At 70.3% G+C, this 55,790-nt stretch carries 56 protein-coding genes (1 of these 56 running past the window's edge); 24 read left to right on the top strand and 32 right to left on the bottom strand.

What is annotated here, in order from left to right:
- The 5 genes from J7E96_RS02395 to afsQ1 form a co-directional block, all read right to left on the bottom strand.
- Positions 1-141: the 5' portion of a PspC domain-containing protein gene (locus J7E96_RS02395; protein ID WP_215126926.1), read on the bottom strand. The gene continues 60 nt to the left of window position 1, outside the view; the window shows 141 of its 201 coding nt (coding positions 1-141); it begins with the start codon at positions 139-141; the stop codon falls past the left edge of the window.
- A 92-nt stretch (positions 142-233) separates the two neighbouring features.
- Positions 234-782: a VanZ family protein gene (locus tag J7E96_RS02390; RefSeq protein WP_308295809.1), complete on the bottom strand. Its 549-nt coding sequence runs from the start codon at positions 780-782 to the stop codon at positions 234-236.
- A gap of 115 nt (positions 783-897) precedes the next feature.
- The gene (locus J7E96_RS02385) at positions 898-1,515 is read right to left on the bottom strand and encodes a hypothetical protein (protein ID WP_215126922.1); all 618 of its coding nucleotides are present in this window, start codon (positions 1,513-1,515) and stop codon (positions 898-900) included.
- Positions 1,500-3,044 (bottom strand): cell wall metabolism sensor histidine kinase WalK, encoded by a 1,545-nt coding sequence (locus tag J7E96_RS02380; RefSeq protein ID WP_215126920.1) that lies wholly within the window; start codon positions 3,042-3,044, stop codon positions 1,500-1,502. The genes J7E96_RS02385 and J7E96_RS02380 overlap by 16 nt, the downstream gene beginning before the upstream one ends.
- Positions 3,041-3,718, bottom strand: coding sequence for a two-component system response regulator AfsQ1 (afsQ1, locus tag J7E96_RS02375; RefSeq protein WP_215126918.1), 678 nt, complete (start codon positions 3,716-3,718; stop codon positions 3,041-3,043). The genes J7E96_RS02380 and afsQ1 overlap by 4 nt, the downstream gene beginning before the upstream one ends.
- Before the next feature lie 179 nt (positions 3,719-3,897).
- On the opposite strand from afsQ1, the gene J7E96_RS02370 reads away from it, so the two are divergent.
- Entirely contained in the window at positions 3,898-4,659 is a 762-nt protein-coding gene (locus tag J7E96_RS02370) for a SigE family RNA polymerase sigma factor (protein ID WP_215126916.1), read from the top strand.
- A 152-nt stretch (positions 4,660-4,811) separates the two neighbouring features.
- Here J7E96_RS02370 and J7E96_RS02365 read toward each other — a convergent pair whose 3' ends face one another.
- The 3 genes from J7E96_RS02365 to J7E96_RS02355 form a co-directional block, all read right to left on the bottom strand.
- The gene (locus J7E96_RS02365) at positions 4,812-5,981 is read right to left on the bottom strand and encodes a methyltransferase domain-containing protein (protein WP_215126914.1); all 1,170 of its coding nucleotides are present in this window, start codon (positions 5,979-5,981) and stop codon (positions 4,812-4,814) included.
- A gap of 7 nt (positions 5,982-5,988) precedes the next feature.
- Entirely contained in the window at positions 5,989-6,135 is a 147-nt protein-coding gene (locus J7E96_RS02360; RefSeq protein ID WP_215126912.1) for a hypothetical protein, read from the bottom strand.
- Between the two features lie 197 nt (positions 6,136-6,332).
- The gene (locus J7E96_RS02355; protein ID WP_215127088.1) at positions 6,333-6,482 is read right to left on the bottom strand and encodes a hypothetical protein; all 150 of its coding nucleotides are present in this window, start codon (positions 6,480-6,482) and stop codon (positions 6,333-6,335) included.
- Between the two features lie 330 nt (positions 6,483-6,812).
- Between J7E96_RS02355 and J7E96_RS02350 the strand changes: the two genes are divergently transcribed.
- From J7E96_RS02350 to J7E96_RS37000, 3 genes are all read left to right on the top strand, one after another.
- Entirely contained in the window at positions 6,813-8,156 is a 1,344-nt protein-coding gene (locus J7E96_RS02350; RefSeq protein WP_215126910.1) for a tetratricopeptide repeat protein, read from the top strand.
- Positions 8,157-8,233: 77 nt separating this feature from the next.
- Entirely contained in the window at positions 8,234-8,632 is a 399-nt protein-coding gene (locus J7E96_RS37005; protein WP_251069282.1) for a hypothetical protein, read from the top strand.
- The gene (locus J7E96_RS37000) at positions 8,610-8,786 is read left to right on the top strand and encodes a hypothetical protein (protein WP_251069281.1); all 177 of its coding nucleotides are present in this window, start codon (positions 8,610-8,612) and stop codon (positions 8,784-8,786) included. Before J7E96_RS37005 ends, J7E96_RS37000 begins: the two co-directional genes overlap by 23 nt.
- Positions 8,787-8,867: 81 nt before the next feature.
- On the opposite strand, the gene J7E96_RS02340 is transcribed toward J7E96_RS37000, so the two are convergent.
- Together J7E96_RS02340 and J7E96_RS02335 are read right to left on the bottom strand one after the other, a co-directional pair.
- On the bottom strand, positions 8,868-9,521 hold the full coding sequence (locus tag J7E96_RS02340) for a DUF4328 domain-containing protein (RefSeq protein WP_215126908.1): 654 nt from the start codon (positions 9,519-9,521) through the stop codon (positions 8,868-8,870).
- A 286-nt stretch (positions 9,522-9,807) separates the two neighbouring features.
- Positions 9,808-10,443, bottom strand: a complete 636-nt coding sequence (locus J7E96_RS02335) for an ATP-binding protein (protein ID WP_251069302.1) — start codon at positions 10,441-10,443, stop codon at positions 9,808-9,810.
- A 114-nt stretch (positions 10,444-10,557) separates the two neighbouring features.
- On the opposite strand from J7E96_RS02335, the gene J7E96_RS02330 reads away from it, so the two are divergent.
- Complete coding sequence (locus tag J7E96_RS02330) at positions 10,558-10,965, top strand: hypothetical protein (protein WP_215126905.1); 408 nt, start codon at positions 10,558-10,560, stop codon at positions 10,963-10,965.
- Between the two features lie 97 nt (positions 10,966-11,062).
- Here J7E96_RS02330 and J7E96_RS02325 read toward each other — a convergent pair whose 3' ends face one another.
- From J7E96_RS02325 to deoC, 3 genes are read right to left on the bottom strand one after another with little or no spacing between them, the layout of a single operon-like run.
- The gene (locus J7E96_RS02325) at positions 11,063-11,953 is read right to left on the bottom strand and encodes an aldehyde dehydrogenase (RefSeq protein ID WP_215126903.1); all 891 of its coding nucleotides are present in this window, start codon (positions 11,951-11,953) and stop codon (positions 11,063-11,065) included.
- Entirely contained in the window at positions 11,946-13,382 is a 1,437-nt protein-coding gene (locus tag J7E96_RS02320) for an aldehyde dehydrogenase family protein (protein WP_215126901.1), read from the bottom strand. Before J7E96_RS02320 ends, J7E96_RS02325 begins: the two co-directional genes overlap by 8 nt.
- 6 nt (positions 13,383-13,388) lie before the next feature.
- On the bottom strand, positions 13,389-14,345 hold the full coding sequence (gene deoC / locus J7E96_RS02315) for a deoxyribose-phosphate aldolase (protein ID WP_215126899.1): 957 nt from the start codon (positions 14,343-14,345) through the stop codon (positions 13,389-13,391).
- A 213-nt stretch (positions 14,346-14,558) separates the two neighbouring features.
- Here deoC and J7E96_RS02310 point away from each other — a divergent pair, with 213 nt between their 5' ends.
- Positions 14,559-15,134 carry a hypothetical protein gene (locus J7E96_RS02310; protein ID WP_215126897.1) on the top strand — a complete coding sequence of 192 codons (576 nt, stop codon included), beginning with the start codon at positions 14,559-14,561 and terminating at the stop codon, positions 15,132-15,134.
- An 83-nt stretch (positions 15,135-15,217) separates the two neighbouring features.
- Entirely contained in the window at positions 15,218-15,853 is a 636-nt protein-coding gene (locus J7E96_RS02305; RefSeq protein WP_215126895.1) for a PH domain-containing protein, read from the top strand.
- Positions 15,854-16,210: 357 nt separating this feature from the next.
- Here J7E96_RS02305 and J7E96_RS02300 read toward each other — a convergent pair whose 3' ends face one another.
- The 4 genes from J7E96_RS02300 to J7E96_RS02285 form a co-directional block, all read right to left on the bottom strand.
- Positions 16,211-17,428 carry a glycosyltransferase family 39 protein gene (locus tag J7E96_RS02300; protein WP_215126893.1) on the bottom strand — a complete coding sequence of 406 codons (1,218 nt, stop codon included), beginning with the start codon at positions 17,426-17,428 and terminating at the stop codon, positions 16,211-16,213.
- Positions 17,429-17,582: 154 nt separating this feature from the next.
- Positions 17,583-19,244, bottom strand: a complete 1,662-nt coding sequence (locus tag J7E96_RS02295; protein ID WP_308295815.1) for a phospho-sugar mutase — start codon at positions 19,242-19,244, stop codon at positions 17,583-17,585.
- Between the two features lie 141 nt (positions 19,245-19,385).
- Complete coding sequence (locus tag J7E96_RS02290; protein ID WP_215126889.1) at positions 19,386-20,216, bottom strand: purine-nucleoside phosphorylase; 831 nt, start codon at positions 20,214-20,216, stop codon at positions 19,386-19,388.
- A 102-nt stretch (positions 20,217-20,318) separates the two neighbouring features.
- On the bottom strand, positions 20,319-20,756 hold the full coding sequence (locus tag J7E96_RS02285) for a gamma-glutamylcyclotransferase (protein ID WP_215126888.1): 438 nt from the start codon (positions 20,754-20,756) through the stop codon (positions 20,319-20,321).
- A gap of 192 nt (positions 20,757-20,948) precedes the next feature.
- Here J7E96_RS02285 and J7E96_RS02280 point away from each other — a divergent pair, with 192 nt between their 5' ends.
- The gene (locus J7E96_RS02280; protein ID WP_215126887.1) at positions 20,949-22,388 is read left to right on the top strand and encodes an NAD(P)H-quinone dehydrogenase; all 1,440 of its coding nucleotides are present in this window, start codon (positions 20,949-20,951) and stop codon (positions 22,386-22,388) included.
- A gap of 56 nt (positions 22,389-22,444) precedes the next feature.
- Here the strand turns inward: J7E96_RS02280 and J7E96_RS02275 are convergent, their stop codons facing one another.
- Positions 22,445-24,346, bottom strand: coding sequence for a hypothetical protein (locus tag J7E96_RS02275; RefSeq protein WP_215126886.1), 1,902 nt, complete (start codon positions 24,344-24,346; stop codon positions 22,445-22,447).
- A 165-nt stretch (positions 24,347-24,511) separates the two neighbouring features.
- On the bottom strand, positions 24,512-25,162 hold the full coding sequence (locus J7E96_RS02270) for a hypothetical protein (protein WP_215126885.1): 651 nt from the start codon (positions 25,160-25,162) through the stop codon (positions 24,512-24,514).
- A 386-nt stretch (positions 25,163-25,548) separates the two neighbouring features.
- Between J7E96_RS02270 and J7E96_RS02265 the strand changes: the two genes are divergently transcribed.
- Positions 25,549-26,523, top strand: a complete 975-nt coding sequence (locus J7E96_RS02265; RefSeq protein WP_215126884.1) for a DeoR/GlpR family DNA-binding transcription regulator — start codon at positions 25,549-25,551, stop codon at positions 26,521-26,523.
- Between the two features lie 18 nt (positions 26,524-26,541).
- Here J7E96_RS02265 and J7E96_RS02260 read toward each other — a convergent pair whose 3' ends face one another.
- Both J7E96_RS02260 and J7E96_RS02255 read right to left on the bottom strand, forming a co-directional pair.
- Entirely contained in the window at positions 26,542-27,105 is a 564-nt protein-coding gene (locus tag J7E96_RS02260; RefSeq protein ID WP_215127065.1) for a TetR/AcrR family transcriptional regulator, read from the bottom strand.
- A gap of 246 nt (positions 27,106-27,351) precedes the next feature.
- Positions 27,352-29,106, bottom strand: a complete 1,755-nt coding sequence (locus J7E96_RS02255) for a biotin carboxylase N-terminal domain-containing protein (RefSeq protein WP_215126883.1) — start codon at positions 29,104-29,106, stop codon at positions 27,352-27,354.
- A 354-nt stretch (positions 29,107-29,460) separates the two neighbouring features.
- Between J7E96_RS02255 and J7E96_RS02250 the strand changes: the two genes are divergently transcribed.
- Positions 29,461-29,946 carry a hypothetical protein gene (locus J7E96_RS02250; protein WP_215126882.1) on the top strand — a complete coding sequence of 162 codons (486 nt, stop codon included), beginning with the start codon at positions 29,461-29,463 and terminating at the stop codon, positions 29,944-29,946.
- A gap of 238 nt (positions 29,947-30,184) precedes the next feature.
- Here J7E96_RS02250 and J7E96_RS02245 read toward each other — a convergent pair whose 3' ends face one another.
- Positions 30,185-30,790 carry a LysE family translocator gene (locus tag J7E96_RS02245; protein ID WP_215126880.1) on the bottom strand — a complete coding sequence of 202 codons (606 nt, stop codon included), beginning with the start codon at positions 30,788-30,790 and terminating at the stop codon, positions 30,185-30,187.
- A 28-nt stretch (positions 30,791-30,818) separates the two neighbouring features.
- Between J7E96_RS02245 and J7E96_RS02240 the strand changes: the two genes are divergently transcribed.
- Positions 30,819-32,330, top strand: coding sequence for a PLP-dependent aminotransferase family protein (locus J7E96_RS02240; RefSeq protein ID WP_215126877.1), 1,512 nt, complete (start codon positions 30,819-30,821; stop codon positions 32,328-32,330).
- On the opposite strand, the gene J7E96_RS02235 is transcribed toward J7E96_RS02240, so the two are convergent.
- The 3 genes from J7E96_RS02235 to J7E96_RS02230 form a co-directional block, all read right to left on the bottom strand.
- On the bottom strand, positions 32,311-32,916 hold the full coding sequence (locus tag J7E96_RS02235; RefSeq protein ID WP_215126876.1) for a nucleoside triphosphate pyrophosphatase: 606 nt from the start codon (positions 32,914-32,916) through the stop codon (positions 32,311-32,313). The genes J7E96_RS02240 and J7E96_RS02235 overlap by 20 nt on opposite strands.
- Positions 32,917-33,339: 423 nt before the next feature.
- Positions 33,340-33,468, bottom strand: a complete 129-nt coding sequence (mmpB, locus tag J7E96_RS38065) for a morphogenic membrane protein MmpB (RefSeq protein ID WP_256096930.1) — start codon at positions 33,466-33,468, stop codon at positions 33,340-33,342.
- Positions 33,469-33,539: 71 nt separating this feature from the next.
- The gene (locus tag J7E96_RS02230) at positions 33,540-34,172 is read right to left on the bottom strand and encodes a TetR/AcrR family transcriptional regulator (RefSeq protein WP_215126875.1); all 633 of its coding nucleotides are present in this window, start codon (positions 34,170-34,172) and stop codon (positions 33,540-33,542) included.
- A gap of 70 nt (positions 34,173-34,242) precedes the next feature.
- On the opposite strand from J7E96_RS02230, the gene J7E96_RS02225 reads away from it, so the two are divergent.
- On the top strand, positions 34,243-35,526 hold the full coding sequence (locus tag J7E96_RS02225) for an SGNH/GDSL hydrolase family protein (RefSeq protein WP_215126874.1): 1,284 nt from the start codon (positions 34,243-34,245) through the stop codon (positions 35,524-35,526).
- 57 nt (positions 35,527-35,583) lie between these two features.
- On the opposite strand, the gene J7E96_RS02220 is transcribed toward J7E96_RS02225, so the two are convergent.
- Positions 35,584-35,790, bottom strand: a complete 207-nt coding sequence (locus J7E96_RS02220; protein WP_215126873.1) for an acyl-CoA carboxylase epsilon subunit — start codon at positions 35,788-35,790, stop codon at positions 35,584-35,586.
- Between the two features lie 15 nt (positions 35,791-35,805).
- Positions 35,806-37,410 carry an acyl-CoA carboxylase subunit beta gene (locus J7E96_RS02215; RefSeq protein WP_215126871.1) on the bottom strand — a complete coding sequence of 535 codons (1,605 nt, stop codon included), beginning with the start codon at positions 37,408-37,410 and terminating at the stop codon, positions 35,806-35,808.
- A 105-nt stretch (positions 37,411-37,515) separates the two neighbouring features.
- On the opposite strand from J7E96_RS02215, the gene J7E96_RS02210 reads away from it, so the two are divergent.
- From J7E96_RS02210 to hutH, 5 genes are all read left to right on the top strand, one after another.
- The gene (locus J7E96_RS02210; protein WP_215126869.1) at positions 37,516-38,397 is read left to right on the top strand and encodes a biotin--[acetyl-CoA-carboxylase] ligase; all 882 of its coding nucleotides are present in this window, start codon (positions 37,516-37,518) and stop codon (positions 38,395-38,397) included.
- 490 nt (positions 38,398-38,887) lie between these two features.
- Positions 38,888-40,006 (top strand): adenylate/guanylate cyclase domain-containing protein, encoded by a 1,119-nt coding sequence (locus J7E96_RS02205; RefSeq protein ID WP_215126867.1) that lies wholly within the window; start codon positions 38,888-38,890, stop codon positions 40,004-40,006.
- A 48-nt stretch (positions 40,007-40,054) separates the two neighbouring features.
- Positions 40,055-40,855: an enoyl-CoA hydratase/isomerase family protein gene (locus J7E96_RS02200; RefSeq protein WP_215126866.1), complete on the top strand. Its 801-nt coding sequence runs from the start codon at positions 40,055-40,057 to the stop codon at positions 40,853-40,855.
- A 91-nt stretch (positions 40,856-40,946) separates the two neighbouring features.
- Positions 40,947-42,134 (top strand): diguanylate cyclase domain-containing protein, encoded by a 1,188-nt coding sequence (locus J7E96_RS02195; RefSeq protein ID WP_215126864.1) that lies wholly within the window; start codon positions 40,947-40,949, stop codon positions 42,132-42,134.
- A 300-nt stretch (positions 42,135-42,434) separates the two neighbouring features.
- Positions 42,435-43,979, top strand: coding sequence for a histidine ammonia-lyase (hutH, locus tag J7E96_RS02190; RefSeq protein ID WP_215126862.1), 1,545 nt, complete (start codon positions 42,435-42,437; stop codon positions 43,977-43,979).
- A gap of 22 nt (positions 43,980-44,001) precedes the next feature.
- Here the strand turns inward: hutH and J7E96_RS02185 are convergent, their stop codons facing one another.
- The gene (locus tag J7E96_RS02185; RefSeq protein ID WP_215126860.1) at positions 44,002-44,310 is read right to left on the bottom strand and encodes a hypothetical protein; all 309 of its coding nucleotides are present in this window, start codon (positions 44,308-44,310) and stop codon (positions 44,002-44,004) included.
- A 116-nt stretch (positions 44,311-44,426) separates the two neighbouring features.
- Between J7E96_RS02185 and J7E96_RS02180 the strand changes: the two genes are divergently transcribed.
- The 4 genes from J7E96_RS02180 to J7E96_RS02165 all read left to right on the top strand — a co-directional run bounded on the left by J7E96_RS02180 (position 44,427) and on the right by J7E96_RS02165 (position 48,649).
- Entirely contained in the window at positions 44,427-44,753 is a 327-nt protein-coding gene (locus J7E96_RS02180) for a hypothetical protein (protein WP_215126857.1), read from the top strand.
- Between the two features lie 213 nt (positions 44,754-44,966).
- On the top strand, positions 44,967-46,244 hold the full coding sequence (locus tag J7E96_RS02175; RefSeq protein ID WP_215126855.1) for an Ig-like domain-containing protein: 1,278 nt from the start codon (positions 44,967-44,969) through the stop codon (positions 46,242-46,244).
- A 164-nt stretch (positions 46,245-46,408) separates the two neighbouring features.
- Positions 46,409-47,869, top strand: coding sequence for an ABC transporter permease (locus J7E96_RS02170; protein ID WP_215126853.1), 1,461 nt, complete (start codon positions 46,409-46,411; stop codon positions 47,867-47,869).
- 90 nt (positions 47,870-47,959) lie between these two features.
- Complete coding sequence (locus tag J7E96_RS02165; protein ID WP_215127063.1) at positions 47,960-48,649, top strand: ABC transporter ATP-binding protein; 690 nt, start codon at positions 47,960-47,962, stop codon at positions 48,647-48,649.
- 99 nt (positions 48,650-48,748) lie between these two features.
- Here the strand turns inward: J7E96_RS02165 and J7E96_RS02160 are convergent, their stop codons facing one another.
- A complete protein-coding gene (locus J7E96_RS02160; protein ID WP_215126851.1) occupies positions 48,749-49,606 on the bottom strand; it encodes a helix-turn-helix domain-containing protein in 858 nt (285 codons plus the stop codon).
- 118 nt (positions 49,607-49,724) lie between these two features.
- Between J7E96_RS02160 and J7E96_RS02155 the strand changes: the two genes are divergently transcribed.
- Together J7E96_RS02155 and J7E96_RS02150 are read left to right on the top strand one after the other, a co-directional pair.
- The gene (locus tag J7E96_RS02155; RefSeq protein ID WP_215126849.1) at positions 49,725-50,810 is read left to right on the top strand and encodes an NAD(P)-dependent alcohol dehydrogenase; all 1,086 of its coding nucleotides are present in this window, start codon (positions 49,725-49,727) and stop codon (positions 50,808-50,810) included.
- Between the two features lie 86 nt (positions 50,811-50,896).
- Positions 50,897-51,172, top strand: coding sequence for a DUF1330 domain-containing protein (locus J7E96_RS02150; RefSeq protein ID WP_215127061.1), 276 nt, complete (start codon positions 50,897-50,899; stop codon positions 51,170-51,172).
- 14 nt (positions 51,173-51,186) lie between these two features.
- Here the strand turns inward: J7E96_RS02150 and J7E96_RS02145 are convergent, their stop codons facing one another.
- From J7E96_RS02145 to J7E96_RS02135, 3 genes are all read right to left on the bottom strand, one after another.
- Positions 51,187-52,269, bottom strand: a complete 1,083-nt coding sequence (locus J7E96_RS02145; RefSeq protein WP_215126847.1) for a hypothetical protein — start codon at positions 52,267-52,269, stop codon at positions 51,187-51,189.
- Positions 52,270-52,320: 51 nt separating this feature from the next.
- Positions 52,321-52,965 (bottom strand): GNAT family N-acetyltransferase, encoded by a 645-nt coding sequence (locus J7E96_RS02140; protein WP_215126845.1) that lies wholly within the window; start codon positions 52,963-52,965, stop codon positions 52,321-52,323.
- 72 nt (positions 52,966-53,037) lie between these two features.
- A complete protein-coding gene (locus J7E96_RS02135; protein ID WP_215126843.1) occupies positions 53,038-53,523 on the bottom strand; it encodes a hypothetical protein in 486 nt (161 codons plus the stop codon).
- 733 nt (positions 53,524-54,256) lie between these two features.
- Between J7E96_RS02135 and J7E96_RS02130 the strand changes: the two genes are divergently transcribed.
- On the top strand, positions 54,257-54,394 hold the full coding sequence (locus J7E96_RS02130) for a hypothetical protein (RefSeq protein WP_215126841.1): 138 nt from the start codon (positions 54,257-54,259) through the stop codon (positions 54,392-54,394).
- Positions 54,395-55,790: the final 1,396 nt, after the last annotated feature.

The following is a 55,790-nucleotide window of genomic DNA, read 5'->3' as shown; positions in this document are numbered from 1 at the left end:
CAGGAACTGCGGCCCCGGCAGCAGACACGAGGCCACGAAGATCACTCGCATCGTGGTCGCCGAGGTACCGAAGCGCCGCGCCAGCGCAGCGCACACTCCGCCGATCACACGGCCGTTACGGGGGCGGACAAGGGCGGTCATGGCGGGCTCCTCGTGAGCTGGGCGGGGGGTCACTTCCGGTGTGCCTCCCGATATCTCCATACTGCTCGCCGAGACCCGCCCAAAGCGTCGCTCTACGGGGCGATCCCGACCCTGGGAATCGTCGGGGTACCCCCCTGAGACACCTCGTCCCGGCGCAGGGCACGGCCAGGTACCCGCCGCTGCATGCGGCGCAGCCGAGCCCGCCCCATCGGTACGACCGCGAGATGCGCCAGCGCCACCCCGGCCGTGTTCAGCAGCAGCGAGTCCACATCGACGACCCGGCCCGGCACCCCGGTCTGGAGCAGCTCGATCCCCAGCGAGAACAGCGCCCCGGCCAGGACCGTACGGGCCAGTGAGGCCACCGGCGACACCCGGAGCCGGCCCCCCGCCATCGGCAGCAGTACGCCCAGCGGCGCCAGCAGCAGAAGCCCCTCGCAGATGCGCCGCGCCGCCCGGGCGGGACCGAGTGCCAGATCCGCCTCGATGCCGGCCAGCGGCTGGAAGTTCGGTGCGGTCACCCACGGGACGTCCAGGGGGCGCAGCGTCAGCAACGCGACGAGCAGCAGATGCGCGGCGAGGAGTAAACCTCCCGCCGCGCGGAAGCGGAGGATGACGGCGCTGCCGTCCGAGCCATGACGCACGCCCCCCAAGACGCGGGTACCGGCAGGATCGGTTCCGCCTGGAGCGACAGTGTCTGGAGCGACCGTGTGACGAGCGACAGTGTGACGAGCCGGGCGGACACGCCGGCCGGTCCGGTCAGCGCGAAGGACGGATCTCACCCAGCGTAGGCAGTACCGATTCGGGACGGGCCTTGAGCGCGGCCGTGCACTGGTAGCCGCGTACGGCGTCGTCGGAAGGCCCGCCGAGCAGCACGGACCGGTCGGGCCCGGCCGCAGCACTGTCCGCGTACGTACAGACGATCTGCGCCAGCGCGTGCGTCGGCAGGTCCTCCGGCTGGCTGCTCAGCCGCAGCGTGCCCCGGGGATCGCCCTTGTGCGCCCCGGAAACGGTCAGTGCCTCCCGTACATCCGTGGAGAAACCTGCCTGCTTCTCCTCGTCCGACGGCTCCTTCTTCAGCTCGTCGAGGAGCGTCCGCGCGACCCGCACCCGGTCGGACAGCTCCTCCTCGGGGATCCGCACCGCCCGGTCCACCGAGACCAGCTGCGCGCCGCAGACCAGGTACACCTGGAGCGGTACGCCGGTCGCCGCCTCACCGGCGGAGTCCTGCGGCGGCAGCTCGCACGGCACGCGGGACGGCGCGGCGCCCGCGTCGACCGGCACCGAAGTGGTCCTGATCCCGCACCCGGCGAGCGCGACGCAGAGCGCGGCGAGGGCCGCGCAACGGGTCAGCCTGCGCCTCACTGGTCCTCGCACTCCTCGCCCTCCCTCAAACCGTCGCCCTCTTGCCCTTCGCCGTCCGCCGGCCGTGACACGTCCAGCGGCAGCCGCAGCACGAAGACCGCACCGCCCTCCGGCGAGTTGGCCGCGGTGATGTCCCCGCCGTGAATGTGCGCGTTCTCCATGGCGATGGACAGGCCGAGCCCGCTGCCCTCGGAGCGCGGCCGCGACGCGCTGGCCTTGTAGAAGCGGTCGAAGACATGCGGCAGTACGTCCTCCGGGATGCCGGGGCCGTGGTCCCGTACCTCGATGAGCAGTTCATGGTCGACGGGCCGCACCGACACCCGCACCGGGGAACCGCCGTGCTTGAGCGCGTTCCCGATGAGGTTCGCCAGGATGACGTCGAGGCGGCGCGGGTCCAGGCGCGCCATGATGCCGCGCTCGGCGTCGAGATCCACCGCGTCCAGCCACGCGCGGGCGTCGATGCAGGCGGTCACCTGGTCGGCCACGTCGACGTCGTCGAGGACGAGACGGGCCGTACCCGCGTCGAAGCGGGTCACCTCCATCAGGTTCTCGACGAGGTCGTTGAGCCGGCGCGTCTCGCTCACCACCAGGTGCACGGCGGGCGCGATCATCGGGTCGAGGTTGTCGGCCTCGTCCTCCAGGACCTCCGCCACGGCCGTGATCGCGGTCAGCGGGGTCCGCAGCTCGTGCGACATGTCCGCGACGAAGCGGCGGCTCGACTCCTCCCGCGCGCTCATGTCCGCGACCTTCTTCTCCAGCGACTCGGCGGTCTTGTTGAAGGTCCGTGACAGCTCGGCCAGTTCGTCCGTCCCCGACACCCGCAGCCGGGTGTCGAGCTGACCCTCGCCGAGACGCCGCGCGGCGTCCCCGAGCCGCTGCACGGGCTTGAGTACGGTCGTCGCCGCCGCCTGCGCGAGCAGCGCCGAGCCCAGCAGGGCGAGCGCGGTGGCGATGGCGAGGGACCAGGCCAGCGAGTTCAGGTCGTCGCGCTCCTGCTCCAGGGAGGTCAGCATGTAACCGGTGGGCCCGCCGCCGATCACCTTCGTGCCCGCGACCAGGGACGGCGGCTTGCCCTTCGGGCTGATGCGCACCCAGTACAGGTGGTACGGAAACTCGTTTGCGTCCGTGACCTTCTGCCGCCGGTTCACCGCGTCCTGAAGCTCCCGCGGTACGTCGTCGAGCGTCAGCGCGTCGATGTCCGAAGTGCCCGCGATCGGCTTGCCCGGCTCACGCTTGTCGACGAGCAGGACGCTGTAGCCGGGGCTGCCGCCGGCCGCCATCTGCGTCGCCGCGGCCTGGAGTTCCGGCTGCGTCGGCCGCAGCGGAAGGGTGGCCGCGCGGTTCTGCATCTCCTGCCGGAAGTTGTTCAGCGCGGCGTCCTGGGTACGGGTCAGCACCGCCTCGCGGTTGAGCCAGTACGCGATGCCCGACGCGGCGACGGCGGCCGTCAGCGCCACCAGGGCGAAGACGACGACGAGCCGCAGGCGCAGACTGGTCCAGCGCGGCCCCGTCTGCGGGGACTTCTCCTCGGCAGCGGTCACGAAGGCGAGTCCAGGCGGTAGCCGACGCCACGGACCGTACGGATGAGAGTCGGCGACGACGGTACGTCCTCGACCTTGGCCCGCAGCCGCTGCACGCACGCGTCCACCAGCCGGGAGTCACCGAGGTAGTCGTGCTCCCACACCAGCCGCAGCAACTGCTGCCGCGACAGCGCCTGACCGGGCCGGCGGCTCAGCTCCAGGAGCAGCCGCAGCTCGGTCGGCGTGAGCTGCAAGTCCTCGCCGTTCTTGGTGACCGTCATGGCGGACCGGTCGATGGTCACATTGCCGAACACGGCGGCGTCGTTGGCCTCCCGCTCGCCCCGCCGCAGCACCGCGCGGATACGGGCGTCCAGGACCCGCCCCTGCACCGGCTTGACGACGTAATCGTCGGCGCCCGACTCCAGGCCGACCACCACATCGATGTCGTCGCTGCGCGCCGTCAGCAAAATGATGGGCAGCTGGTCGGTGCGCCTGATGCGCCGGCACACCTCGAATCCGTCGATGCCGGGCAGCATCACGTCCAGCACGATCAGATCCGGCCGCTGCTCGCGCAGCAGTTTCAGGCCGTCCTCTCCCGTCGCCGCGGTGGCCACTTTGTGGCCCTGGCGTGACAGCGAGAGTTCGAGGGCCGTGCGGATGGCGTCGTCGTCCTCGATCAGCAACAGGAAAGGCACAGGGGCCATTCTGGCCCATGGGGGAGGAGTAGTTCGACAGTTGGAGCGCCCCCGTCCCTGTGACACGGCTGTGACAGTCGGCGGACACCCCGATGAAACAGCCAGGGCAAGCTCAATGGCACACGGACAGCAACGCACCGCAACGCACAGCACCGGACTCCACCGACGGGGGGCGCGAGATGAACGCACTGCACAGCACCACCTCCAGCGCAGTTGTCACGCGGCTCCACGACGTCACACGGAGCACCGAGTCCGGCGCGGGTGGGCGGGGGTGCGCCGTTCGCGGCATCGGGCGTCAGCGCACGCAGAGCACCATGCACGTGGCTGCCGTGCTCGACGCCTCTGTGGCGGGCAACGGGGGCAGCGGGGGATACGGGGGAGCGGCGTACCGGGAGGCCACGGGGGACGGGGCTTCGGCGTCGGAGGCGGAATTCACCGCCTACGTCCAGGAGCGCCGCGCCTCCCTGTACGCGACCGCCTACCACCTGACCGGCGACCGGTACGAGGCCGAGGACCTGCTGCAGAGCGCCCTCTTCTCGACGTACCGCGCCTGGGACCGCATCAGCGACAAGGCGGCGGTCGGCGGCTACCTGCGCCGCACCATGACGAACCTGCACATCAGCGCGTGGCGCAGGCGCAAGCTCAACGAATACCCGACCGAGGAACTGCCGGAGACGGCGAACGACACGGACGCGATGCGCGGCACCGAACTGCGCGCCGTGCTCTGGCAGGCGCTCGCCCGGCTGCCCGAACTCCAGCGGACGATGCTGGTCCTGCGGTACTACGAGGGCCGCACCGACCCGGAGATCTCGGACATCCTCGACATCAGTGTCGGCACGGTCAAGAGCAGCATCTGGCGGTCACTGCGCCGGCTGCGCGAGGACGAGGTCCTCAGCTTCGGCCGTGACGAGGAAGAGTCCTTCGGCGAGCTGGTGGCCTGAGGCGTACGGGGGGTACGGGGGCCGCTGTTTCGGGGGAGACGGCGGAACGTACGGGGGAAAGTGCGGCGGGGTCGTACAGGCGGGGGAGCCTGTACGACCCCGCCGCACTGTGCCCCGCCTCCTGTCGCTGGGGGTGGGGCACGGGCGTGCGGTCAGACGGGCCAGAAGTTGTCCGGGTCGTCAAACCATGCGTGCTGGCGGCCGTTGGAGCTGATGGCGAGGCCGAAACGCTCGAACCCGGGCCGCCCCTGTCTGTCCCACCAGCGGTACGCGGCCTCGACCTCGTCCCACAGGTTGCGCGGACCGGACTGGTAGACCTCGAACTCCTCGGCTTCCAGGACGTAGTCGGCCGACGCCCACGACTCGGTGTCGCTGCTGTAGAGCCAGAACGTGTACGCGCCGCCCTCGTACCTCTCAGCGCGCCAGAACACCCCCCGCACCCGCAGGCCGATGACGAACTGGATCAACCAGCTACCGGTGTCGGCCGGGGAGAGCGCGGTGGTGCTCTTGGTCGCGTCGGCGGGCCACGGCTGCCCCTTCAGGTACGCGTCGAAAGGGGGCCGGTCGGTGCGCTGCTGACGCAGTCGCATGAACGCGGAGGAGCGGGTGAAGCGTCCGGTGGCGGTGCCGTCTGCGGCGACGACCAAGCGCACGATGTGCTCTCCGCCGTACTCGGTGCCCCAGGGGGCGACGATCACCCCGCCGGGCTTCGTCTGCGAAATCCACGGGTAGGGGATGTTCCTCACCGAGCACGTCGCGATGACCCGGTCGTACGGTGCGCTGCCACTATGTCCGAGGCGGCCGTCCCCCGCGATGACCAGCGGGCGGAGTCCGGCGCGGCGCAGATTCTCACCCGCGACCCGTGATACGACCTCGTCATATTCGATGCTCACCACGTTCTCGTCACCGAGGCGGTGGGCGAGCAGGCCAGCGTTCCAGCCGGTGCCGGTGCCGATCTCCAGCACCGTGTTCCCGGCATGGACGTCGAGGTCGGCGAGCATGGAGAACACCATGCGCGGCATGGAGTTGGAGCTCGTGGGCGTGGTGCCCAGCCCGTCGCCCTGGTGCTTGCCGTCGTCCCACTGGGTCGTCAGGGGGATGTCGGAGTACACGGCGGATCGCCACGCCTGTGAATCGTCGGTGCGGGAGATGAGAGCTTCCTGGCGAGTGCCGTCGGCGATGCCGGGCCAGATCCGGTCGGGGACGAACAGCTCTCGGGGGACTGCCTCGAAGGCGGGCAGCCAATCGGTTGTCAATGCGCCCGTTTCTACGAGCGCGGAGGCGAGCCCCGGGGGACCCGCCTCCTCTGTGCGCGTCGTCATCGTGTGCCTACTTGCCGGTCGCGGGGCCCTGGCCGTCAGAGGTGTTCCCGCCCTCGTCGGAGCCGCCCCCGCCGTGTCCGGCGCCGCTGTTGGAGTCGTCCTGCTGGCTGCCGCCCTGGCCGTCGCCCTGGCCTCCGCCGTGTCCACCGCTCATGGCTTTCTCCTTCGTGTCGTGTTTTTGATGGTGCCGGATATCCCCGCCCTGTTGCCTGCGAGACCAATGAGGCGGGAAGTTTGGGATCTACTGCCGGACCGGATCGCTGACGATGGCCAGAGACCACCAGGGCAGAGACGAGAACGAGGTACACCAGGTACGCGAGCTGCTGCCCTCCAGCCCACGGGCGGCACCGTCTAAATGCACCGAGGACACCGGCAAGCCGGGTACTGGTTGCTGATCTCGGGCACGGCGTTCTTCGCCTTCGGGACGATGACCTTGGCGCGCTGCTCGACGGCCTTGCCGTCGCGGTTGACGGTGCGGATCCGCATCCACATTCCGCTCACCGCTCGTCCTTCTCGTCCTGGTCGATGTGGCAGCGGCGCAGGAACTTCTCCAGGCCCTGCTCCGACCGGGCCACAAGGCCGGGACTCGGCGTGCCGAGCGGAACCCAGTCGGAGGACGTGTAAGCGATGTTGTTACGCCGGGGCGCTTTCGCTCGGCACTCTGCGAGGGAGGGGTGCGGGCATGTGAGTTACTCCTGTCTGTCGGGAGGCAGCCGGGGGGTCCATCAGCACCCCTAGCGGCTGACATCAAGTCAACTCGCATGAACGCAAAGTGAGTACGGTAGGGAATACGTGGCACCTTGAAAGCCTTGAAAGTTCGGGGGACACACCGTGACAGCACGCACCCGCACACCGAATACGGCTCTCGCCGGACTCTTCGCCGAGACAGGGTGGACCAACGGCCAGTTCGTCCGCGCCATCCACCGCGCAGGCATCGAGGTTGGTGTGGCAGCGGACTATGACGAGTCCGCGGTGCCGCACTGGATGACGGGCACCATGCCCCGGAAGGCGGCTCGCCCCCTCATCCTTGAAGCCCTGTCGCGCAGGCTGGCAAGGCCGGTCACTGCGTTCGAGGCAGGATTCTCCAGATCACCTGATCTCTCGTCGGAACCTGCGGATACCGTGGCGGGACTGATTGACTTGGGGAGCGCGGACATGGACCCATCGCGGAGGGCGGTACTCGGCGTAGGGCTTTTCTCGGCGGCCCTGGCCATCCCCGGTTGGCCAGACGTCCTCGACCGTTTCGAGCGGCTGCGCAGTGACCCGCATACTCGCATCGGCATGGCCGAGGTCAACGCGGTGATCTCCATGACGGAGCACATAAGCGACCTCGATGACCAGTTCGGCGGCCGGATGGCCAGACCGCTGGCGGCGGCCTTCCTGGTCAACACCATCGCGCCTTACGTGAAGGCCGATGCCCCGGACGACGTGCGTAAAGCGATGCTGTCCGCCGCGTCTGATCACCTGTATCTCACCGGCTACATGGCGATGGATGAGCGCGCGGACGGCCTCGCGCAGCGCTACTACACGAAGGCCCTGGAGCTGGCTGGCGCTGCGGGCGACCATCTGACCTACTGCACCACCCTGCGCGGGATGAGTGTCCAGGCCGTTGACCTCGGCCACGGTCAGGTGTCCGTCCGGCTCGCCGACGCCGCGTCGGCCGCCTCCCCGCAGGCCGGCCCGCGCATGGTCGCGTTTCTGACCGGGCAGCAGGCCCATGCCGCCGCTCAGACCGGGCACCGCTCCGGCGCGCTGCTGAAGATGAAGGAAGCCGAGACTGCGATGGAGAAAGCCGAGTCCCGCGCGAAGGCGTTCGGCTCCTACGACCCGTCATCGCTGAACTACCACATCGGCCAAGTCCGGTACGAGCTTGGTGATGTGAAGGGTTCCATTGAGTCCCTGGAGCTGGCGGACCGCCTTCGTGAGCCGGTCTACCGGCGCACCCGGGTCCGGTACAACGCGATCCTTGCCGAGCGGAAATTGCAGGTCGGCCGCCTCGAAGAGGCGTGCGTCGGCTGGCACCGTGTCCTGGACGATTACCCGCACGTGCAGTCCGGCCGCTGTGACGACCGGGTCCGGGCGATGCTCTCCGCCATCCGCCCGCACCAGAAGAACGCTCATGCCCGTGAGCTGTACGAACGGGCACGTCCCATGATCAAGGTGCCAGCTACGTAGCGGCAGGTACCTGGCCGCCGCAGGCGCCCAGCGCAGCGGCTGCGTGCCGCAGCAGGCAACGTTCGCCCTGTTGTGGGATGACGCGCCGCCCGGGTCCTGGCCCTGGGCGGCCCACGGCCGTCAGCCTGCACCGGCGGCTGGTCCGCGACCACGAGCACCACCCGCCGGCTGACCGGCACCTCCACCGCGCCCTGACGGGGCGCATGAGCCGGGACGATCTGACTCTCGGGGCCGGGCCGGCGCAACTCCAAGTCCGCGAGGAGCAGATTGTCGCGCAGGCCGAGGCAGCCCGCGACGAGATCGCGGAGCTGACCGCACGGCTGGGCGAACTCGACCAGGCCACCGACCACATGAGGATCACCCGCAAGACACTCCTGGACCTTCCCGACCAGGGCGCTGGCGCCCGCCCCGTCAGGTCCGGTACTGCCGGACCACCCGGCCTACAAGCCGATCATGGCCGTGTTCGCCGAAACTGACGGGCCGCTGCGACCCCGTCAGCTGGGCCAGGCGCTGGACATGCCGATCCTGCCTAAGCACACCGAGGGCATCCGCGCCAAGCTCAAGCGTCTGGTCGATCGCAGCATCCTGGCCGAAGCCGAACCGGGACTGTTCACGCAGCTGCGGCCGTAGCCTGCTGACGGTTCCGCGACCGGCTCGCCTATCCCAACCGCAGCACCGAATCGGACATAAAGTCACGTACCGCCCTCTCGGTCACCCCTGGCTGTGCGGCTCTGCGTCCTGGCCGGTCGGTCCGTTCAGCGCCTTGACGTGTTGCATGTGCGTCAGGGTGCGGACCAGCCGGACTGCGAGAACGGCACAGACGATGTCGAGGAGGTCGCTGAGCATGAGAAGGCCGAGACCCACGTTCGTCTGGCCGATTGATTCGGCCGTGTCGTAGACCGCGCCGCCGGCCAGGGCGACGAAGCCCTCGGCGAGCCAGAAGCCCCACCAGAGGTTGATCAGGCCATGCCCCGGCCGGTTGGGCGCGTACGGTCCCACGGGACGGCTCGCGTCCCAGATGTCGAGGGTGATCCGCCGCGGGAACCACAAGTTGGCGACCGGGATGAGCCAACTCCAGCCGGTCCAGCTGCGGCCCCGTCGGTGAGTGCCCGGTGCGAAGATTTCGGCGTTGTCGCGCAGGCGGTAGAGCCAGCACACGTAGACGATTCCGGTGGAAAGGTAGAGCAGGCTCTGTAGCAGGCCGGAGAGGTCGTAGTAGAACTGCCTGTTCTCGACGCCGGGGACCGTCCCCAGGGCTGCCGCGGAGCGCGGCATGCCGCGCAGCAGGTCGTACAGATAGCCGCCCGAGGCGATAGACAGTATGTCTGTGACGATCACGGTGAAGAGCAGAAGGGAAGTGGCCACCCCCAGACCGACTGGTGAGCGCAGCACCGCGAGGTAGGGGGGCGAAGCGGGCGCGTGCGCTGAGTTCGAGTTCACAGTCCGACCAGCGCCTCCACCGTCTCAGACGTCACATCCCGCTCGCCTGGGCAACGAGCCCCACAGGGGGTGCGCTGGGCCCATTAAGGGACTGGGCCAGCGTCTGTGTGGTCCTGTATACCGACAGCCGACCTACCCATGTCGGGCCAAGGACTCCGGACGGCGCGTCACATCACGACAGGGCAAACGTTGCCTGCTACGCACAAAGCTACTAGCTTGCTGCCGGGGTGCGGTGGCGGCCTGCTGCTGCGGCTGCGAGGCGGCCCAGGGCCTCGTCCTTCGCGCAGGGGTGCGCACCGAGAGCCGTCTGGCGGCCTACGATCGCCCGCTCGGCCCGCATCAGCCGCCAGCCCCTGCGCAGCAGGAACGGGACTGATTTGCGGCCCTCCCGAAGATCCCGGAGCAGGCGTCGGCGGAACGTCGTGGACGGACGCCCGCGCAGGCAGAGCGCGTCGGCCAGTACGCCCAGCTCCTCGCAGCGCGCCACGATGTCCGCCGCGAAGATCCCCTCCGCCACGAACAACGGCGTGCGCTCGATGTCCAGCGCTTCCTTGTCCACGATGGAACTGCTGGCGATGGAGTACACCGGGACCGTCGTGCGCCCCGTACCGCACAGCTCCTCGATCGCCGCGACGGCGGCGTCCGCGTCCCAGGACAGCGGCGAGTCCCAGTCGATGTCCGTACTCCCCGCGACCCGCGGAAGCGTGGGGTCGTCGCCCTCTTTGTAGAAGTCGTCGAGCCGCAGCACGGGCAGACCCGTACGGGCGGCCAGCGACGACTTTCCGGAACCGGAAGGGCCGGTCAGCAGGACGACGCGCGTGGGAAGAGGGGATGAACTCACGGGCAACCATTCTGCGGCATTGAGCCGGTCGGGGGACCCCACCGGGGAGTGGTTGGTATCGAGCGTCACACCTCAACTACGCTGCGTGCGCTCATGATTACTCACTCAGGCGGGAATCCCATGGCACGTGAAGCAGGTCCCAAGTACCAGCGGAGCGCGCTGCTGCGCGCAGGTCTGGCCGTCGCCGCGGCCGGTGCGGCCCTTGCCGCCGGCGGTGGTGCGGCGCACGCGGGCCCGCCGCCGGCCCCGCAGGAGGCCGCGATCGACGTACCGCTGGAGAACCTCGATCCGGCGGCCATGCCCGGTGCGCTCGGAGCCGCGAGCGCCGGTGTGCTGGCCCCGGTCAAGGACTTCCGTCTCAACCCGCTGGCGGGGACGGGTGTGGACCCGCTGGACAACGGACTGGGCACGCAGGTCGCCGACTTCCAGCCGCTCAGCACGAAGCCGCTCACCGCCCCGCTCACGCAGGGCAACGCGCTGCGGGAGCTGCCGCTGGTGGGTCAGGCGGCGGGGCTGCTGCCGGGCTGAACCAGGTGGGAGTGCGGTGCGTGCGGGGGATGTGGGTCTGCGGGCATGCGGATGGGCCCGTACCGCCGAAAGCGGTACGGGCCCATCCGCAGGGGGATCAGTAGGCGGAGCCGGACGCGCCCAAGGAGCCCGTCGGGTGCCAGACCGTCTTCATTTCGAGGAAGGCCGTCAGGCGGTGCGTGCCCTGGTCGGCCGACCAGTCGCCGTCCACAGCCTGTGGACGCAGAACCCGCTTGAGGTTGTCCGCGGCGGCGATCTCCAGTTCGCGCGCCAGGTCGGCGTCCGCGCCCGAGAGGTCGATGGCGTTGACGTCCTGGTGCGCGGCGAGCGGCGCCGCGATCTCGCGCGTACGCCCGGTGAGGATGTTGACCACACCGCCCGGCAGGTCGGACGTGGCCAGGACCTCGCCGAGGGAGAGCGCGGGCAGCGGGGACTTCTCCGAGGCGATGACGACGGCCGTGTTGCCCGTCGCGATCACCGGGGCGATCACCGAGACCAGGCCCAGGAAAGACGACTCCTGGGGGGCGACGACGGTGACGACACCCGTGGGCTCGGGGGTGGAGAGGTTGAAGAACGGGCCCGCGACCGGGTTCGCGCCGCCGACGATCTGGGCGATCTTGTCGGTCCAGCCCGCGTACCAGACCCAGCGGTCGATCGCCGCGTCGACGACGACGGTGGCCTTCGACTTGGACAGGCCCTCCGCGTCCGCCACCTCGCGTACGAACTGGTCCTTGCGGCCCTCCAGCATCTCGGCGACGCGGTAGAGGACCTGGCCCCGGTTGTACGCCGTCGCGCCCGACCAGCCCCCGAACGCCTTGCGCGCGGCGACGACCGCGTCACGGGCGTCCTTGCGGGACGAGAGGGGGGCGTTGGCCAGCCACTTGTCCTTCGAGTCCGTCACTTCGTACACCCGGCCGCTCTCGGAGCGGGGGAACTTGCCCCCGACGTACAGCTTGTAGGTCTTGAGGACAGTCAAGCGGTCAGACATCGAGGTACGCCTCCAGGCCGTGACGGCCGCCTTCACGGCCGAAGCCCGACTCCTTGTAGCCGCCGAAGGGCGAGGTCGGGTCGAACTTGTTGAACGTGTTGGCCCAGACCACACCCGCGCGGAGCTTGTTCGCGACCGCGAGGATCCGCGAGCCCTTCTCCGTCCAGATGCCTGCCGACAGGCCGTACTGGCTGTTGTTGGCCTTGGCGACGGCCTCGTCGGGCGTACGGAACGACAGCACCGACAGCACCGGGCCGAAGATCTCGTCGCGCGCGACGGTGTGCGCCTGCGTGACGCCCGTGAAGAGCGTCGGCGCGAACCAGAAGCCGGAGGAGGGGAGATCGCACGGCGCGGACCAGCGCTCGGCGCCCTCCGCCTCGCCGGTCTCGGTGATCTTGGTGATACGGGCGAGCTGTTCGGCGGAGTTGATGGCGCCGATGTCGGTGTTCTTGTCCAGCGGGTCGCCCAGGCGGAGAGTCGAGAGCCTGCGCTTGAGGGACTCGAGGAGTTCGTCCTGGATCGACTCCTGGACCAGGAGGCGCGAGCCCGCGCAGCAGACCTGGCCCTGGTTGAAGAAGATGCCGGTGACGATGCCCTCGACGGCCTGGTCGATGGGGGCGTCGTCGAAGACGATGTTCGCGCCCTTGCCGCCCAGCTCCAGGGTGACCTTCTTCGACGTACCCGCGACCTGGCGGGCGATCGCCTTGCCTACGGCCGTGGAGCCCGTGAAGGCGACCTTGTTGACGTCCGGGTGCTCGACGAGCGCGGCGCCCGCCTCCCCGTAACCGGGAAGGATGTTGACGACGCCCTTGGGGAGGCCCGCCTGGCGGCAGATGTCCGCGAAGAAGAGCGCGGAGAGCGGGGTCGTCTCGGCCGGCTTCAGGACGACCGTGTTGCCCGTCGCGAGTGCCGGGGCGATCTTCCACGCCAGCATGAGGAGGGGGAAGTTCCAGGGGATGACCTGGCCCGCCACGCCCAGGGGGCGCGGGTTGGCGCCGTACCCCGCGTGGTCGAGCTTGTCGGCCCAGCCCGCGTAGTAGAAGAAGTGCGCGGCGACCAGGGGGAGGTCCGCGTCGCGGGTCTCCTTGATCGGCTTGCCGTTGTCGAGGGTCTCCAGGACGGCCAGCTCGCGTGAGCGCTCCTGGATGATCCGCGCGATGCGGAAGAGGTACTTCGCGCGCTCGGAGCCCGGCAGCGCGGACCACTTGTCGAACGCCTTGCGTGCGGCCTTCACGGCGCGGTCGACGTCCTCGGTGCCCGCTCGCGCCACCTCGGAGAGGACTTCCTCGGTGGACGGCGAGATCGTCTTGAAGACCTTGCCGTCGGCCGCGTCGGTGAACTCGCCGTCGATGAAGAGTCCGTAGGAGGGGGCGATGTCGACTACCGCGCGGGACTCGGGAGCCGGTGCGTACTCGAATACAGATGCCATGGTGTATCAGTCCACCGTCACGTAGTCGGGACCGGAGTAACGGCCGGTGCTCAGCTTCTGCCGCTGCATCAGCAGGTCGTTCAGCAGCGAGGACGCGCCGAAGCGGAACCATTCGTTGCTGAGCCAGTCCTCGCCGACCGTCTCGTTGACCAGCACCAGGAACTTGACCGCGTCCTTGGTGGTGCGGATGCCGCCGGCCGGCTTCACGCCGATCTGGATTCCAGTCTGCGCCTTGAAGTCGCGTACGGCCTCAAGCATCAGCAGGGTGTTCGGCGGGGTGGCGTTCACGCCGACCTTGCCGGTGGACGTCTTGATGAAGTCCGCGCCCGCCAGCATGCCGATCCACGACGCGCGGCGGATGTTGTCGTACGTCGAGAGCTCGCCGGTCTCGAAGATGACCTTCAGGCGGGCCTTGTCGCCGCACTCGGCCTTCACGGCCACGATCTCTTCGTAGACCTTCAGGTAGTGACCGGAGAGGAAGGCTCCCCGGTCGATCACCATGTCGATCTCGTCGGCCCCGGCGGCCACGGCGTCGCGTACGTCGGCGAGCTTCACCGGGAGCGCGGCGCGGCCGGCTGGGAAGGCGGTGGCTACGGAGGCGACCTTGATGTCGGTACCGGCCAGGGCCTCCTTGGCGGTGGCCGCCATGTCCGGGTAGACGCAGATCGCGGCGACGCGCGGCGTGGTGCGGTCGGTCGGGTCGGGATTGGCGCCCTTGGCGCAGAGCGCCCGGACCTTGCCCGGGGTGTCCGCGCCTTCGAGCGTGGTCAGGTCGATCATGGAGATGGCCAGGTCAATGGCGTACGCCTTGGACGTGGTCTTGATCGAACGGGTACCGAGGGACGCGGCGCGCGCTTCGAGGCCGACGGTGTCTACGCCGGGGAGCCCGTGCAGGAAGCGGCGCAGCGCTGCGTCGGACGCGGTCACGTCGGCGAACGCGGATGCGGGTGCAGTGGTGGGCATGGTCACCACTGCAGCATATCTACGCGCGTAGCGACCTGTACAGCCCCTGGGGCGGATGACTGGGAGGAAGGGGAGGAAGGGGAGAAGTGATCTCTGTTGCCCGCCGGTGACATGGAAGGGACGACTCCACCGCACACCCTCCCTAGATTCATCCATGCAGCCCGCCGCCCGGCATTCCGCCGGTCCGCAACTCTCTCTGACCAGGAGACCCGCATGTCGAGCCTGAACTCCCGCCGTCGTACCACCCTCCGAGCCCTGACCACCGTGGCGCTCGCCGCCGCCCTCCTGACCCCGGCCGCCACAGCCATCGCCAGCGGCCCGGCTTCGCCCGCCGCGTCGGCCGTGTCCGCCGTGTCCGCCGCGAAGTCCGCCGCCCCGATACGGAGCCAGAAGCTGGTCGACGGCAGCACCGCCAGGATCTACAAGCTGGGCGCCCACCACTACCGCATGGACAACATCTCCCGCGACGGCCACCTCCTCGGCACCCTGGAGGCCAAGAACGCCGACGCGGGTGGGCAGCACAACGGAATGTTCGTCGTTCTGACCCGCGACGGTGAGGTCGTCTCCTGGACCGGCCGTGCGCGCTACGGCGCTGGTACGTTCCCGCTGCCCGACGGCAGCACCGCCAAGGTCGCCAAGGTGGCGGCGGGCCACTTCACTCTGAAGATCGTCCATCAGGGGCGGGTCCTTGGGACGCTGGTCGCCAACAACCGTGCCGCGGCCGTGAACGCCAACGGGATGTACATCGTCCTGACGCCCGACGGCACCCACAGCGCCTGGACCCGCTGAGGCGGGACGCCGGCGGCTGGGACGTTGCCGTAACGCAATCTCCCGGCCGCTCCCGGCCGTCGTGGTTCAGGCAGAATCACCCCATGACAAGCAGCCCCAAACCACCCTCCGAGCCGACGTACGCCGACCGAGTGTTCCGGTCGCCCTCCGCCCTGGCCGGCGGAGTCCTGGTGCTCGCGCTGGCCGCCTGGGTCGGCGGCGACGCGCTGGTGCGCGGGGAGGGGCGTACGCCGTGGGCGGCCGTGGCGGGGCTGCTGTTCGCCGTGCCGCTGGTGGTGGCGTTCACGCTGCGGCCCGCCGTCTTCGCCAACGACGACCGGCTCCGGATCCGCAATCCCTTCCGTACGATCACGCTGCCGTGGGCGTCCGTCGAGGGAGTACGGGCCGGGTACTCCAGCGAGGTGTTCGCGGGCAGCAAGAAGTACCAGCTGTGGGCGATCCCGGTCTCGCTGCGCCAGCGCAAGCGCGTCGCCCGGCAGCAGGCCAGGAAGGCGACGGACGACCCGTACGGCCGGACGTCCGCCACCGCCGACGTCACGGACACGGGCGCGCGCAGGGCGCCGGCCGACCAGACGGTCGACGATCTGCGGGAGCAGGCGGAGCGGTGCGCGGGGCGGGCGACCGCGCAGGGCAGTCCGTCTGTGCGCTGGGCGTACGAGATCATCGCGCCGTGCGTGGTGGGCGCGATCGCGCTCGCCGTGCTTTTCGCCACTGGGTGAAGCCGACGCGGGGTCTTTTCGGCGGGAGCGTTGGGGTCGGTGCCGCGCCGTGGCGGCCTTCCGGGTTTCGTGCGGCTGCGCCGGACTCCGTCCGTCGGGCGGTCGGCCGAGGCGGTCCTCGTGGTCGGGGGTGCGGGTGTCCGGGTTTCGGGGGCCCGGGCGTTGAGGTCGGTGCCGCGCCGTGGCGTCTCCTCGGGCGTCGAACGTTCGGGTACTGCGTTGTTTCGTCGGGGTGGTTGCGTTCAACGCCCTGCGGGGAGCGCCCCGCCACGTCCCCTCCTGGCACCGTGGACTGTGAGGGGGAGCGCCCGGCTCCGTCCTCTCCTGGCACCGTGGCTCGTTCGGCGGGGTCGGGGCTTAGGGCGGGCCCGGCCAGATCAGTTGCATGTACGCCCCGAACCACACCGAGGCGAGCGCCGCTGCGCCCATGACCAGCGCTCCGGTGAGCCGCCGGGCCCGCCCCACCGCCAGCGCGAGCGGCAGCAGCAGCGGGAAGCCCGGGATCAGGAAGCGGGCGCGCGGGAAGTAGACGCCGCCGCTGCCCAGGACGACCAGCAGCAGTACGCCGGTGAACACCAGAAGGGGGAGCGGCAGGCGCTCGGCGGCGCAGAGGAGGAACAGGGCTACGGACAGGAACAGCACCAGCGTCACCACCACCAGGAACAGGTGCGGCTTCGACTGGTAGAGCAGGAAGCGCCGCATCTCGCGCAGCGTGTCGGCCCCGCCGTCCCACTCGTTGAGCCACAGCTTCTGTACGGCGAGGTAGCCGTCCCAGCGGCCGAGGCGCAGGCCCACCCAGGCGACGTAACCGAACCATCCCAGCGGCGCGATCAGCCCGGCGGCGAGCACGGCGGGCCGCAGCCCCCTCCCGCCCCGCCAGGACCGCCACAGTGCCACCGCCGCCGCCATCGAGACGGCCGCGGCGACCGCGATGCCGGTGGGGCGGGTCAGGCCGGCGAGCGTGGCGAGGGAGCCCGCCCACAGCCAGCGGCCGGCGAGGACGGCGTACAGCGACCAGGCCGTCAGTGCCGTGAACAGCGACTCCGTGTAGCCCATCCACTGGACGACCGCGACCGGCATGCAGCCCCACAGGACGGCCAGCAGGGTGCCGACGCGGCGCCCGTACAGCCTGTCGCCGACCGCGAAGATGCCCCACACCGCGAGGAGTGAGAAGGCTACGGCGAGGAGTACGCCGACGCTGGCGCGCGAGCCCGGGGTGATGACCGCGACGGCCTTGATCAGCACCGGGTAGAGAGGGAAGAACGCCAGGTTGTTGCTGTTGTGGGCGGTGCCGAGGGTGGAGTCGTACCCGCTGTCGGCGATCTCCAGGTACCAGCGCGAGTCCCAGGAGGTGGCGAGAGCGGGCCACAGGCCGTGGCCCTTCAGGTGGGCCCAGTGCCCGAGAACCAGCACACCCAGGACGCGTACGGCGACGTACCCGGCCAGGGCGGGCGCGGCACGCCGCAGGGACTTCGTGAGCGTCGCGAGCCGGTCCCGCGTCCCGTCGTACGGGCGTCTCGCGGCTGGGTCGGCTCTGTGGGGCCGGGGGGTCACCGTGGGTGCGGTCGGGGGCAAGGCGGCAGCTCCTGGGACTCGGCAGGGGATACCGGGTCACCCTTCCTCGCGTGCTCAGGAGAGGGCATGGGGCGCTGCGTCACCTGCCGTACGGAAACCACTCGTCCGGGCGGTCGGTCCCGGGCAGGGAACCGACCGCCCGGCGCTGGGTGATTCAGATGCCGGCCGCCGCCGACAGGTCGCGCTTGATGGTGGCGAGGATGGCCTCGGCCCGCTCCTTCGCGGTTGAGAGCTCGTTCGCGCCGGCGACCGGGACTACGGCCTCCAGGTAGCACTTGAGCTTCGGCTCGGTGCCGCTCGGGCGGACGATCACTCGGGCCTTCACCTCGCCGTCCAGGTAGTAGCGCAGGCCGTCGGTGGGCGGCAGCTTGTCGGTGCCGCGTGTCAGGTCCTCGGCGGAGGTGACGGTCAGGCCCGCGAGCGTGGTGGGCGGCTGGGCGCGCAGGCGGGCCATCGCGTCGGCGATCACCGTCAGGTCCTCGACGCGGACCGACAGCTGGTCGGTGGCGTGCAGGCCGTGCTCTACGGCGAGGTCGTCGAGGAGGTCGAGGAGCGTGCGGCCCTCGGACTTCAGGACGGAGGCGAGCTCGGTGATGAGGAGCGCCGCCGTGATGCCGTCCTTGTCGCGTACGCCCTCGGGGTCGACGCAGTAGCCGAGCGCCTCTTCGTAGCCGTAGCGCAGGCCGTCGACGCGGGCGATCCACTTGAAGCCGGTCAGGGTCTCCTCGTACGGCAGACCGGCGGCGGCGGCGATCCGGCCGAGGAGGGACGACGACACGATGGACTCGGCGAAGGTGCCGCTCGCTCCGTTGCGGACCAGGTGGGCGGCGAGCAGCGCGCCGACCTCGTCGCCGCGCAGCATCCGCCACTCGTCGGTGCCGGGTACGGGCACGGCGACGGCGCAGCGGTCCGCGTCCGGGTCGTTCGCGACGATCAGGTCCGGCTGCTCGGGCTGCATGCGGCGGGCGGTGGCGAAGGACAGGTCCATGGCCCCCGGCTCCTCCGGGTTGGGGAAGGCGACCGTGGGGAAGTCCGGGTCCGGCTCGGCCTGCTCGGCGACGAGCACGGGCTCGGGGAATCCGGCACGGGCGAATGCGGCCGTCAGGACCTCCTTGCCGACGCCGTGCATGGCCGTGTAGACGACGCGGGCGGTGCGGGGGGACCCGGCGGTCAGGACCTCGTCCGTACGGGCGAGATAGGCCTCCAGGACCTCCTCGTTGAGGGTGAACCAGCCGGTGTCGGGGCGCGGTACGTCGGCGAGTGACCGTACGGCGTCGATCCCGGCGGCGATCTCGGCGTCGGCCGGGGGCACGATCTGCGAGCCGTCGCCGAGGTAGACCTTGTAGCCGTTGTCGCGGGGCGGGTTGTGGCTCGCGGTGACCTCGACGCCGGCGACGGCGCCCAGGTGCCTTATGGCGAAGGCCAGTACGGGGGTGGGCAGCGGGCGGGGCAGGAGGGCGGCGCGCAGGCCGGCGCCGGTCATGACGGCGGCGGTGTCGCGGGCGAAGTCGGCGCTCTTGTGGCGGGCGTCGTAGCCGATCACGACGAGGCCGTCGGTCTGGCCCTTGGCCGTCAGGTACGCGGCGAGGCCGGCGGCGGCGCGGATGACCACGGCGCGGTTCATGCGCATGGGGCCCGCGCCGAGTTCTCCGCGGAGGCCGGCCGTGCCGAACTGGAGGGTGCCGGCGAAGCGCGCGGCGATCTCGTCCACGGCCTCGGCGTCGATGAGCTTGGCGAGCTCGTCGCGGGTCTCGCTGTCCGGGTCTTCGGCCAGCCAGGCCTGCGCCCGGGCGATGAGCTCCTGCTCCTGCTGCACGATGTGGTCCACCTCTCGTGTGTGGTGCGTTGCGATTCGCCTGCGGCAAGCTTGTTCCCCGCCCAGCGGCACCATCCAGCCACCCCCGGCGGCTTCAGGCCGTCCGGCGTTTGAGGACAGGCCGCCCGGCAGGGCGAAGCGTCAGATGCGTTCCAGGACCTGGGCCAGGAGTGCGCCCATCCGGGTCGCCGAGTCGCGGCCGGCCTGGAGGACTTCCTCGTGGTTCAGGGGTTCGCCCGTCAGGCCCGCGGCCAGGTTGGTGACCAGCGAGATGCCGAGCACCTCCGCACCCGCCTCGCGCGCGGCGATGGCCTCCAGGACCGTGGACATGCCGACGAGGTCGCCGCCCATCACGCGGACCATGTTGATCTCGGCGGGCGTCTCGTAGTGCGGGCCGGGGAACTGGACGTACACGCCCTCCTCAAGGGTGGCGTCCACCTCCTTGCACAGCGCGCGCAGCCGCGGCGAGTACAGGTCCGTCAGGTCCACGAAGTTCGCGCCGATGATCGGCGAGGTGGCCGTCAGGTTGATGTGGTCGCTGATCAGGACCGGCTGGCCGGGACGCATGCCCGGACGCAGGCCGCCGCAGCCGTTCGTCAGGACGATGGTCTTGCAGCCGGCGGCGACGGCGGTACGGACGCCGTGCGAGACGGCGGCTACACCGCGGCCCTCGTAGTAGTGCGTACGGCCGAGGAAGACCAGCGCGCGCTTGTCGCCGATCTTGTACGAGCGGACCGTGCCCGCGTGTCCGGCGACGGCCGGCGGCGGGAAGCCGGGCAGCTCGGTGACGGCGAACTCGTGCTCGGGCGCGCCCAGCGCTTCGGCGGCCGGCACCCAGCCCGACCCCATCACGAGGGCGACGTCGTGGGTCTCGGCTCCGGTCAGCTCGCGCAGGCGGGCGGCGGCGGCGTCGGCTGCCGCGTGGGGGTCGGCGAAGCCGTCGGTGGGGTCAGAGGTAACAGATGCGTTCACGCCGACGAGGGTAACCGGTCTCGCCCTACGCGCGTAGATGTCACTGCCGACGGTGTTGCGATCGTTGCCTTGTCGGATCCGACGAAGGCAGGCTCACACCCCTCAGCAGGGGCGCTTGCGCAGCTCCATGACGTAGTCGTGCGGCGCGCCCGCCGACTCCGCCGCGTCGGCGAGTTCCCCCAGGTAGCGGGCGGAAGGGAGCCCGCCCTCGTACCCGTTCAGGACGTACACCCAGGTCGGCTCCTCGCCCTCCAGCGTGTGTACGCGCACCCGCATCCGGCGGTAGATGTCGAGTCCGACACCCTCCCACCGGTCCATGGAGTCCTCGTCCATCGGAGCGATGTCGTACAGCGCGACGAAGACCTGTGAGCGCGGCGCTTCCACGATGGTGGCGAGCGCGCCCTCCCAGCCCATCGACTCGCCGCCGAAGGTCAGCCGCCAGCCGTTGAGCCAGCCGGTCCCGCGCAGCGGTGAGTGCGGTGCGCGGCGCGTCATCAGCCGCGCGTCGAGGTTGCCGGCGTACGCGGCGTAGAGCGACATGTGGTCGAGGGTACGGGAGGGGGTGGAGCAGCGGTGGCTGTGAAGCGTCGCGGCCGGATGGAGGCCCCGGGGCGAAGCACCTTGAAGCGTGCGGGACAATGGAGTACGTACTGCATTCCCCCCGGGCGATCCCCGGATCCCCGGCCGAGCGGGCAGGCGGGCCGGGATTGACAATGCGAGGCGGACTTTTTCGTGACCCGGATCGTGATCATCGGTGGCGGACCCGGCGGATACGAGGCGGCCCTGGTGGGCGCCCAGCTCGGCGCGGAGGTGACGGTAGTCGACAGCGACGGTCTGGGCGGGGCGTCGGTGCTCACCGACTGCGTACCGTCGAAGACTCTGATCGCAACGGCCGAGGTGATGACGACCTTCGACTCTTCGTACGAGGAGTTGGGCATCATCGTCGCCGACGACACGCCGCACGTGGAGCAGGCCGCCCGCGTGGTCGGTGTGGACCTCGGCAAGGTCAACCGCCGTGTGAAGCGCCTCGCGCTCGCGCAGTCCCACGACATCACCGCGTCCGTCACGCGTGCGGGCGCGCGCGTGCTGCGCGGCCGGGGCCGTATCGAGGGCCAGCAGGGCTCCGACGGCTCCCGCACGGTCGTCGTCACGTACAGCGACGGCAATGAGGAGCGCCTCACCGCCGACGCCGTACTGATCGCGACGGGCGGGCACCCGCGCGAGATCCCCGACGCGCTCCCGGACGGCGAGCGGATCCTGAACTGGACACAGGTGTACGACCTGGACGAGCTCCCCGAGGAGCTCATCGTGGTCGGCTCCGGTGTCACGGGCGCGGAGTTCGCCGGCGCGTACCAGGCGCTCGGCTCGCGCGTCACCCTCGTGTCGTCGCGCGACCGTGTGCTGCCGGGTGAAGACCCGGACGCCGCCGCCGTCCTCGAAGACGTCTTCCGGCGCCGCGGCATGAACGTCATGGCCCGCTCGCGCGCCGAGTCCGCCAAGCGGGTCGGCGACCGCGTGGAAGTGACCCTTTCCGACGGGCGTGTCATCAGCGGTACGCACTGCCTGATGGCCGTCGGCGCCATCCCGAACAGCGCGGACATGGGCCTGGAGGAGGCCGGGGTCCGGCTGAAGGACTCGGGCCACATCCTGACCGACCGGGTTTCGCGCACCAGCGCGCCGGGCGTGTACGCGGCCGGCGACGTCACCGGCGTCTTCGCGCTCGCGTCGGTCGCGGCCATGCAGGGCCGGATCGCGATGTACCACTTCCTCGGCGACGCGGTGACTCCGCTCAACCTCAAGACCGTCTCGGCGAACGTCTTCACCGACCCCGAGATCGCGACGGTCGGCTACAGCCAGTCGGACGTGGACTCGGGCAAGATCGAGGCCCGCGTCGTGAAGCTGCCGCTGCTGCGCAACCCGCGCGCCAAGATGCAGGGCATCCGCGACGGCTTCGTCAAGATCTTCTGCCGCCCCGGTACGGGCATCGTGGTCGGCGGCTGCGTCGTATCGCCGCACGCGAGCGAGCTGATCCACCCGATTTCGATCGCGGTCGACAACAACCTGACCGTGGAACAGATCGCGAACGCGTTCACGGTCTACCCGTCCCTGTCGGGTTCGATCGCCGAGGTCGCACGGCAACTGCACACCCGCAAGACGTCCGCCGAGGCGTAGGGCCGGGGGACGCGCGTCGCGTCGCCCCGGCATCCCGCGTCCTCGTGCCCGCGCGGTCAGTCGTCGCTGACCACATAGAGGTGAAGGTCCTTCGAAAGCGTCCGGGCGCTCTTCGCGGCCATCTGCCAGTCGTCGCCGTCCAGGGACTGGTACGGGGGATCCATCAGTTCGCGGTAGTCGTCGAAGCCGGCCCGCGCTTCCGCCAGCCCCGTGGTCATGCGCTGCCGGGCCGCCTCCGCCTCGGAAGCCGGAGTGCTCGTCGGCTTCATGAGGACGCGCTGGCGCAGCCAGTCGTTGTTGGCCGCCGGCGTATTGGGCGTACCGCTGTCGTCGGCCGTCCGGCCGTCCTCGTCCAGCCGGGGAAACCCGGGCTGCGGCTGCCGGGAGGCCCGGACGGTGGCCATGAGCTGCTTGATCCCCCACGCGTTGGTGATCATCTTGTCGACCACCGTCGACGCGTGCCCGCGGTAGGCCGCCGATCCCCGGTCCACGCCCAGACCGCCGAGCGCCAGCAGTGGTACGACCGCCCTGGCGGCTACCTCGCAGCAGCGCGGGCCGCTCTCACCGCTGTCCACCTCGGCCAGCGCATCCCGTTCCAGTTGGTCCAGATCCTCGTCCTCCGGACGCGGCACCACGTCCCAGTCCTGTCCCACGCGAGTCCACAGGGCGTGCACCGCCGCGTTACGGGCGCCGCTCAGCAGGTGGCTGTCCTGACCGGAGAAGGAGCGCAGTGCGAGTTCGAATACGTACGGTGAACGCCCCTTCGCGGAGAAGGACTTGGCTCCCAGCACTTCATTGATCACCCGTCGCTTCTCCTTCGACGGGGTGGTCATCAGCCGGATCAGCCAGGCGCACCGTTCGTCCCGGTGCGTGCTGAGGCCGATTCTCTTCGCGACGTCGGTGAGATCTTCGCGGCCCAGTGCGAAGACGAGGCTGTCCGGCTCCAGCAGGCCGTAGTCGGCCAGGGTGTTGACCGCGCGCTCCGCCAGGAGAGTCCGCTGCGCCTCCTCCGAGAACGCCTTCGGCTCGATGTTCTGCGCTCCCAGCGCCAGGTTCAGCGTGCTGACGTAGCTCGCCTTTCCGGTGCGTTGCTGTGGTGTGGCCTGTTCGCTCCAGCCCCAGCCGACGATCAGGTCGGCTTCGGCGGTAAGGGCGTTGATCTGCCTCTCGGCGTGGAACAGATCGTCCAGCCGCATCTCCTCGTTCTTGGACAGCTTCTCCGCGACCTTGCTCAGGTCGCGCATCAGCTTGCTGAGCCAGCGCCGCTGCGAGGTGGGGTCCATGGTGAGGATCGTGGATTCCGTCAGCCCGAGGATCTTGTGGGCGGACGCGGTGCGCGAGGTGCCGTCGACGACCCCCACGGCCTGGCGCGGCGTACCGTCCGAGAAGCGGAATTCCACGTGTCCGGCGAGCAAGGGCATGAGCACACCATTGGATCCGATGTCGTCCACCCAGCTGTTGTGCCGGAGCACGAATGCCGCGTTGCTGTCCAGCGCGCCGGCGACGGCCGCGCGCGAGCCCCGGTAGACCAGAGAGGGCAGGCCGGGAGGTGACTCAGGGGCCGGCAGCGCGAGATGGGGCGAACCCGCCGCGCCGACCTTGGGGTCGGAGAGGTAGGTCTGGCCGACGACGAACCTGCCGTTCGTCGCGTCGACGAGCAGCAGGGGTGTCCAGACGGTGGTACGGAGCAGATGGAGCGTCCGGTTGCCGCGCACGCGCTGCTGCCTGATGTGGGCCGCTCGTACACCGCGCGGATCGACCACGGTGGCGAGCAGTTCGGCCGCGGTCTCCTCCGTATGCCCGATCTCGACATCGGCGTCCTGTACCAGGCGCTCGGCCGCACTCTCGACGGACCTGCGGTCGCGGACGACGAGATGCGCGACGCGCTCGCGCAGCACCTCCACCCGGTCCCGGTAGTCGCCTTCCGTAATGTCCTTCTCTATTTCCATTTCACCCATAAGTGGTAAGCCTCCGCTTGACCGTGTGCCCCTGGGCGGGCACAGTGAATGAGCCGGACCCACGAGGGCCCGGAAGTGGGGCCAGGTCATCCGCCGGACGACGGACACCTGGCCTTCGCGTTGTCTTGGCTGGGTTGTCTGGGTTGGCCGGGTTGGCTGGGTTGGCTACGAATCGCCGCGGGCGGCGGCGGGCCCGTGGGACAGGGAGCACCGGCCGCAGGTCAGCACGGTCGCCTTGGCGGCGCTGGCCAGGTCGTCCCAGTAGCCGGCGCGGCCGTCGAGCGCGGCGCCGAAGGCTCCCGCGACGACATCGGCGGCCCACAGGGCGTGCTCCACGGGGCCGGCGGCGTGCTCTACGCGCAGGTCCGCCGGCAGGACTCCCGCGCGGCGCAGCCCGGTCAGCCCCTTGAGGTCTCCCTTGTCCCGTACGGGGCCTCTGGACTCGAAGACCACCTCGGTGACGCCGCGCTCGGCCAGTGCGGTCAGCAGCGACTGCATCGCCTTGCCGCGGGCGCGCTCCTGGTGGGCGTTGTCCATCCGGCACCACGTGGCGATCACGATCTCGGGCTCGACCGACGACGTGCGGCGGGTGAGCAGCAGTCGCCGCCGGGCGGACTCGTCGCGCCAGTGCAGTTTGCGCTGCCCCCTGAGCAGCAGGGACGCCATGGTGTCCCGGGCGTGCTGCACCCGATGGGGCGACAGCAGGACGGCTGCCAGCATGTAGATCCCGGCGCCGTCGGCGCGGCAGCGCAGCGACTCGTCGCAGAACGCGCGGGGGCCCGGCTCAGTGGCTCGGGAAGGTAAGGCGCCGTGCATGGTGGTGTGACCTCCGGTGGCACGAGAGCGCGCAGCGCCCGTGCCGGGCAGGTCCTGTCCGACTTGGCACCCCCGGGCGGAGCAACGCGGTCCGGAGTGGAACGCCGGAAGCGCGGTGAGCGCGGGGTGAGTTGACGGGGGGAGGCGGCAATGCCTCCGGCCGGTAACCCTGGTGCACTGGAAGTCCAGGATCATATGAAGTTTCAGGTAGGCGAAGACCGTAGACCTTCACCCACTGTGCCGCAAGCGGAGTTTGATCCACCATCAGCTGCGTGGCAGTCTGCCCGAAGCGGCAACTATCACAAACTGTCCTCACCTGTGGGCAACTTCTGCTATTCGGCGCAAACTGCTGAAAACTATCGGTCGCTGGGGTTACTGTCAGTTTCGTGTTCGCTGCAGAACGTCGCCAATTGATCCTCGAAATGGTGCGTGCCAACGGGGCTGTATCGCTCCGTGAGCTCGCCCGCGTCGTCCAGACCTCCGAAGTGACCGTACGGCGGGACGTGCGGGCACTGGAGGCAGAAGGACTCCTCGACCGCCGGCACGGCGGTGCGGTACTGCCGGGCGGTTTCACGCGGGAGTCCGGCTTTCCGCAGAAATCCCATCTCGCGACCGCGGAGAAGACGGCCATCGCCGACCTCGCCGCGGGACTCGTCGAAGAGGGCGAAGCCATCGTCGTCGGCGCCGGGACGACCACGCAGGAGCTGGCCAGACGGCTCGCCCGGGTTCCCGGGCTGACCGTCGTCACCAACTCCCTGCTGGTGGCCCAGGCGCTGGCGCACGCCAACCGCGTCGAGGTCGTCATGACCGGCGGCACGCTGCGTGGTTCGAACTACGCACTCGTCGGCAGCGGGGCCGAGCAGTCCCTCCAGGGGCTGCGGGTCTCCCGGGCCTTCCTCTCCGGTAGCGGGCTGACCGCGGAGCGCGGCCTGTCGACCTCCAACATGCTGTCGGCGAGCGTCGACCGGGCGCTGGTGCAGGCCGCCGCCGAGGTGGTGGTCCTGGCGGACCACACCAAGCTCGGCACCGACACCATGTTCCAGACGGTGCCCACCGACGTGATCACGCGCCTCGTCACCGACGAGCCGCCGCCCCACGACGACCGTGCGGCCACCGAACTGCAGGCCCTGGCCGATCAGGGAGTGCAGATCGCCGTCGCGGGGCCGGGAGCCGCCGGCGCCGGGGGCGACGGCGTCCCGCCGGGGCGCCAGCCCCGCCGGGACATGCCCCTGCCGGGCCAGCGGCGTACGCACCCGGGCGGGCCCGGTGCGCAACTGCGCAGCGCCGGACCTCTGGCGGAGCAGCAGTCGGGCCCCGCCGAGCGTGAACGGGCGCGCGTCGCCGATCTGCGCCGCCGCTGAAGAGCCGAAACGGCGAGGTTACGTCGCCGCTTCCTTCTCCGCCCGCAGGCCCTTCAGCGTCAGCGTCAGCAGGCGGTCGGCCAACTCCGGGTCGTCCGGCGCCTGTTCGGCGGCCAGCGCGATGGCGTTGGTCAGCTGCATCAGGTCACCGATCGATACGTCGGGCCTGACGGCGCCGCTCTCCTGAGCCCGTACGAGCAGCCGCTCACCGGCCGCCTTCATCGGCGTACTGCATCGCGCCAGGGCCGAACTCTCGTCGCGCGAGGCCGACATGAGCTCGCGGGCGAGACCTCGGTACTCACCCGCATGGGTGACGATGTCACGCAGCCAGGTGACGAGCGCAGAGCAGGGCGCCTCGCTGTCGGCGAGCTCGCGAGAGTGCGCGAGGAGTTCGTCCACGGCGCCCTGGAAGACGGCGCTCATGAGTGCGTGCCGGGTGGGGAAGTGCCGGTAGAGCGTGCCGATCCCCACGCCGGCGCGGCGCGCGACGTCTTCGAGCGAGGCATCGGTGCCGTGCTCGGCGAAGGCGCGGCGGGCCTCGGCCAGCACGCGCTCGTAATTCCGGCGGGCATCGGCGCGCATGGGCCGCGCGGCCGCTGACGCGGGTGGGGGCTGCGGCCCGGGGGCGGGCGCCGGCTGGGGCGTCGGGTGGGACGCCGAGGGCGGCTGGGACTCCGGCTCTGGCGCCGGTGGTTTCAGCGCCTCCGGCGGCTGTGGTCTGGTCGTCGCCATGGGCTTGCCCTTCTCCTGCTCCGGTCTCCAGGATGCCATTGCGAGCTGAGGGCCCCGCCGGTTTCGGCGGGGCCCTCAGTCACGTACGGCTGTGCGTCAGTCCTTGATCTCGCAGATCGTGGCGCCGGAGGTGACGGACGCGCCGACTTCGGCGACCAGGCCCTTGACGGTGCCGGAGCGGTGCGCGTTCAGCGGCTGCTCCATCTTCATGGCCTCCAGTACGACGACGAGGTCGCCCTCATTGACCTCCTGGCCCTCCTCGACCGCGATCTTGACGATCGTGCCCTGCATGGGCGAGGCGAGGGTGTCACCGGAGGCGGCCGGGCCGGACTTCTTCGCGGCCCGGCGCTTGGGCTTGGCGCCCGCGGCCAGGCCGGTGCGGGCCAGGGTCATGCCCAGCGAGGACGGCAGCGAGACTTCCAGGCGCTTGCCGCCGACCTCGACGACGATGGTCTCGCGACCGGCCTCGTCCTCGTCCGCGTCCGCGCCCGGCACGGTGAAGGCCGGGATCTCGTTGACGAATTCCGTCTCGATCCACCGGGTGTGGATCGTGAAGGGGCTGGACGTGAACGCCGGGTCCGCCACGACCGCGCGGTGGAAGGGGATGGCCGTGGCCATGCCCTCGACGTTGAACTCCGCGAGCGCGCGGGCGGCGCGCTGGAGCGCCTGCTCGCGGGTGGCGCCGGTGACGATCAGCTTGGCGAGGAGCGAGTCCCAGGCCGGGCCGATGACCGCCCCGGTCTCGACACCCGCGTCCAGGCGGACACCGGGGCCGGACGGCGGCGCAAAGGCGGTCACCGTGCCGGGGGCCGGCAGGAAGCCGCGGCCCGGGTCCTCGCCGTTGATGCGGAACTCGATGGAGTGCCCGCGCACGGCCGGGTCGTCGTAACCGAGCTTTTCGCCGTCGGCGATCCGGAACATCTCGCGGACCAGGTCGATGCCGGTGACCTCTTCGGAGACCGGGTGCTCGACCTGGAGGCGGGTGTTGACCTCCAGGAAGGAGATCGTGCCGTCCACGCCGACGAGGAACTCGACGGTGCCGGCGCCGACGTAACCGGCCTCCTTGAGGATGGCCTTCGACGCGCGGTACAGCTCCGCGTTCTGGGCCTCGCTCAGGAACGGCGCGGGCGCCTCCTCCACCAGCTTCTGGTGGCGGCGCTGGAGCGAGCAGTCACGGGTGGAGACGACCACGACGTTGCCGTGGGCGTCGGCCAGGCACTGCGTCTCGACGTGGCGCGGCTTGTCGAGGTAGCGCTCGACGAAGCACTCGCCGCGCCCGAAGGCGGCGACGGCCTCGCGGACGGCGGAGTCGTACAGCTCCGGGACCTCTTCGAGCGTACGGGCGACCTTCAGACCGCGGCCGCCACCGCCGAACGCCGCCTTGATGGCGATCGGCAGACCGTTCTGCTCGGCGAACGCGACGACCTCGTCGGCGCCCGAGACCGGGTCCGGCGTACCGGCGACGAGCGGGGCACCCGCGCGCTGCGCGATGTGCCGGGCCGCCACCTTGTCGCCGAGGTCACGGATGGCCTGCGGCGGCGGGCCGATCCAGGTCAGACCGGCGTCGATCACGGCCTGGGCGAACTCGGCGTTCTCGGACAGGAAGCCGTACCCGGGGTGAACCGCGTCAGCTCCCGAATCCTTGGCGGCCTGGAGCACCTTGGCCATGTCCAGGTAGCTGGCGGCCGGGGTGTCACCGCCCAGAGCGAACGCCTCGTCGGCCGCACGGACATGCAGAGCGTCCCGGTCCGGATCGGCGTAGACGGCTACGCTCGCGATTCCGGCATCCCGGCAGGCCCGAGCAACGCGGACAGCGATTTCGCCTCGGTTGGCGATGAGCACCTTGCGCACGATTGGCTCCCTCCTTGAAACAAGCTGAGTTTAGGGACTGCCGACACGGCCCTACGACCCATCCCCAATAGTGAGCTTGCCCACACGGAGCGTGATGCGAGGCTCGCGCGCGTCGCGAATTCCCTTGTCGCACCACGGTACGACGGGTTCCTCCACCGCACAGTAGCCCTCGGGTGTGGCGCAGGTCTCTGTCCGGGCGGCCAGTCGCGGGAGGGCTTTCTTTGTCGAGTCTCCACGAACGGGCGGTTGATTCTTTGCCGCGGGACCGGCGGGGCCCGACCCCTTGTACGGACGATTACCCGTTAGTAGCGTTTGGGGCGTCGCGTACGTACTAGGGGTAACAGCCGGAAGAGGGTGGGCGCCGTGGCGCGCAGACCGATAGCTGCCGTGGCTGCGGCCTTGCTGTTCGTCGAAGCCGTCGGGATCGTGTTCGTGCACTGGATCCTCGGCAAGGTCGTCAACAGCCAGTCGATGTCCCTGGCAGGCCTGGACTCCGACGTGATGTCCACGTCGACGTATCTGATGGGCGGCGGCTTCGGCCTCTACCTGGTGGCGTGCGGCGTCCTCCTGCTGCGCGCGGCGGTCTCGGACCGGCCGCCGGGCCGCCTCGGCCGGATCCTGCTGATCGCGTGCGCGGTGGTGCACGGGGTGCTTGGTGCGCTGTGCGTCGGGCTGGTCGGCTGGGCGGCGTTCGTGGCGATGATGGTCACGTTCGGCCTCGTCGTGCTCTCGGTCATCGCGTACGGGAAGCGGGACGAGCGGGGTGGCGTTCCCGGCTCCGCCGGCGCTTCGGACACTCCGCCGGCCGGGCCGGAGAGCGGGACTCCGGTGACGGTCTGACGGCTGACGCGTGCATCGCGAATGCGAGTGAGACGGCATTGCATGCGTCGATCTGTGGATGAATCCGGGGGAGCGACTTTCCTTTCCTGAACCGCCGGAGGAGGGATTTGGAGGCGCGGCGGTGCTGGGTCGATTTGCGGCCCTCCCGGGAATTTCTCCCGCGGCGAGTGGAAGTCATGCCAGATGTCGTCCGCGTGCTGTAAATACAGCAGGTCTGCTTTCGGGATCGCTCGAAGGGCTAGAGGAACGCGAGGCGGGCGCCGAGGGCGGCGAACGCGCCAGCGAAGACCCTGCGCATCCACGTCAGGACGCGGGGGCGCGAGAGGACATGGCGCCGCATCGCGGCGGCGAACCGCCCGTAGGCGGCGAAGACGAGGAACGTGAGCAGCATGAATACGGCGCTCAACTCGGCCATGCGCAAAAGGGCGTTCGGCTCGCCCGCGCTCACGAACTGCGGCAGGAACGCGAAGAAGAAGATCGTGAGTTTCGGGTTGAGGATATTGATGAGAATGGCGGAGATGATGACTTTGGTCGCCGAGCGGGGTGCGGTGTCCTTCTCCGCCGTCAGGGCGTTCTTGTCCCGCAGGGTGCTCCACGCCATGTAGAGGAGATAGGCGACGCCCAGGTATTTCAGAATCTGGAATGCCGTCGCGCTGGTGTGGAGGAGCGCCGCGAGGCCCGTTATCGCCGCCACCATGTGCGGAATGATGCCGAGGGTGCAGCCGATCGCGGCGACGATACTCGCGCGGGCGCCGCGTGAAAGGCCGGCCGCCATGGTGTACAGCACGCCGGTGCCGGGTGTGGCGACGACAATCAGCGAAGTCAGTAAGAACTCGATGCTCATGCCCTCACCCTGGCGACACAATGGCCTCATGAACAGGTCCATTGGCGACGTCTCCGACCGGTCCATAACAGCCTCGTCCGGGTCGGACTTCCTGCAGCTGAACATCGCTGACGCGCCCGTCGGCGGGCTGTCGGACTGGCTGGCCGACAGGCTCAGGGCCGCGATATCCGACGGCAGCCTTCCGGTGGGGAGCCGGTTGCCGGCGACTCGGGTGCTCGCCGCAGAGCTGCGCGTATCGCGGGGGGTGGTGACGGAGGCGTACCAGCGCCTGACGGAGGACGGGCATGTCGCGGGGCGGGGGCGGGGCGGAACGGTGGTGGTGGCGGCGCCGGTCGCTGTTGTTCCTGTTCCTGCTCCTGGTGCTGCAGCTGCGGCTTCCGCTGCTGGGGCGCCTTTCGCCGTAACGCCGCCGGGATCGGACGTCTTCGACGCGCTGCGCGCCGCACCGGCCCGCATCGACCTGTCGCCGGGTGTGCCCGATCTGGCCGCGTTCCCGCGAGCGGCGTGGCTGCGCGCGGAACGCGCCGTACTGAAAGAGCTCTCGGCGTCCGATCTCGGGTACGGGGACCCGCGCGGCGCCCTGGGGTTGCGTCGTGCCGTGGCGAACTGGCTCGCCCGTAACCGTGGGATCAGGGTGGACGCGGGTGACGTCCTCATCACGTCAGGCACCGCGCAGGGGCTGGCGCTGCTGGCGCAGGTGCTCAGGGACGACGGGATCTCCGCGATGGCGGTGGAGGATCCCGGCTCGCTCGGCGCCCGGCAGCATTTGCACAACCGGCGGCTGGAGACGCCGCCGGTCGCGGTCGACGCGGAGGGCGTACGGGTCGACGAACTGCGCGCCACCGGTGCGCGGGCGGTTCTGCTCACTCCGGCGCACCAGTTTCCGACCGGGGTGGTGCTCGGCGGCGTACGGCGCCGGGAGCTGATGCGGTGGGCGGGGGAGGGTGGCCTGATCGTCGAGGACGACTACGACGCCGAGCATCGCTACGACCGGCCGCCGGTGCCCGCGCTGCGGTCCGTGCTCCCGGAGCAGGTCTGCTACGCCGGGAGCGTGTCCAAGCTGCTCGCGCCCGCGCTGCGGGTGGGGTGGATGCTGGCGCCGCCGAAGTACCGGGACGCGCTGGTGGACGCGAAGCGGTTCGCGGACCTCGGCAACGCGGTGCTGCCGCAGCTGGTGCTGGCGCGGTTGATGGAGTCGGGCGAGATGGAACGCCACCTGCGCCTGCTGCGCGGGCGGCACCGGCGGCGCCGGGACGCGATGATCGCGGCGATCGCGGAGCACCTTCCGGGGGCGGTGGTACACGGTGCGGCGGCGGGGCTGCACCTGATGATCACCTTCCCCGGCGCGCGATTCCCCGACACCGAGTTGGCGGCGGCGGCGCTCGCGCGCGGCGTGAAGGTGCAGCCGCTGTCGTGGCACAGGCAGCGGGCCGGCCGGCCCGGTCTTGTGCTCGGTTACGCCGCTACCTCGCCGGGCGGGATCGCGGAGGGCGTGGCGACGCTGGGCAGTGCGCTGGCCGTCATGCCCAGAGGGCGGTGATCGGCGTACCGAGGTCGGCGAGGAGGCGGCGCAGCAGGGGCAGCGACAGGCCGATGACGTTGCCGGGGTCGCCGTCGATGCCGTCGATGAACGGGGCCGAGCGGCCGTCGAGGGTGAAGGCGCCGGCGACGTGGAGGGGTTCGCCGGTAGCGACGTACGCGGCGATCTCGGCGTCTGTCGGCTCGCCGAAGCGGACCGTGGTGGACGCGGTGGCGGAGGCGCGGCGTCCGGTGGCGGTGTCGATCACGCAGTGGCCGGTCTGGAGGATGCCGGAGCGGCCCCGCATGGACTTCCAGCGGGCGGTGGCGTCCTCGGCGTCGGTGGGCTTGCCGAGGGCCTGTCCGTCGAGTTCGAGTACGGAGTCGCAGCCGATGACGAGGGCGTCGGCGGCCTCGGGGCGGGCGGCGACGGAAGTGGCCTTCGCCTCTGCCAGTACGAGCGCGAGCTCGCCGGGGGTGGGGGCGGTGACCGCGTCCTCGTCGACGCCACTGACGACCACCTCGGGAGCGAGCCCGGCCTGGCGCAGGAGCGCGAGGCGGGCGGGGGAGGCGGAGGCGAGGACGAGGCGGCGGCGCGGATCTGTCATGCGGTTCATCGTACGAGGCGCCGGTACTCCTGCCGGGCGGGCGGGCGGGGGCTTCGCCTGCGGCGCTTGCGGTGGTGTGCGGTGCCCCTGCCGCGAGCAGCCCTGCCGGGGTTGGCGGCTGCCGGCCTATGGGGCGAGCCCCTGGTCCCGGCCGTCGGTTTTGGCTCTGCGGGCCGGTGGGTGGAGGGCCCCGCCTGCGGCGAGCGGCTGCCCCACCCCGCCCGCCCGTTGGAGGGGGGGCGAGTGCGTGGGCGCCTCCGGTGGGTGGCTTGGCGCCGTCGGCGGCTGCGGGTTGTGGCGGGGCAAGGACGTGAGCGTCTCCGGTGGGTGGCTCGGGGGCTGGGGGTGTCCCCCAGTTTCGGGAAGGGGCGGGTAGGGGAAAGCGCCGCAGGCAGGCCCGGCGTACCCCCGGCCCGGCCGCCGTCAGTGGATGCCGAGTACGAACATCGCCAGCACCATCGCCAGCGCCAGCAGCACGCCCATGCGCCGGAGCATCGCCTGCGTCTCGCGCAGCTCTTTCGGAGGCTCGTTCTCCGGGTCGGACCACAGCATGCCTTCGATCCTGAGGGCGGAACCGCCTCGGCGCCTGAGTACGTGTACTCAGGCGGCCCAGTACCAATGGACTAATTCCGGGTGAACGATCCCGCCTTCGCCGCAGCGAACGCCACCGCCGCCGCCCGCACCGCGTCCGCCTCCGCCAGTGGTTCCCGGCTCACCGCGAAGCGGTAGTAGAGCGGGGCGGACACCGCACGGATCACCTCGCCCGGGTCCGTCCCGGCCGGGACCTCGCCCCGCCCCGCCGCCCGCTCCACGCACGGCGACCACTCGCGGATGCGCGTCGCGTAGAAGCCGTTCAGCGCACGCGCGCACTCCTCGTCGCACGCCGCCGCCGCGATGACCGCCTGGAAGACCGGGCCCATGCGCGGATCCGTGAGGGTCTGCCGTACGAGACGGGCGTTGGCCAGCAGGTCTCCGTCGAGGGAGCCGGTGTCGGCGGCGGGTACCGACTGCTCGGCCATGTCGCGCAGCAGGTCGGCGACCAGGCCGGCCGCTGAGCCCCAGCGGCGGTAGACGGTCGTCTTGCCGACGCCCGCCTGTGCCGCGACGCGGTCCATGTTCAGGCCGTGGAAGCCCCCCTCCACCAGTGCTTCCTGGGTCGCTTCGAGCACGGCGGTGCGGACCTTGGCGGTCCGTCCGCCGGGGCGCACCGTCCCCGGCGTGGTCGACGAGGGCCCCAAACGGGAATTCTGTTCCATTAGACGCTCCGAGTCTGCTACGGTCCTCGCAGCTTAACGGAACTTGCTTCCCATTAGGGAAAGGTTTGTCATGAGCGTCGTCCGCCGAATCGCTCGCATCGCCGCACCCGTCGCCGCATCCGCCCTCGCCCTCGGACTCCTCGGCGCCGCGCAGCCGGCCTCCCCCGCCCAGTCCGCCCCCGCCCAGTCCCCCTCCGCCCAGTCCGCCTCCGCCCGCTGGACCGCCGCCTGGGGCGCCTCGCCGCAGCTGCCCAGCACCGGCTTCACCCCGAACTGGTCCCAGGAGGGCTTCTCCCGCCAGACCGTCCGCCAGGTCGTCCGCGTCACCGGCGCCGGTGAGCAGGCCCGTATCCGCCTCTCCAACGCCTACGGGACCTCGCCGCTGAGCGTTACCGGCGCCACCATCGCCCGTACCGCCAAGGGCGCCGCCGTCGAGGCCGGCAGCGTCCGCCACCTCACCTTCTCCGGCAAGCGGTCCGTCGAGATCCCCGCCCGTGGCGAGCTGCGCAGCGACGCCGCCCAGCTGCCCCTGGACCGGCTGGAGTCCGTCACCGTCACCCTCTATCTGGCCGGCACCACCGGGCCCGCCACTTTCCACTCCCAGGCCTGGGCCGACACCTACCGCGCCGAGGGCGACCACCGCGTCGACGCCTCCGGTGCCGCCTTCACCGACACCACCCAGTCCTGGTACTACCTGACCGGCGTCGAGGTCCGTAACAAAAGGGTCCGTAACGAAAACGGCATCGTCCTCTTCGGGGACTCCATCACCGACAGTTTCGGTTCGACGCCGAACACCGATCGCCGTTACTCCGACGCCCTCGCCGAGCGCACCGGCCGCCCCGTCGTCAACCAGGGCATCGGCGGCAACCTCGTCCTCAACGACTCCGCCTGGTACGGCGAACGCGCCACCGCCCGCTTCGGCCGCGACGCCCTCGACCAGCCCGGCGTCTCCACCGTCGTCGTACTCGAAGGCGTCAACGACATCGGCTTCAGCGAGGCGAAGAACCAGCCCACCTACAAGCCGGCACCCGTCGTCTCCTCCGCCGAGCTCATCGCCGGCTACCGCAAGCTGATCCGCGCCGCTCACGCCAAGGGGCTGCGGGCCGTTGGTTCGACCCTGCTGCCGCTCAAGGGGTCCGACCACTGGGGCGAGCACGCGGCGCGGGTCAGCGACGAGGTCAATCACTGGATCCGTACGTCGGGCGAGTTCGACGCGTACGCCGACTTCGACAAGGCGCTCGCCGACCCGGCCGACGCCGACCGCCTCAACCCGGCGTACGACTACGGGGACGCCCTGCACCCCAACGACGCGGGCTACCGGCTGATGGCCAAAACCGTCGCCGAGGTCCTCTAGCTACCCGGCATACCGAAGGCCGGACCCGTTCGCGGGTCCGGCCTTCGTGTGGTCTGCCTAGCCCGGCCAGTACGTCCGGCCCCACGCCGTCGGTCCCGGCTGCGGCAGCCGGTGGCGGGCGACCCTGGCCGGGTCCGACCAGGCGGTCGGCGGTTCCTCCACGCCGGACGGCGAGCCCGCCGCCGCCGCGGCGCGTGCCTGGACCACCGCGAGGGCGGCGGCCAGCTCCTCCGGGGTCGGGTTGCCCCGTATGACCTTGATCATCGTCAGCGGCCCTTCCTAGAGCGGGATGTTGCCGTGCTTCTTCGGGGGGAGGGATTCCCGCTTCGTACGGAGCTGACGCAGACCGCGCACGATGTGCCGACGCGTCTCCGACGGCATGATCACCGCGTCGACGTAGCCACGCTCGGCGGCGACGTAAGGATTCAGCAGCGTGTCCTCGTAGTCGGCGATCAGCTCCGCGCGGGTCGCCTCGGCGGCAGCCTCGTCGACGGATGCCGCGATCGTACGGCGGTGCAGGATGTTCACCGCGCCCTGCGCGCCCATCACCGCGATCTGCGCGGTCGGCCACGCCAGGTTGAGGTCCGCGCCCAGGTGCTTCGAGCCCATGACGTCGTACGCGCCGCCGAAGGCCTTCCGCGTGATGACGGTGATCAGCGGGACCGTCGCCTCCGCGTACGCGTAGATCAGCTTGGCGCCGCGCCGGATGATGCCGCCGTACTCCTGGTCCACGCCCGGCAGGAAGCCCGGCACGTCCACGAACGTCAGCACCGGCACATTGAAGGCGTCACACGTGCGCACGAAGCGCGCGGCCTTCTCGGAGGCGTTGATGTCCAGACAGCCCGCGAACTGCATCGGCTGGTTGGCGACGATGCCGACCGGGTGGCCCTCGACCCGCCCGAAGCCGGTGACGATGTTCGGCGCGAAGAGCGCCTGCGTCTCCAGGAACTCGCCGTCGTCGAGGACGTGCTCGATGGCCGTGTGCATGTCGTACGGCTGGTTCGCGCTGTCCGGGATGAGCGTGTCGAGCTCGCGGTCCTCGTCCGACACGTGCAGGTCCGCCTCCTCCGGGAAGGCCGGCGGCTCGCTGAGATTGTTCGAGGGGAGGTACGAGAGGAGCGACTTGACGTAGTCGATCGCGTCCTTCTCGTCGCCCGCCATGTGATGCGCGACACCGGAGGTGGTGTTGTGGGTGCGCGCGCCGCCCAGCTCCTCGAAGCCCACGTCCTCACCCGTGACCGTCTTGATGACGTCCGGGCCGGTGATGAACATGTGCGAGGTCTGGTCGACCATCACCGTGAAGTCGGTGATCGCGGGCGAGTAGACCGCGCCGCCCGCGCACGGGCCGACGATGAGCGAAATCTGCGGTACGACGCCCGAGGCGTGCACATTGCGACGGAAGATCTCGGCGAACAGGCCGAGCGCGACCACACCCTCCTGGATGCGCGCGCCGCCGCCGTCGTTGATGCCGACGACCGGGCAGCCGGTCTTCAGCGCGAAGTCCATGACCTTGACGATCTTCTCGCCGTAGACCTCGCCGAGCGACCCGCCGAAGATCGTGAAGTCCTGCGAGTAGACGCAGACCGGGCGGCCGTCGACCGTGCCGTAGCCGGTCACGACTCCGTCGCCGTACGGGCGGTTCTTCTCGATGCCGAAGTTCGTCGAGCGGTGCCGGGCGAACTCGTCGAGCTCGACGAACGATCCCTCGTCCATGAGCAGGTCGATCCGCTCACGCGCCGTCAGTTTTCCCTTGGCGTGCTGCTTTTCGACGGCGCGCGCGGACCCGGCGTGCGTGGCTTCGTCGATACGGCGCTGCAAGTCCGCGATCTTGCCCGCGGTCGTATGACTGGGTGCATCGGAGTTGGCAGTCTCGGGCTCGGACATCGGGTTGCGGCTCCCTGCCTGGTCAGCGGACGGCTACTGGCACGTAGCGTAGCGGCGCGTGTGCCGCTCGGCAGTGCGTCGTTTGCCACACCTACGCTGGGTTGCATGACGCCTCCCGATGCTTCAGACCACCGCTGGTCCGACCTCGACCGGCCGCCGCTCAGCGCCGTGGCGCTGCGCCGCGCACTGGTGCGGGAGGACAGCCTGTGGACGTCCCTGGACGTCGTCCCCTCCATCGGATCCACCAATTCCGACCTCGCCGGGCGGGCCGAGGACCTGCCCGAAGGCGCGGTGCTCGTCGCCGAGGAGCAGACCGAGGGCCGCGGGCGCCTCGACCGGCGCTGGTCGGCGCCCGCCCGCTCCGGGCTCTTCTTCTCCGTACTGCTGAAGCCCACCGAGGTGCCGGTCGAGAAGTGGGGCTGGCTGCCGCTGCTCGCCGGCGTCTCGGTGGCGAGCGCGCTGTCCCGGTCGGCCGGCGTCGATACGGCGCTCAAGTGGCCCAACGACCTCCTGGTGACCGTCGGTGGCGAGGAACGCAAGGCCGGCGGCATCCTCGCCGAGCGGGCGGCGGACGGCGTCGTGGTGGGCATCGGCATCAACGTCACCCTGACCGAGAAGGAACTGCCGATCCCCGGCGCCGGGTCGCTCCTGCTCGCGGGAGCGGTCTCGACGGACCGCGATCCGCTGCTGCGGTCGGTGCTGCGTTCGCTCGGTCAGTGGTACGGCGACTGGCGGGCGTCCGGCGGCGATCCGGCGGCCAGTCGCCTCCAGGAGGCGTACGTGGCGGGCTGCGCCACGCTCGGCCGTACGGTACGGGCCGAACTGCCCGGCGGCCGGTCGGTGACCGGCGAGGCGGTGGCCGTCGACGGTCACGGGAGGCTGGTGCTGGCGACGGCCGAGGGGGTTCAGCAGCCGGTGGGAGCAGGTGACGTCGTACACCTCAGGCCGGGGGCGAGTACAGAGGGGACGCGCGGGACGGGGGAGTGAGCTAGGGCACACCTGCCGTATCGTTGAGGCGATCCGCGACGGATCGGTGCGACAGACGATCGGCAGGACACAGGGCAGTGCGCAGGGAACGGGCAGGAGGCGGTAGGTGACCGTCGACGACGCGGGGTCCTCTGCGGGTGCGCGGCCGGACCCGGGGACGAGTCCCGAACCGGGTGCTGTGCCGTCCGGTTCCGGTTCGGGTAAGGAGTCCTCTGTGGGTGCGGCAGCCCCTTCGGGCCGCGGCGCGGACGCGTCCGCTGTCGGCGAAGACCCCCACGAGACCGGACCGGGCGCGGTCGCGAAGCCGTATTCGGGACCCGGTGAGTCGTCCGGGCGCGAGGGCGGGGGTGGCTCCGGTACGGGTTCCGCTGCGGGTTCTGGGGAGCCCTCCGGCGAGGCCTCACGGTCCGGTCCGACAGGTTCATCCGGTTCCAGGACCGGAGCCGGCCCCGGGCGCGGCGTTCTCCGTGCGGACGGGAGCGAGAGCGGGGTGCCGGCCGCCGTTGAGCCTTCGCCGTACCCCACGCCCCACCACGCCGTCGACCACACCGCCGAGCCGACCGACGATCCGCTCGCCATCCGCCTCGAACAGCTGATCCTCGGCGCCGAGCGCCGCTACACCCCCTTCCAGGCCGCCCGTACGGCCGGTGTCTCCATGGACCTCGCCTCCCGGTTCTGGCGGGCCATGGGCTTCGCCGACATCGGGCAGGCCAAGGCCCTGACCGAGGCCGACGTCCTCGCCCTGCGGCGGCTCGCGGGTCTCGTCGAGGCCGGGCTGCTCAGCGAGCCGATGGCGGTGCAGGTCGCCCGGTCCACCGGGCAGACCACCGCCCGGCTGGCGGAATGGCAGATCGATTCCTTCCTGGAGGGTCTGACCGAGCCGCCGGAGCCCGGCATGACCCGTACCGAAGTCACGTATCCGCTGGTCGAGCTGCTCCTCCCCGAGCTGGAGGAATTCCTGCGCTACGTCTGGCGGCGCCAGCTCGCCGCCGCCACCGGCCGGGTCGTCCAGGCCGCCGACGACGAGGAAATGGTCGACCGGCGGCTCGCGGTCGGTTTCGCGGACCTCGTCGGGTTCACGCGGCTGACGCGGCGGCTGGAGGAGGAGGAGCTGGGCGAGCTGGTCGAGGCGTTCGAGACGACCTGCGCGGACCTCGTCGCGGCTCACGGCGGCCGGCTCATCAAGACCCTCGGCGACGAGGTCCTGTACGCGGCGGACGAACCGGGCACGGCGGCGGAGATCGCGCTGCGGCTCATCGAGACGATGGCCGCCGACCAGACGATGCCGGCCCTGCGCGTGGGCATCGCCTTCGGCACGGTCACCACCCGCATGGGCGATGTCTTCGGTACGACCGTGAACCTGGCCAGCAGGCTCACGTCGATAGCGCCGAAGGATGCGCTGCTGGTGGACGGGGCGCTGGCCAAGGAGCTGTCGCGGACCGGTGACGCGCCGGTCTCCGAGGCGGAGGCGGCCGCAGAGGCGGAGATGGCGGAGAAGGAGGGCGTCGCCCCGCCCTCGTACCGCTTCGCGCTCCAGCCGATGTGGCAGCGGCCGGTACGCGGGCTCGGCACGGTCGAGCCATGGCTTCTGACGAGGCGCCCCACCTAGGATCCTCCCGGTAACGATCGTTAACCGTTGACCGGGAGGGTGTGCGGCATGAGTGGGGAACAGCAGCGGTTCGGGGAGTTCGTCGGCGTACAGCGGCACGGGTACGTTGCCGAACTGGTCCTCGACCGGCCCAAGGCGATGAACGCGGTGTCCACGGACATGGCCCGTTCCATCGCGGCGGCGTGCGACGCGCTGGGCGCGGACCCGCAGGTGCGGGTGACGGTGGTGACGTCCAGCAACGAGCGGGCGTTCTGCGTCGGCGCGGACCTCAAGGAGCGGAATTCGTTCACGGACGCCGAGCTGGTACGTCAGCGGCCGGTCGCCCGGGGCGCGTACACGGGCGTACTGGAGCTGCCCATGCCGACGATCGCCGCCGTGCACGGCTTCGCGCTGGGCGGCGGCTTCGAGCTGGCGCTGGCCTGCGACCTCATCGTGGCGGACCGTACGGCGGTGGTCGGGCTGCCCGAGGTGTCGGTGGGCGTCATTCCGGGCGGCGGCGGTACGCAGCTGCTGCCCCGGCGGGTCGGGGCGGCGCGGGCGGCGGAGCTGGTGTTCACGGCGCGGCGGGTGGAGGCGGCGGAGGCGGCCGGGCTCGGGCTTGTCGATCTGCTGGTGGACGCGGGGCAGGACAAGGAGGAGGCCCTGGCGCTGGCGACCCGTATCGCCGGGAACTCGCCGGTGGGGCTGCGGGCCGCGAAGCGGGCGATGCGGCTCGGGCACGGGCTGGATCTGCGGGCCGGTCTTGAGGTCGAGGACGCGGCGTGGCGGTCGGTGGCCTTCTCCGGCGACCGCGCGGAGGGTGTGGCGGCGTTCAACGAGAAGCGCACGCCACAGTGGCCGGGCGAATAGCCGAATAGGCGAACAGGGGCGCCGGAGGCAGGGGCCGAAAGCCGAAGGATCACATCGCTACAAATCTCCATAAACTCCCTAAGCTGGGGGAATGGCTGAGGATGCGCGGCTGCGGGCCGTGGTGACGCTGGCGCAGGCGATGGCGGCGGCGCACACCCCGCGTGAGTCCTGGCGCGCGGCCGCGCTCGGGGCGAAGCAGGCGCTGGGGGGCAGCTTCGCGGCGGTTTCGGTGTGGGAACGCGAGCTGGGGCGGCTGCGGGTCCTGGTGAACGCGGGGGAGCGGGCGGCGGGGGAGGAGGAGTTCCCCGAGGGCGAGACCTATCCCGTACATCAGTTTCCGGAGATCGCGGAGTTCCTGCACGAGGAGTGGGCGGGCGGGGGCGAGCCGAACGCGTGGGTCGAGACGGCGGAGGGGGCCGCCGGAACTTCCGCCGGTGCGTCTGCCGAGGCTTCCACCGATGCGTCCGCCGCCGGTTACTGCCATCAGCGGGTGGCGGCGCTGCGGCGGCGCGGGCGCGGGTCCTGCGTGGTCGCGCCGATCGTGCTGCGGGGGCAGGCGTGGGGCGAGCTGTATGTGGCGCGGCCGGCCGGGGCGCCGGTCTTCGACCGGTCCGACGCGGACTTCGCCACGGTGCTGGCATCGGTGGTCGCGGCCGGTATCGCCCAGACGGAGCTGCTGGAGGAGGTCCGCAAGCTCGCGTTCACGGATCCGCTGACGGGGCTGGCGAACCGGCGGGCGGTCGACATAGGGCTCGACGAGGCGGTGGAGCGGCACCGGGAGTCGGGGACGGTCGTCAGTCTTGTGGTCTGCGACCTGAACGGGCTGAAGCGGGTGAACGACTCGCTCGGCCATGCCGTGGGCGACCGGCTGCTAGAACGTTTCGGCTCGGTGTTGTCGGTGTGCGGCGCGATGCTGCCGGGGGCGCTGGCGGCGCGGCTCGGGGGCGATGAGTTCTGCCTCCTCGCGGTCGGTCCTTCGTCGGACGCGGTGGTGAAGGTGGCCGAGGAACTGTGCGTACGGGCGGGTGGAATGGACCTGGGGGAGGGCGTCGCGTGCGGAGTCGCTTCGACGGGTGATCCGATCGGGCCGGTCCGTACCGCGCGACGGCTGTTCCGGCTGGCCGATGCGGCGCAGTACCGGGCGAAGGCGGCGCGCTCTTCGAAGCCGGTGGTGGCGGGGCGGGATGGAGCGGTTGTCCGGCTCGCGGACGCGCCGCCGCCTGCGCCGCATGATCGGCGGGCTTTCCGGGGGCGGGACCCTGGGGTGGACGGGGGGTGAGTGGAGTGCGGGTGCGGTGGCCGTGCCGGCGCCTGCGGCGCTTTCCCCGACCCGCCCCTTCCCGCTGTGACACTTTGCGGCTCCGCCGCGTGAGGGGCTCCGCCCCAGACCCCGCTCCTCAATCGCCGGAGGGGCTGAAAGGTTGCCGCAAGCGGCAATATCCAGCCCGTCCGGCGATTGAGGACACGCCCGAAGGGCGTCACAGCGCCGCAGGCACCCGCACCCGCCCACCGGCCGTGTAAGGGGCACCACCCCCATCCACTAGTGACAGAGAGGGATTCAGTCCGTAGGGTTCTGAATATGGATATGCACACAGTCGTGCTGGGGACGTCCGGGACGACCGCAGCGGACGTCATCGCCGTCGCCCGGGACAACGCCAGGGTCACGCTCTCCGACGAGGCCGTCGCCGCGCTCGCCGCCTCCCGCGAGATCGTGGACGCGCTCGCAGCCAAGCCCGAGCCCGTCTACGGGGTCTCGACCGGATTCGGCGCCCTCGCCTCCCGGCACATCAGCCAGGACCTGCGCGCCCAGTTGCAGCGCAACATCGTCCGGTCGCACGCCGCCGGCATGGGCCCGCACGTCGAGCGCGAAGTCGTACGCGCCCTGATGTTCCTGCGGCTCAAGACCGTCGCCTCCGGCCACACCGGCGTACGCCCGCACGTCGCCCAGACCATGGCGGACCTGCTCAACGCCGGGATCACGCCCGTCGTCCACGAGTACGGCTCCCTCGGCTGCTCCGGCGACCTCGCCCCCCTCAGTCACTGCGCCCTCGCGCTGATGGGCGAAGGGGACGCCGAGGGACCTGACGGGACCATCCGGCCCGCCGGCGAGCTGCTCGCCGCGCACGGCATCGTTCCCGTCGAGCTCCGCGAGAAGGAAGGCCTCGCCCTCCTCAACGGCACCGACGGCATGCTCGGCATGCTGATCATGGCCATCGGTGACCTCAAGCGGCTCTACACCTCCGCCGACATCACCGCCGCCCTCAGCCTCGAAGCCCTCCTCGGCACGGACAAGGTCCTCGCCCCCGAGCTGCACGCCATACGCCCCCACCCCGGCCAGGGGGAGTCCGCCGACAACATGCTCCGGGTTCTCGCGGGATCCGGGCTCACGGGGCACCACCAGGACGACGCCCCGCGCGTCCAGGACGCCTACTCCGTGCGCTGCGCCCCCCAGGTCGCCGGCGCCGGACGCGACACCATCGCGTACGCGCTGACCGTCGCCGAGCGGGAACTCGCCTCCGCCGTCGACAACCCCGTCGTCCTGCCCGACGGCCGCGTCGAGTCCAACGGCAACTTCCACGGGGCGCCCGTCGCGTACGTACTCGACTTCCTCGCCATCGCCGCCGCCGACCTCGGCTCCATCTGCGAGCGCCGCACCGACCGGCTCCTCGACAAGAACCGGTCGCACGGGCTGCCGCCGTTCCTGGCCGACGACGCCGGCGTCGACTCGGGCCTGATGATCGCCCAGTACACCCAGGCCGCACTCGTCAGTGAAATGAAGCGGCTCGCCGCGCCCGCCTCCGTCGACTCGATTCCGTCCTCCGCCATGCAGGAGGACCACGTCTCCATGGGCTGGTCGGCGGCGCGCAAGCTCCGCACCACGATCGACAACCTCACCCGGATCGTCGCCGTCGAGCTGTACGCCGCCACGCGCGGCATCGAGTTGCGCGAGGGGCTCACGCCCGCGCCCGCCTCGCAGGCCGTCATCAAGGCCGTACGGGAAGCGGGAGTCCAGGGCCCCGGCCCCGACCGCTTCCTCGCGCCCGACCTCGCCGCCGCCGATGCCTTCGTACGGGCGGGCAGGCTCGTCGAGGCCGTCGAGCCGGTGACCGGGCCGCTCGCGTAGTCGCAGTCCCAAGGGCCGTGCGTCAGATGATCTGGCGCGCGGCCCTTCGCATCGAGTACGCCATGAAACCGGCGCCCAGGGTCAGGAACGTCGTGCCGCCGACCAGGTACGGGGTCGTGTCCACGCTGCCCGTGTCGGCGAGCACGAGGTCCTGCGGGGTGCTCTTCGCGGGCGGCAGCTGTGACTGCGACTGCGACTGCGACTGTGGCTGCGTCGCGGGCTGGGGCTTCGCCTCCTCCTCGGCCGTCGCGTTGGCGGACGGGACGAACCACAGAGCACACAGCAGTGTGCCCGCAGCGGTGGCGGTCAGCAGCGGTCGGCGTGCGGACACGTAATCGATCCCCCTTGAGGCAACCGGGAATTGGCCGTCGGCCGTGTACGCCGATGCTAATGAAAGCAGCGGGTCGCAGGAAAGTCGCGGGAGCCCGGAGGCCTACGCTCCGACGCATGAACGCAATTGACACGTCACGTTTTGTCCGGCTCCAGGTGGAATTGGTGCTGGAAATTTCCGACCCCGAGACGCTCACCGGCGCCGCCCTCGCGCACGTAACGCAGGACACACACGCGCAGGACGTCGAACGTACGCATGCCGAGGCCGCAGTCAGGGAAGACGTCGCGGAGGCCCTCGCCCACCTCGTGGACCCGTTCGACCTGATCAGCGACGTACCCGGGGTGGAGCTCGCGCAGGCCTCGTGGAGCAGTGAGCGGATCGACTACAACCCCGACGCCCTGGAGTGGGACCTTGATGAGGACGACGAGGAGGGACCCGTGTAGCGCCTCGCGTAGCTTCTCCGGGGGGCCCGGCGAACAAAAGCGCGCCGCCGCCGCAACCGGCGGCGGCGTGGCTGCGTCGGTCACTGTGATCAGTGGTGTTCCCCACATTCCCCCCAGATGTGGAACGGACGAATCGGTACAGGTGTTTAGGACATTGGCAGGGTGATGCTGCCCAGCGGCTCTGCCCGGGGATTTTGTGGGGAATCGGCAACGATGGAGAAGCGTGTGATGACGGACAGCAAGCGGCGCAGGGGCCTTATGGCCGCGTCCGCACTGCTCGGCGGCGTTCTGGTGCTTTCGGCCTGTAGCGGCGGCGACGACGGCGGCGACAAGGGCCGCAGCAGCGCCCAGAGCTCGGAGAAGTCGCAGGCCGAGGTCGACGAGGCGGCGGCCAAGGAAACCTCCAAGGCCCGAATAGCGATCACACCCAAGGGCGGCGCCGACAACGTCAGCATCAACCGCGGCACCAAGGTCACCGTCAGCGAGGGCAAGCTGACCGAGGTCACCATGACCTCGACGGACGGGACGGACGTGGCCGGCACCATCGCGGCCGACGGCAAGAGCTGGAAGCCGGACGGGCAGCTGAAGCGCTCGACGACGTACAAGATCTCGGCGACGGCGGCGGACTCCGAGGGCCGAGAGGCCCACGAGAACGGTTCCTTCACCACCGTCTCGCCCGAAAACAGCTTCATCGGGAACTTCACGCCCGACGACGGCTCCAAGGTCGGCGTGGGCATGCCGGTGTCGATCAACTTCGACAAGCCGATCACCGACAAGGCCGCCGTCCAGAAGGGCATCACGGTCACGTCGAGCAGCGGCCAGGAAGTCGTCGGCCACTGGTTCAGCTCCCAGCGGCTGGACTTCCGCCCCCAGGAGTACTGGAAGGGCGGCTCCACGGTCACCATGAAGCTGGCGCTCGACGGCGTCGAGGGCGCCGACGGCGTCTACGGCGTACAGGACAAGACCGTCACCTTCACGGTCGGCCGCAACCAGGTCAGCACCGTCGACGCCAAGTCCAAGACCATGACGGTCACCCAGGACGGCAAGACGATCAAGACCATCCCGATCTCCGCGGGCGCGCCCGAGAACCCGACGTACAACGGCCAGATGGTGATCTCCGAGAAGTTCAAGGAGACCCGGATGGACGGCTCGACCGTCGGCTTCACGAAGAAGGACGGCAAGGGCGAGTACGACATCAAGGACGTCCCGCACGCCATGCGGCTGTCCACCTCGGGCACGTTCATCCACGGCAACTACTGGGGCGCCGACTCCATCTTCGGCAGCGCCAACACCAGCCACGGCTGCGTGGGCCTGAACGACGCCAAGGGTGCGAACGACCCGAAGCAGCCCGGTGCGTGGTTCTTCAACAACTCGATCGTCGGTGACGTGGTCGTCGTCAAGAACTCCCCGGACAAGACCATCAAGCCGGACAACGGCCTCAACGGCTGGAACATGGACTGGGAGCAGTGGAAGGCCGGCTCCGCGATCTGATCCGAGCAGCTTTCCCGGCAACCTTCCCGCGTTGCCCGTAGGCAGTACGGCGGCGGGCGTCACCCCAACTTCGGGGCGGCGCCCGCCGTTCGCGTTCCCGGCTTCTCATGCGGCTCTCAGCCCGGCCTTATCCAGCCATCACGCGGCGCCCATAGCTTCGCGCCATGTTCTTCACCTACCTCCGGCGCGAGCTGCGCCGCCGCAGAAAGGCGGCGTTCGTCGTCGCCTCAGGCCTTGCCCTCGGCATCGCCCTGGTCATGGTGGTCAGTTCGGTCTCCGCCGGCATGGGCCGCGCCCAGGACAAGGTTCTTCAATCGCTGTACGGGCTCGGGACCGACATGACGGTCACCAAGGCCGCGGCGCCGCCCGGCGAGAACGACACCAGCCGTAAACCGCGCTTCGAGTTCGACGCCAAGGACAGCGGTGACGACAAGGAACAGAGCAGCGACCGGGTGATGGTGCAGGGCTTCCAGACCCTGGCGTCCTCCACGGTCGGCAAGGTCTCGGACCAGGACGGCGTCGCGGACGCGGTCGGCGGCCTGAACCTCCAGGTCCTCAAGGTCAGCGGCCAGTTCAAGCGCGGCGAAGTCGACAAGGCGCAGCCCGCGCAACCGGGTGGACCCGGCGGGGCCGGTGGCGGCGCGGTGCGGGGCGGCGGCGCCGCGTTCGGCGTCGACTCCTTCTCCGTCTACGGAACCGACGTGACCGAGCCCGCGCTCGGCCCGCTCACCTCCTCCGAGATCACCTCGGGACGCACGTTCACCGAGTCCGAGACCAACGCGAAGGTCGCCGTCGTCGACAGCGCGTACGCCAAGGAGAAGAAGCTCAAGACCGGCAAGACCGTCACCATCTCCGGTACGAAATACCAGATCATCGGCATCGCGACGGCCGACAGCGGCGACGCCGCCGCGAATGTGTACCTACCGCTGAAGCAGGCTCAGACCCTGGCCGACGCCAAGAACAAGGTCACCACCGTCTACGTCAGGGCCACCGACTCGCAGCGCATCGGCGAGGTGAAGTCGGCCGTACAGAAGAACATTCCGGGTACGACCGTCACCACTTCCGCCGACCTCGCCGACACGGTCTCCGGCTCCCTGTCCACCGCGTCCGACCTCGCCACCAGCGTCGGCAAGTGGCTGTCGATCACGGTGCTCGTCGCCGCCTTCGTGGTGGCCGGGCTGCTCACCTCCTCGGCGGTCAGTCGCCGCGTACAGGAATTCGGCACGCTCAAGGCGCTCGGCTGGAAGAGCGGCCGCGTCACCCGCCAGGTCGTCGGCGAGTCCCTGGCCAACGGCCTGCTCGGCGGCGCGCTCGGAATCGCGGTGGGTGTCGGCGGCGCGTACCTCGTCACCGCGATCAGCCCCACGCTTACGGCGCAACTGGGCACAGCGGCCGGTGGCGGCAGTGGTGCCGCCGCTACCGTGACCGGCCCCGGCGGCGGTGGAGGCCCGCTCCGGCAGGCCTCCGGCAAGGCCGTCGAGATCGCGCTCACCGCGCCCGTCTCCCTCACCACCATCGGGCTCGCCGTCGCACTCGCCGTCGCGGGCGGGCTGATCGCGGGCGGCTTCGGCGGCTGGCGCGCGTCCAGACTGCGGCCGGCCGACGCGCTGCGCCGCGTGGCCTGACGTACCCGTACCCCTGACGTCCCCGTGCCCCTGACGTCCCCGTTCCTCCTCGTCTTCCTCTTCTTCGTACAGCAGGAGTTGACCCCACCCATGTACCAGCTCAGCGGCGTCACCAAGCGCTACCGGCGCGGCAAGGAAACCATCGACGCGCTCTCCGGTGTCGACCTGACCATCGAGGACGGCGGCCGCCTAGTCATCCAGGGCCCCACCGGCGGCGGCAAATCCACCCTCCTCCAGATGCTCGGCGGCCTCGACCGGCCGACGGCCGGCAGTGTCGAACTCGACGGCGTCGACCTGGCCGTCCTGCCGGAGGCCCGGCTGACCAAGGTCCGCGCCGAAAGCATCGGCTTCGTCTTCCAGAGCTTCAACCTCATCCCCACCCTCACCGCCCACGAGAACGTCGAGACGGCGCTCGTACCGCTGGGCCTCAAGGCGGCGGCCCGGCGCGAACGAGCGGCGGAGGCACTGGAGTCCGTCGGCCTCCGCGAGCGCCTCACGCACCTGCCCGGCGAGATGTCCGGCGGCCAGCAGCAGCGCGTCGCGATCGCCCGCGCGCTCGTCAAGCGGCCCAAGGTGCTGCTCGCCGACGAGCCGACCGGCAACCTCGACGAGTCGATGCGCGACGAGATCATGGAGCTGCTGGAAGGGCTGTGGAAGGAACACGGACTGACGTTCGTGATGGTCACCCACGACAGCGCCATCGCGCGCCGCGCACCGCGCCTCGCCACGATCCGCAAGGGCCGGGTCACGGTGACGGAGAACGCGCCGGCCGCCTACTAGCGGCGGCGGGAGACAGGAACGTAGGTGCGGGCCTCCGGGCCCGCACCGCGGCGGTGTCCTCGTTGCCGGCCGCCCGGCGAAGGGTCACTGGCGGGTCACTTATCCACGTACCTCCACATTCACGTCCGTCCCCCAGCTCGCCAGCAGCCGAAGGGACGCCTCCGACGGCGATCCCGGCTCCGCGTGGAAGGTGACCAGGGACTGTTCCTCGTCGTCGGGCAGCCTCAGCGTCTCGTACGCCAGCGTCAGGTCACCCACCAGGGGGTGGTGCAGCCGCTTGGTGCCGTGGCCCTTGTCCTTCACGTGGTGCGCGGCCCACAGGCTCCTGAACACCTCGCTCTTCACCGACAACTCGCCGACCAGCGCGGACAGCAGCGGATCGTCCGGATGGCAGCCCGCGTCGAATCGCAGATAGCTGACGACCTCGCACGCTTTGTGCTCCCAGTCGGTGTACACGTCCCGGAAGTTGTCGTCCAGGAAGACGAGACGGGCGAAGTTGCGTTCATCGGCGGGGAGCGCGGCGAAGTCGCCGAACAGCGCACGGGCGAGGCGGTTCCAGCCGAGGACATCGGTACGCCGCCCCACGACGTACGCGGGCACGCCGTCCATCGCGTCCATCAGCTGCTGGATCCCCGGCCGCAGGCGCTGTGGCCGCATCGCCGAACGCTTTCGCTTCTGCGTCGGCTTGGCGAGGTGGGTGAGGTGATCGCGCTCGGCGTCGGAGAGCCGCAGGGCGCGGGCGATCGCGTCCAGTACCTCCATGGACACATTGCGGCCGTTGCCCTGCTCAAGGCGCGTGTAGTACGCCACCGAGACCCCCGCCAGCTGCGCCAGCTCCTCGCGGCGCAGACCGGGGACGCGGCGGTGCCTGCCGAAGTCGGGCAGGCCTACGTCCTCGGGCTTGAGCCGCGCACGGCGGAGGCGGAGGAACTCACTCAGTTCGGCGCGCTGGTCCATAGCAATCAAGTATTACCCGGCGTACGACGGTGATCCTGTCCCCGCCAGTGGTAGGCACAGCAGACGTACGTTCAACAGGGGGCTGGGTGGATCTCCGCAGTTCAGGCAGCCTCTAGGCATGACCACTTCTCTTTCGTCCCAGTCTTCGTCCCCGTCTTCCTCTCCCGCCCTTGTCGCCGCATACGCCGCCCCTTCCGCGAAGGCCCCGCTGGAGAGGATCTCCGTACCGCGCCGCCCGGTCGGTGAGCACGACGTGATGATCGAGATCAAGTACGCGGGCATCTGCCACTCCGACATCCACCAGGCCCGTGACGGCTGGGGCGAGGGCATCTACCCGATGGTTCCGGGCCACGAGATCGCCGGCATCGTCACGGAGGTCGGCCCCGGCGTCAGCAAGTACGCCGTCGGTGACCGCGTCGGCGTCGGCTGCTTCGTCGACTCCTGCCGCGCGTGCGAGGCCTGCCTCGCGGGCCAGGAGCAGCACTGCGCCAAGGGCATGACCGGTACGTACAACGCACTCGACAAGAACGGTGAGCCGACGTACGGCGGCTACTCCACCCACCTCGTCGTCGACGAGAACTACGCGGTCCGCATCCCGGAGGGCCTCTCCCTGGACGTCGCCGCGCCGCTGCTGTGCGCCGGCATCACCCTCTACTCGCCGCTCAAGCACTGGCAGGCGGGCCCGGGCAAGAAGGTCGCGATCCTCGGTCTGGGCGGCCTCGGGCACATGGGCGTCAAGATCGCGGACGCGCTGGGCGCCGAGGTGACCGTACTGAGCCAGACACTCCGCAAAAAGGAGGACGGGCTGAAGCTCGGCGCTGACCACTTCTACGCGACCAGCGACCCGAAGACCTTCGAGGAACTGGCCGGTTCCTTCGACCTGATCGTCTCGACGGTCTCCGCGCCGTTGGACATGGACGCGTACCTCAGCCTGCTCAAAGTGGGCGGGGCGTTCGTGAACGTGGGCGCACCGGAGGAGCCCAACTCGATCAACATGTTCTCGCTGATCGGCGGCAACAAGACGCTGGCCGGCTCGATGATCGGCGGTATCGCCGAGACGCAGGAAATGCTCGACTTCTGCGCGCGGCACGGGCTGGGCGCGGAGATCGAACTGATCCGCGCGGACCAGATCAACGAGGCGTACGAGCGGGTCCTGGCGAGCGATGTCCGCTACCGCTTCGTGATCGACACGGCAACGATCTGATCTGCGGCGGGTTGGGCGCACACGCATTGTGCGCATTACCTGAGCGGTAATCGACGGTGGTGGTGCTCCCCGGAAGGATGTGACACATCAGCGAGGACGAACGTCACGAGCTAGCCACTCGTCGCTTCCTCGTCCATGGGACGGAGGTGGAAGTCCTTGAGGGGGAGTGGCCCGGCTACCTGGTCGTCATCGGCTTCCCGGACATCGAGAAGGCGCGGGACTGGTACGACTCCGAGGCCTACCGGGAGATCCTGCCGCTGCGTACGAAGCACATCACCGGGGACGTGATCCTGGCCGAGGGGGTCGCACCCGGTTACGACCCGGCGGACACGGCGGCGAGGATGCGGCGGCAGGCGGGATGACTGTCAGTCCGCCCTTACGGGCGGCGGCCGGACCCCAGCGCGGCGAGGCCGCGGGCGTGATCGAAGGCCAGCGTGGGGTCGTTCGCGTCGGTCCACGGGGCGGCTCCGCACCAGCCGCCGATCAGCCGGAACTGTGCCAGGGCTTCGGCGTAGCGCCCGGTCTTCACGAGGGTCGCGGCGAGGAGGTGCCGTATCGGGGGCAGCCGGTGATCGTCGGGTGCCGCGAGTGCCGCCTGGGCCAGATCTGCCTGGACGCGGGCGAGCATCGGCTTGGTGACCCAGGTGCGGTAGGCCTGGTCGCCCTCCTGGAGCACGGCCTCGTGGACGGCGTGCAGACAGATGGCGGAGAGCAGGCTGCCGGCGGGCGCCGACTGCGCCGCCTCCTTGGCGAACTTGAACATCAGCTTGTGGGAGCCGTACCACTTCTGGGACCAGTACTGGAGGGCCTGCCAGTGCGCGTCGTAATGCTGCGGCGCGCGAGCGGTGAGTTCGGCCCACAGCTGCCGGAACTCGTCGTGCGAGAGCCCGAGTCCGCGCGCGGCGGCGACCATCGTGATCCACGGACAAGGGTCGCGCGGCGCCAGCTTGGCGGCCTCCTGGGCGGCGTACATCGCGGTCGGCAGCAGCTCGGCGAAGAGTGCCATCTGGCCGTCCGAGGTCTGCCCGGCGTACTTCACACCGCGCGCCGCCCAGGCGCGCAGGAGGAGGGCGTGTGCGTGTACGACCACGGCGTCCGCGTCCTGCGGCCGCTCGGCGCGCCAGGTCCGCAGCCACCGCTCGTCTTCGACGGCGACGTCCGCGAAGACTTCGACGAGCCGCCAGCGCGACTCCCAGTCCTTGTCGTCCGAGGCAGAGGCCAGGAGGCCTGAGGCCGGCTCCCAGTCGCCCTGGCAGGCGGCGTCGACGGCGAGCCGGAGCGCGGGTTCGTCGCGGGGCGGTCCGGAGCGCCGGCTGTCGAGCTGATCGCGGGGGACGAGGCCGTAGGCGGTGGCGTCGAAGCGCTTGGCCCGCTGGTTGCGGAGGGCGAGGCGGGCGACATGGACGAGGGCCCAGGCAAGAACGGCCAGGCCGACGGCGGTGACGAGGTTGGTGAACACGGGACGTAATAATCCCTGGTCAGGGTCACGGTACGTACACGAGCAGGAGAATTACTGGACTCGGTGGGTGGTGTGAGTGGTGCGGCCGGTGTGGCAGGTGTGGCGGGTGTGGGTGGAGCCACCCTTCCACTGACTGCGTTCCAGGGCGTACGCAACGTCCCCTTGTTCCCAGCCGTCGATGCTGTCGGGCCACTCCCCGAACCAGCGGCGTACGAAGAGGAGGCCCGCCTTCTCCATCACGCGCCGGGAACGGGAGTTGACGTACATGGTGTCCGCGGTCACCTTCTGCACGCCGAGGTCGGTGAACCCCTTGTCGATCAGGGCGCGGGCTCCCTCGGTGGCGTAACCCCGCCCCCAGGCCGCCCGGCCGAGCCGGTACCCGAGCTCGACGACATCGGCGCTGTCGTCGGCCAGCGGCCGGAACTCGAACCATCCGAGGAACGCTCCCGTCGCTTTTTCCTCGGCAGCCCAGAAACCGCGGGTTCCGATGCAGGGATAGTCGTGCGTCAGCTGCGGCAGTACGCGCTGGATGACGAATGCGCGGGAGGTGGGCCGGCCTCCGTTGATGAAGCGCATGACGTCGGGATCACTGTCGAGGCGGACGAGCCGTTCGACGTCGCTGTCTTCCGCCTCGGCTTCGCACTCACCGAACGCACGAAGGACGAGCCGTTCTGTCTCAAGGAATATGCCGCGCATCTTCTGATCGTGGCGGGTGGCGCCGCCGGCCACCACCGAATAAGGGGGTGGGGGTTGGGTGTGAGGGGGGAGTCAGCTCCTGGACGCCAGGACCGCTCGAACGAATTCGGCCGGTGGTGCGTAGTTGTGGGCTTCGACGTAGTGGGCGATCAGCTCCGGGGCGGCATAGACGACACCTTCACCGATGACTCGTATCTCGGCGCTGCCGCGAGGGCAGTTGTCGCGCGCGCCGAGGAGGCCGAGGAGCCTTGCGGCGCACCAGGGGCAGAAGTGGTAGCCGCGGGTCTGCTGGACGCGGTGGGTGCGTTGCATTTGCTTGAGCGTTTCCACCAGTTGCGGAGGAGGATCGCCCTTGGCGTACGGCCTGACACGCGCGAGCCAGCCCACATTCACCTGAGGAAGCCCACGAAAGTCCCGAGAGTCACCGGACTCACCGGACTCCCCGGACTCACTGGACTTGCCAGAGTCACGAGAGCCGCCGACGGGCGCGGCTGCTTCTTGCGCCGCGGATTCGTCAGTGTCGTAGGTGTACGGCGTCAGGTCTGCGTAGTAGGTCATTACCGCTGTCTACCAGTCATATCGCTTAGCGGGGTGCAGGAACGTACGGGGCGCGAGCGGGGAGGTCGGCTTCGGGCGACCCGGGGCGTTGGTCGCGTCTGCGTTGGGGGCCGCCACATGTAAGTGTGGCGTCGGAGGCCCGCCGGTAAAGGGCGCTCCTGCGTCGCGTCGCCTGCGGCGATTGCGCTGCGCTTCACCCTTGACTGCCGACCCTCCGCCGCAATGCTTCTGGGGGGCGGCCCCCGGGGGGAGCCCACGGGAAAACTCCGGCGAGTGGCCGTTCACCGTTCCCGGGTGGCGGGCTCGGTGAGTGGGGCGCACCACGTCCAGGGGGCGGCTCGGCCCCAGGCTCAGCGGCTGACGGGAACGGCCGCTGGTGCGACATCCCCATTCCGACGCACACGCGCACCCACGCTGACGGCCAGCTGGCCTGCCAGGTCGACCTGCGGACTCATGGTCGTGCAGGTGGGGCGCGACAGTTGAATGGGGGGACTCGGGCCGGTTCGGCGTCCACCCCGGCCGGTGATCGGCTGGGCCGCAAGCCCGTTGCTGGTGTGGGTGGGTGGTGGCGCACCGAACGGCGAGGCACGTGCGAATCCGCCACGCCAGTCGGCGGTCCACGCGGAGACGCGGGAGCCGATGTGGGCCGAAACGCTTCCGTGTTGGCCCGAGGCGCAACGGGTGAGACGGATGGGACTGGAGGGGCACTGGGATTCATCAAGTGCGGGGTTGGTTGCGTTCCCAGCCCGGAACGGGCTGGTGGAGCGAGCTCAACGTCTCGTTTTCCGCCGGGTACCGCCAGTATCTGCTGGAGGTGCGCTCGGGCGGAGTCGTCCGCAGACTGGAGCGCGGCGCGCAGGGCTGGTGGTGAGCTGACCATGGCGATACACGGCGCGACCTGCTGTCTCTACCCCTTTCCGCACCCTGACTCGTACCCGAAACGGATGACGAGCTGAGCTTTCGCGCATGGCGGCTTGGCAGGCTGGCAGGGACGTAGAGCGAGGAGTTCGAGTGGCGAGAGACTGCCGTCGCGCAGGAGAACGGCTGCGGCTTCGCCACGCTGCTGGTGATCACGGGGTCGCTGGCCGGCGCGCTGTGGTGGGACGGACGGTGCCTGTGACCAGATCGTTCTGCTGTCGCTCGACCTGCAACCGGCTGCTGAACTGGGCAATCGACGGCACGTGAGGAGTTTTGGGATTTCACCGAGTGCCGGATTCATCGCGTTCCGACGCCCCGGAGGGGGCCGTTGCACTGACCGAAACCCTGAGCGGCGTGGTGGCGGGAATGGGCGTCCTTGCCGCTTCCAGCCAGCGAATTTCCCCCCGCCAGTCCGATGGGCTTGACGGTCGTCATCCCAGCCACAGCCGCCGCAGCAACTCCGCCCCGGCTGCGGGTCGAAACGCTTCCATGATGGCGCGAGGCGTAATGAGTGGGATGGGTGGGGCTGGAGGGGCGTTGTCGCTCATCAAGTGCTGGTTCGTCGCGTTCCGGAGCCTCGAACCGACGGCTTCACCAACGACGAAAGCGGACCGCCTCGTTGCTCGTGGCCGCGGCTCACGGCAACCCCCCTCTGGCACGCCAACCTCACTGCCCAGCCCGGCCATTCGCCCACCGGTCGGATCGCGACCCCTACCGGCGCGGGCCCACGAGGTGCAGTTGGCGTGGTGGGGAGTTGGGTGCACGTGGAGCCCGCACCCGGCCGCTGGTGTGAACCGAACCCAGTACATGACGCACACCGATGACTCTCCTATGGGTTGAAAGCGGGGCAAAAGGTACGCTCATGTTCGCCTTCTGCTGGGTTCGTCCCATCCCGCCCGGCCGAAAGCGCCAACGAGCCGTGAGTGTCGAGCCGCCCGCCTGCGGGCCGGGCAGCCCGTCCGGTCGGGCCGTCGGCAGGACCGCTGACCCCTGGGTGCCCCTCCACCCACCCACATCAGCAACCTGCTTGCGGCCCAACCGGCCACCGGTCGGGGTGGACGCCATACCCGCCTGAGTCCCCCCATTCAACTGATGCGTCGCACCTGCGGACCGGCCGGTCCGCAGGTCGACCGGAAGGTTCGGCCGTACACCGCTCGTGGGTGCTCGTGTGCGTGGGAATGGGGGTCCTGCACCAGCGGCCGTCGCCGCAGTCGCTGAGGCGGGGGCCGGGCCACCCCCCAAATAGACCGCGCTCCCCCCCACTCACCCGACAGCCACCAAACCCACCCGCGCCACTCCCCCACCCCCCGTGCAGGGCGTTTTTCTTTGGGCCGTCCCCCTACAAGCGT

Source organism: Streptomyces sp. ISL-96, assembly GCF_018614035.1.
Lineage (GTDB): Bacteria > Actinomycetota > Actinomycetes > Streptomycetales > Streptomycetaceae > Streptomyces.
Note: the sequence above shows the minus strand (reverse complement) of the source record. Positions and strands in the feature narration are given on the sequence as shown.

Bases quoted from the DNA above. Each gene is read 5' to 3' on its own strand.
- J7E96_RS02325 (WP_215126903.1), bottom strand. From the start codon at position 11,953: ATGTCTGACCGCTTGACTGTCCTCAAGACCTACAAGCTGTACGTCGGG.
- J7E96_RS02195 (WP_215126864.1), top strand. From the start codon at position 40,947: ATGGCTGAGGATGCGCGGCTGCGGGCCGTGGTGACGCTGGCGCAGGCG.
- J7E96_RS02275 (WP_215126886.1), bottom strand. From the start codon at position 24,346: ATGGGTGAAATGGAAATAGAGAAGGACATTACGGAAGGCGACTACCGG.
- J7E96_RS02260 (WP_215127065.1), bottom strand. From the start codon at position 27,105: ATGCGCGCCGATGCCCGCCGGAATTACGAGCGCGTGCTGGCCGAGGCC.
- J7E96_RS02320 (WP_215126901.1), bottom strand. From the start codon at position 13,382: ATGGCATCTGTATTCGAGTACGCACCGGCTCCCGAGTCCCGCGCGGTA.
- deoC (WP_215126899.1), bottom strand. From the start codon at position 14,345: ATGCCCACCACTGCACCCGCATCCGCGTTCGCCGACGTGACCGCGTCC.
- J7E96_RS02135 (WP_215126843.1), bottom strand. From the start codon at position 53,523: ATGACCTACTACGCAGACCTGACGCCGTACACCTACGACACTGACGAA.
- J7E96_RS02165 (WP_215127063.1), top strand. From the start codon at position 47,960: ATGTACCAGCTCAGCGGCGTCACCAAGCGCTACCGGCGCGGCAAGGAA.
- J7E96_RS02175 (WP_215126855.1), top strand. From the start codon at position 44,967: ATGGAGAAGCGTGTGATGACGGACAGCAAGCGGCGCAGGGGCCTTATG.
- J7E96_RS02245 (WP_215126880.1), bottom strand. From the start codon at position 30,790: ATGAGCATCGAGTTCTTACTGACTTCGCTGATTGTCGTCGCCACACCC.
- J7E96_RS02200 (WP_215126866.1), top strand. From the start codon at position 40,055: ATGAGTGGGGAACAGCAGCGGTTCGGGGAGTTCGTCGGCGTACAGCGG.
- J7E96_RS02170 (WP_215126853.1), top strand. From the start codon at position 46,409: ATGTTCTTCACCTACCTCCGGCGCGAGCTGCGCCGCCGCAGAAAGGCG.
- mmpB (WP_256096930.1), bottom strand. From the start codon at position 33,468: ATGCTGTGGTCCGACCCGGAGAACGAGCCTCCGAAAGAGCTGCGCGAG.
- J7E96_RS37005 (WP_251069282.1), top strand. From the start codon at position 8,234: ATGACGCGCCGCCCGGGTCCTGGCCCTGGGCGGCCCACGGCCGTCAGC.
- J7E96_RS02225 (WP_215126874.1), top strand. From the start codon at position 34,243: ATGAGCGTCGTCCGCCGAATCGCTCGCATCGCCGCACCCGTCGCCGCA.
- J7E96_RS02285 (WP_215126888.1), bottom strand. From the start codon at position 20,756: ATGTCGCTCTACGCCGCGTACGCCGGCAACCTCGACGCGCGGCTGATG.
- J7E96_RS02215 (WP_215126871.1), bottom strand. From the start codon at position 37,410: ATGTCCGAGCCCGAGACTGCCAACTCCGATGCACCCAGTCATACGACC.
- J7E96_RS37000 (WP_251069281.1), top strand. From the start codon at position 8,610: ATGGCCGTGTTCGCCGAAACTGACGGGCCGCTGCGACCCCGTCAGCTG.
- J7E96_RS02360 (WP_215126912.1), bottom strand. From the start codon at position 6,135: ATGAGCGGTGGACACGGCGGAGGCCAGGGCGACGGCCAGGGCGGCAGC.
- J7E96_RS02230 (WP_215126875.1), bottom strand. From the start codon at position 34,172: ATGGAACAGAATTCCCGTTTGGGGCCCTCGTCGACCACGCCGGGGACG.
- J7E96_RS02365 (WP_215126914.1), bottom strand. From the start codon at position 5,981: ATGACGACGCGCACAGAGGAGGCGGGTCCCCCGGGGCTCGCCTCCGCG.
- J7E96_RS02330 (WP_215126905.1), top strand. From the start codon at position 10,558: ATGGCACGTGAAGCAGGTCCCAAGTACCAGCGGAGCGCGCTGCTGCGC.
- J7E96_RS02270 (WP_215126885.1), bottom strand. From the start codon at position 25,162: ATGCACGGCGCCTTACCTTCCCGAGCCACTGAGCCGGGCCCCCGCGCG.
- J7E96_RS02155 (WP_215126849.1), top strand. From the start codon at position 49,725: ATGACCACTTCTCTTTCGTCCCAGTCTTCGTCCCCGTCTTCCTCTCCC.
- hutH (WP_215126862.1), top strand. From the start codon at position 42,435: ATGGATATGCACACAGTCGTGCTGGGGACGTCCGGGACGACCGCAGCG.
- J7E96_RS02235 (WP_215126876.1), bottom strand. From the start codon at position 32,916: ATGACAGATCCGCGCCGCCGCCTCGTCCTCGCCTCCGCCTCCCCCGCC.
- J7E96_RS02220 (WP_215126873.1), bottom strand. From the start codon at position 35,790: ATGATCAAGGTCATACGGGGCAACCCGACCCCGGAGGAGCTGGCCGCC.
- J7E96_RS02160 (WP_215126851.1), bottom strand. From the start codon at position 49,606: ATGGACCAGCGCGCCGAACTGAGTGAGTTCCTCCGCCTCCGCCGTGCG.
- J7E96_RS02140 (WP_215126845.1), bottom strand. From the start codon at position 52,965: ATGCGCGGCATATTCCTTGAGACAGAACGGCTCGTCCTTCGTGCGTTC.
- J7E96_RS02180 (WP_215126857.1), top strand. From the start codon at position 44,427: ATGAACGCAATTGACACGTCACGTTTTGTCCGGCTCCAGGTGGAATTG.
- J7E96_RS02210 (WP_215126869.1), top strand. From the start codon at position 37,516: ATGACGCCTCCCGATGCTTCAGACCACCGCTGGTCCGACCTCGACCGG.
- J7E96_RS02310 (WP_215126897.1), top strand. From the start codon at position 14,559: ATGTCGAGCCTGAACTCCCGCCGTCGTACCACCCTCCGAGCCCTGACC.
- J7E96_RS02370 (WP_215126916.1), top strand. From the start codon at position 3,898: ATGAACGCACTGCACAGCACCACCTCCAGCGCAGTTGTCACGCGGCTC.
- J7E96_RS02305 (WP_215126895.1), top strand. From the start codon at position 15,218: ATGACAAGCAGCCCCAAACCACCCTCCGAGCCGACGTACGCCGACCGA.
- J7E96_RS02240 (WP_215126877.1), top strand. From the start codon at position 30,819: ATGAACAGGTCCATTGGCGACGTCTCCGACCGGTCCATAACAGCCTCG.